Source organism: Streptomyces sp. NPDC046303 (assembly GCF_055588085.1).
The window spans coordinates 1-57,671 of the sequence record NZ_JBVJFA010000002.1; the positions used below are offsets into that span (position 1 = coordinate 1).

A 57,671-nucleotide genomic window follows, 5' to 3' on the forward strand; every position below is an offset into this window, starting at 1 on the left:
GCGGTGTTGCTGATCGCACCCGCCGTCATCAAGGAATCGCGTCCCACCACCCGCCCCAAGCTCGACCTGCCCGGCGCGACGGCGGTGACGCTGGGGCTGCTCGCGTTGATCTACGGGCTGACGCAGGCGGGTGAGCACGGCTGGGGCTCGGGATCGGCGCTGGGCTGGCTCGGCGCCGGTGCGGTCCTGCTGATCGTCTTCTACGCCGTCGAATCGAAGACCGCCGACCCGCTCGTACCCGTCAGCGTGCTGAAGAAGAAGACGGTGGCCTGGGGCAATGCGGCGGGTCTGATCGCCTTCCTGACGGAGACGAGCCTGGTCTTCCTGATGACGCTCTACCTCCAGGAAGTGCTGGACTTCTCGCCGCTCGCGGCGGGTCTGTCGTTCGGCGTCCTCGGCATCGGCACCGTGATCGGCGGTTCGATCGCGCCGCGGGTCATCGCCGCGACCAGTACGCGCTCCACGCTGATCGGGGGCGGTGTGCTCCAGGCGGTCGCGACGCTGAGCCTGATCGCGCTCGGCGAGACCTCGTCGAGCATGTGGCTGCTGCTGATCGCCACCTTCGCCGGTGGTGTCGGCAACATGCTCGTGATCGTCGGGTTCATGGTCACCGCCACCACCGGACTGCCCGACCACGAGCAGGGCATGGCGACCGGCCTGGCCACCATGACCCAGCAGATCGGCATCACCATGGGCACGCCGATCATGTCGGCGATCGCCGCGGCGAACACCGACATCCACGAGGGCATCACCACCGCGGTCATCGTCAACACCGCGATCGTCGTCCTCGGCACCCTCACCACCGCCCTCTTCCTGCGCCGCACCGAGCAGCCCGGCAACTAAGGCAACTCCGCCTTGTGACAGCCCCGCCGCGGCGGCGAACGTTGCCCCCAGGCACGGAGGAAGGAACCCCCGATGGCAACACCCACCCACTCGGCCGCCGGAAACAACCGTGTCGCGGTGCGCTGGGAGCAGGTCCGCATCCCCTCCCCGTCCGGCCCGGTCCTCGCCCGGGTGTACCGGCCGGGGGAGCCGGCACCGCACGGCTGGCTCGTGTGGGCCCACGGCGGCAGCTGGCGCGCCGGATCCGCCCAGGACTGGCACGGCGCGACCGCCGAACTCGCCCGGTTCTCCGGATTCGGCGTCGTGAGCGTCGACTACCGGCTGGCCCCCGAGGTCCGCCACCCGGCCATGGTCGAGGACGTCCTGTCCGCCCTCGACTGGGCCAGGGAGCGGGCCGGCGGCACCGTTCCCGTCGCCGCCGGCGGAGACAGTGCGGGAGCCACCCTGGCCGCCTGCGCCGCACTCGCCTGCCGCGACCGCGGCCTTCCCCTCGCGGCCCAGGTGCTCGCCTATCCGCCGCTGGACCCGGGCTGCACCGCGCCCTCGTACCACCGCTTCCCCGACATGTTCCCCACCGCGTCCTACCTGGCCTCGGCCTGGCGGGCCTACCAGGCCCCCGGCCGGCCCCGCGCCGCCGACGGCACCCGCCTCTACAGCACCCCCTTCGAGGCGGCCGGCCTGCAAGGCCTCGCCCCGGCCGTCCTCGCCACCGGCGACCTCGATCCCGTCGGCGACGACGTGCACCGCTACGCACGCCTCCTGCGTGCGGCCGGGGTGGAGGTCGCCCTGCGCGAGTTCCGCCAGACCGGTCACGGAGCCTTCCTGCACCCCGCACCAGGCCCGGCCGTACCCGGCGCACACGCCCCCGTGACCCTGCGCGGCTGGCTCGGACTGGCCCTGCACCTGCTCACCACCGAACGCCCCGACGAACCCCTGGAGCCGGCATGACCGCCCCCGCCCACCCCACGTCCCCCGTCCCCCACCTCGACGCCCTGCTGCGGCACTTCGCCGACCTGCGCGACGGCGTCCACGGCGGCGCCGCCACCCGCCCCGGCAAGGAGGAGCACTTCCGTACCGCCACGCGCCTCCTGGACCCGTACGCCCGCCAGGCCCTGAGCGAACTGAACGACGAACTCCTCCTCGGACAGGGCGTGGTGGACGCCACCGGCGTCGAGCGCGCCGAAGACGGCAGCCTCTTCCACGCCTGGACCCTGTGGTGGGACGAGCAGTCGGCCGCCGACATCCCGCCGGTCACCCTGTACGCGCACTACGGCGCCTCCTTCCACCACCCGCACCTGCGCGGGGCGACCGTCTCCGAATGGCCGCTCAACGTCTTCGACGACGCCCAGGCCGCCGCCGAACTGCCCACGCTGCGCGCCATCGCCGCCGCCGACCTGCACAACCTGGTCTTCGAACGGGACTTCAGGATCGTCCCCGCGACCATGGCCGGCGCCTCCGGCATCCCGGCCCACCAGCACTGAAAGGCCACGCACCATGACCAACCCGCGACTGTCCGTACTGGACCAGACCCCGGTCGGTGAGGACCACACCCCGGACCAGGCCGTGCGCGCCTCCGTGGAGCTCGCCCGCGCCGCGGAAGACCTCGGATACACCCGCTACTGGGTCGCCGAACACCACGGCTCCCCGGGCTTCGGGGGCAGCGCGCCGGAGATCCTCGCCGGGGCCGTGCTCGCCCGCACCTCGCGGATGCGGGTGGGTACGGGCGGCGTGCTGCTGCCCCGCTACCACCCGGCGAAGGTCGCCGAGGTCTTCGGCGTCCTCGCCTCCCTCCATCCCGGACGCGTCGACCTGGGGATCGGCCGGGCCGGCGGCCCCGCGCACGATTTCTCCCAGCGGCTGGCGGACCTGCGCGCGCTGCTGGGCGAGGGCGGCGTCGTCCCGCACGCGCCGGTCCCGCCGCAGATGTGGCTGCTGGGCGCGGGACGCGAGTCGGCCCGCCTGGCCGGACGGCTGGGCACCGAGTTCGCGTTCGGGCACTTCTTCTCCCCGGCCGGCGGCCCGGCCGCCTTCGAGGAGTACCGCGCCGCGTACCGGGCCGCCACCGGCCACCGCGCGGGCGGGGCACTCGCCGTACGCGTGGTGACCGCGGACAGCGCCGGCCGGGCCGAGGAGCTGGCACAGAGCCTGCTGCTGTGGCGCGCCCGCAAGGACCTCGGGCACGACCGTCCGCTGCCGTCGTACGAGACCACGCGGCGCCACCGCTGGACGGGCGCGGAGCTGGAGCGGGCCAAGGTGCACCGGACGGCTCTGGTCTCCGGGGCGCCCGAGCAGGTGCACGCCGCGCTGACGGCGCTGGCCGCGACCCACGGGGTGGACGAGCTGGTCATCAACACCCTGACACCCGACCCGGCCGACCGGCAGCGCTCGTACGAACTGCTGGCCGAGGCGTTCGACCTCCCCCGCTTGATGGGCCAAACGGGGGACGGGTTAGCATATGAGCGCCGCCTAGCTCGAAAGATAAACCTGTGACTGTCAATGATGACTCGTTCACCAACTGGAAGAACCGCGAGGAGATCGCGGAGTCGATGATCCCGATCATCGGGAAGCTGCACCGGGAGCGGGACGTCACCGTTCTGCTCCACAGCCGCTCCTTGGTGAACAAATCGGTGGTGAGCATCCTCAAGACCCACCGCTTCGCCCGGCAGATCGACGGCGAGGAGCTGTCGGTCACCGAGACGATGCCGTTCCTCCAGGCCCTCGCCGCCCTCGACCTCGGCCCGTCCCAGATCGACATCGGCATGCTGGCCGCCACCTACAAGACCGACGACCGCGGTCTCTCGGTCGCCGATTTCACCGCCGAGGCGGTCATCGGTGCCACGGGTGAGAACAAGCTCGAGCGCGGCGACGGCCGCGACGTCGTCCTCTACGGCTTCGGCCGCATCGGCCGCCTCGTCGCCCGCCTGCTGATCGAGAAGGCCGGATCCGGCAACGGCCTGCGGCTGCGCGCCATCGTCGTCCGCCAGGGCGGCGACCAGGACATCGTCAAGCGCGCCTCGCTGCTGCGCCGCGACTCGATCCACGGCCAGTTCCAGGGCACGATCACCGTGGACGAGGCGAACAGCACGATCATCGCCAACGGCAACGCGATCCGGGTGATCTACGCGAACGACCCCTCCGAGGTCGACTACACCGCGTACGGCATCCAGGACGCCATCCTCATCGACAACACGGGCAAGTGGCGCGACCGCGAGGGCCTCTCCAAGCACCTGCGCCCCGGCATCGACAAGGTCGTCCTGACGGCTCCGGGCAAGGGCGACGTCCCGAACATCGTCCACGGCGTCAACCACGACACGATCAAGCCCGACGAGCAGATCCTGTCCTGCGCCTCCTGCACCACGAACGCGATCGTCCCGCCGCTGAAGGCCATGGACGACGAGTACGGCGTGCTGCGCGGCCACGTGGAGACCGTCCACTCGTTCACGAACGACCAGAACCTGCTGGACAACTACCACAAGGCCGACCGCCGCGGCCGTTCCGCGCCGCTCAACATGGTCATCACCGAGACCGGTGCGGCCTCCGCCGTCGCCAAGGCGCTGCCCGACCTCAAGGCGCCGATCACGGGCAGCTCGATCCGCGTCCCCGTCCCGGACGTCTCGATCGCCATCCTGAGCCTGCGCCTGGGCCGCGAGACCACCCGCGAGGAGGTCCTGGACTACCTCCGCGACGTCTCGCTGCACTCGCCGCTGAAGCGCCAGATCGACTTCACCACCGCGCCCGACGCCGTCTCCATGGACTTCGTCGGCTCCCGGCACGCCTCGATCGTCGACGCGGGCGCCACCAAGGTCGACGGCGACAACGCCATCCTCTACCTCTGGTACGACAACGAGTTCGGCTACTCCTGCCAGGTCATCCGCGTCGTCCAGCACGTGTCCGGGGTGGAGTACCCGACCTTCCCGGTCCCGGCGGCCTGACCCTTCCGGTCCCACACGCAGCCGCACCCCGTCCCGGTCCTCCGGGGCGGGGTGCCGCCGTATCCGCCGAGGGGCCGCGGGGGTCAGAAGTCGAGGACCACCCAGGCGGGGTCGTGGTCCGACCCGTCTCCGGCGTGCCGGGTGCGCCGGTCGATGTGGGAGCTCTTGAGCCGCGGCACGAGGCTGCGGCTGAGCCAGATCTGATCGAAGAGCTCGTACTTCGCCGGCTGGTGCGCCTCCTTGAACCGGTGGGTCCAGGACCCGGACGCGGGCGGCGGCGGATCGTCGGGCTTGGGCGGGCGGGTCTCCGTCGGGTGTGCGAGGGCCTCCTCGAGCTCGACCTGCGGGGTCGGGGCGGCCAGCGCGGCGAGCGTGGGCGACTTCGGGGTGTCGTTCATGTCGCCCAGCAGGACGAACCGTCCGTCGGGGCGGGTGCGGGCCGCGAGGATCCGGGCGATGGCCTCCGCCTGAAGGGTCCGGAGGTGGTCGTTGTCGATCTTGCCCTGGACCGGGTCCTTCGTGTGGTCGACGAACTGGCTCTTGAGGTGGTTGTTGAAGACCGTCAGCAGAAGGCGGTCCGGGTCGCGCGGATCGAGGATTTCCACTTCCAGCAGGTCCCGGCTGAACACCCGCTCGCCGGGCAGCTCGGGACGGGGCGCGTGCTGCCACGAGGTGACCGCCCCCATCGGGAACTTGGAGAGCACGGCGAGGTCGATCAGCCGGGGATCGTTGCCTTCGATCAGCGACAGGAACGGGTAGGCCCTGCGCAGGCTCCGGGCCACGAAGAAGCGCAGCGTGTCGATGTCCTCGACCTCCTGAACGGCCAGGACGTCCAGGTCCATCCCGATGATCCGCCGGGCGAGCATCTCCTGCTCCTCGGGGCTGATGCCCTTGACGAGCCGCCCCTTGTACGTGCGGATGCGGAACTGCTCGGGGTCCTTGAACACGTAGCTGGAGGTCAGCCGGCCGTCGTCCTGGCCCTCGCCCCGGCGCTCGTCTCCGCTCGGCAGGATCTCCTGTATCTCGGCTCTGAAGTTGAACCGCGAGAACAGGTTGTTGAGGTTGAACGTTCCCACTCGCCGCCTGACCCCCCGCCGCCGTGGCCGGATGCGGACCTTGACATGGACCTGCTGGGGCAAGATACGTGCCAGCAGCGATGATCATGGGCGGGGTGGTGTGGTCGGTGGCGTTCTTGTCGATACGGCGATTACGGGCACTGCGCAGGACGTCGGGGGTCGGGTCGGGGCTGCAGCGCGCCCAGTCCTTCATGATCCTCACCACCCTGCTCTACCGGGCGAGCCATCTGACGGTCGGCGTCCTCGCGGTGGCCCAGCGCCGGCACGACCTTCCGCTGCAGTACGCCGGGATCGCCGTCGCCCTGGGGCTGAGCGCGCTGAGCTACGGAGCGGCCCTGCGGCGCGGCTGGTTCGACCGGCGGCACGTCTGGGCGGACGTCCTGGTCACCGGGTGCCTGCTGCCGTTCGTCCTCATCGCGTGGGGCGGGGTGCGGGAGCCCGCCCTGCTCGGCTGGGCGATGCTGCTCGGCGGATCGGCGAGCGCCGCCGCGGCCATCGCCCTCGAACGGTTCCACGTCCTCGCCGCGGTCGCGCTCCTCGTGGTCACCCACCTCATCGGCTACCGGATGGTGGGCGCGAGCCCCGCGGTCCTCGGCGGCCACGTCAACTCACTGCTGTCGTCGGCCGTGATGGCCTGGGTCATGTGGTGGTACCTGCGCCGCCAAGGACGCCTCCTCGACGACGCCACCGCCCGTGCGCTGGCCGCCGAGGCGCACAAGGCGCGCTACGCCGAACGCCTGGAACACCACCGGGCGCTGCACGACACCGTGCTGGCCACGCTGACCACCCTCGCGGCCGGCGGGATCGACGCCAACGCGCCCCGGGTGCGCGAGCGCTGCGCCCGCGAGGCCGCGTACCTGCGGCGGCTGATCCAGCAGACCGCCGACGAGGTCCACCACCGGGAGATCGGCGAGGCCCTGGAGGAGGCGGTGGGCTCCGTGGAGAGCCTCCAGCTGCGGGTCACCGCCCAGTACCACGACCTGCCGAAGGTGCCCCCCGAGGTCGCCGCCGCCTTCGCGGACGCCGCGCGCGAGGCCCTGAACAACGTACGGCGGCACGCGGGCACCGGACACGCCTACCTGACCGCCACCGGGGACACCGACGGGCGGGGCGGAGCCGTCGTCACCGTCGTCGACCGGGGGCCCGGGTTCGACCCCGAGCGGTACGTGCCCGGCCTCGGCTTGCGCGGTTCGGTCCGCGAGCGGATGGAGGAGGTGGGCGGCCTGGCGACCATCGACACCGCCCCCGGCGAGGGAGTGCGGGTGGAGCTGAGATGGCCCAGGTGACCACGGTCGCGGTCGTCGACGACGACCGGATGCTCCTCGACGGCATGCGGGCGTGGCTGGGCGGAGTCCCGGAGCTGCGGGTGGTGGCGACCGCCGCCACGGTGGGGGAGCTGCTCGGCGCCGCCGCATCGGCGGCGGAACTCCCTTACGGGACGGGCCCGTCGGCGTACGCGGCGCCCGACGTCGTCCTCCTCGACCTCGTCCTGAAGGACGGCTCCGCCCCCGCCGACAACATCCGGCGCCTGCTGCGGTCCGGCAGCCGCGTCCTGATGATCAGCACCGTCCCGGACCGCTCCCGGATCATCGAAGCGCTCCGGGCCGGCGCGGACGGCTACCTGACCAAGGACAACGACCTGCCGACGCTGGTCGCCGCCGTCCAGGACATCGCGGCCGGGCGCAGCGCCCACTCCGCGGAACTCGCCTTCGCCTGCGCGCACGACACCGGCCCCGCCCGTCCCCGGCTCTCGCCCCGCGAGCGGCAGGTCCTGCTGGACTACGCGTCCGGGATGACCCTGAAGTCCGCCGCCCGGCGCGCGGGCATCACGGTCCACACGGCCAAGGACTACCTGGACCGGGTCAAGGCCAAGTACCAGCAGGCGGGCCGCCCCACCTACACCAAGCTCGACCTCGCCCGGCGGGTGCGCGAGGACAGCCTCGACGGCAGCTGACCACCCCGCGCAAGCCCCCCAAACGGACGGCTACAGGCGGCGGTCCCCGCCTTCGTATCGTCGGCACCGGCGACGACCTCGCCGCCGCTCGCTCCGCCAGGCGACCGCACTTCCGCTTCCCCGCGCACCAGGAGAGGCAGATGACACAGCTGTACGAACGCACCACCACGGGCATCGACGGCGGGCACCCCGCACCGAGCGGCCCCGGCGAACTCATCGGCAGGCACGCCGAGACGGAGCGGCTCCGGGCCGCTCTGGACGCCGCCCGCTCAGGGCGGGGCAGCGCGATCTACGTCACCGGCGAGCCCGGCATCGGCAAGACCCGGCTCGCCGCCGAAGCCGTGGCCATGTCCGCCGCAGCGGGCATGGCCACGGCGCAGGGCCGCGCCGGCACGATGGGCCCGGTCGTCCCGTACCGGCCGCTGGTCGAAGCGCTGCTCCTGATGTCCCGCGCCGGCCTGCTGCCGGACCCGGACGAGCTCGGCCGCTACGGGCCGGTCCTCGGCCACCTGCTGAGCGGCACCCCGGGCCCGCGGGCCGGCGCCGTGTCACCCCTCGTGGTCGCCGAGACGGTCCTGCGCCTGATCGCCGTTGCCGGACGGCAGCGCGGCTGCCTGCTCGTCCTCGACGACCTGCACGATGCCGACGCGGGGACGCTGGCGGTCGTCGAGTACCTCCTGGACCACATCGGCCACCAGCCGGCCGTTCTGCTGCTCCTCGTGGGACGCGAACCCGGCGCGGCGAGCGAACTCGCCGCGCGGGCCCGCCAGCGCGGCGCCGCGACCGTACTCGACCTGCGCCCCCTCGGCCGCCCCGACGTGCACCGCCTCCTCGCGGCCGAGCTCGGGACCGCCCCGTCCGAGGTGGGCCCCGAGCTCGTGCAGCGGGCGGCGGCCTGCGGCGCGGGGATCCCGTTCCTGGTCAAGGAACTGGCCCGCGACCTCGCACCCCGCGACCTCGCACCCCGCGACCTCGCCGGCCGCGCCCCCGGCGACGACCGGCCGCCGTCCGTGCCCGCCGCCGTCGTGGACAGCATCAGACGCAGGGCCGGCAGGCTCGGCCCGCTCGCCGCGGAACTCCTCGGCATGGCCGCCCTGTTCGGCGAACGGTTCCCCCTGCCGGTGCTCCAGCACGCCACCGGCTGCGACCCCGCGCAGCTGTCCGCGATCCTGCGCGCCGGGGTCGCCGGGTGCCTCATCGTGCCCGACGCGTCGAGCCCACAGTGGTACGCGTTCCGCCACCGGCTGGCCGCCGAGGCCCTGCTCGCCGACCTCGGACCGGGCGAGCGCGCCGGACACGCCCGGCGGGCGGTGCGCGCCCTGGCCGACCTGCACCCCGGGCTGCCCGGACCCTGGTGCGCGCAGGCCGCGCAGCTCCACGGGCACACCGGCGACACCCCGGAGGCCATCCGCCTGTACTGCGAGGCGGCGGGCCGGGCGATGACCGAGGGCGCGGTGGACGGGGCGGTGGACCGGGCGGTGCGGCTGCTGACCCGGGCGCACGGTCTCGTCGACGCCGGGACCCCGCCCGAACTGCACGCCACCGTACTGGAGCAGCTGCTGGACGCCGTCACCTGCGCGGCCCGCTTCGACCACCTGCCCGCGCTGGCCACCAGCCTGGAAGCGCTGGGCGGCGACCACGGGGTACCCGCCGGACGCCGGGCCGGGCTGCACGCACGGCTGGCCCGGATCGCCACCCTGAACGGCCGGTCCGCGGAAGCCCTCCGGCAACTGGACGTCGCCCGCTGGCTGCTCAGCGGCCCCGGGGACCACCCGGACCCGGCCCACGCCGCCCTCGTGGACCTCGCCGCGGCCCACGTGGAGCTGTCCCGGTGCGCCCCCGACCGGCTGGCCGCCTCCGCCGGGTTCGCCCGCCGGGCGGCGGACGCGGCCCGGCAGGCCGGCCTGCCCGCGGTGGCCTGCGAGGCACTGCTGGTGCTCGGCCGGCTCGCCGCGGAACGGGACGAGCCGGCCGCGCTGGCACACCTCGCGCAGGCCTGCGCCCTCGCCCACGAGCACCGGCTCCCCGTCCTGCGGGTGTCCGCCGAGGTGGAGCTCGCCCGGATCGCCGCCCGGCGCGACGGCGAGCCGGCCCGGATCGAACGGGCCCGGCAGGAGGCCCTGCGCATCGGCGTACTGCCGCTCGCCCACGAAAGCTGCTTCGACCTCGCCCTGGACCGGATCCGGCGCTGCGAGTTCCAGGCCGCCCGCGACCTCATCCGTACGGGCACCGCCGACGCGGCCCGGCTGGGACCGGGCCGGGCGCTGTCCCTGCTCCGGCTCGCCGACGCGGTGCGCTGCGCCCACCAGGGCCGGCGCGCCGAGATGCAGGAGGCACTGGAGGCACTGGCACCGCTCGTCGATGACGCGCCGGGCGTACGGTCGATGGCGTACGGGCTGGCCCGGGCGTTCTGTTCCCTGCTCGAGGAGCGGCACGACGCCGCCGAGCAGGAGTTCGCGCAGGCACTCGCCTACGACGCGGAGAATCCGGCGACCGGAGAGTTCGGCAGACACGGCGTCATCCTGCTGCTCGGCGTGCTCGCCGGGCGCATGGGCCGGCGCCACCACGCCGACATCGCGGAGACGGGCACCGGCGCCGCCCGCTGGAACCGCCCGTTCGTCGGGCTGGCGCACGCCGTGCTCCTTGGCCGTGAGGGCCGCCCCGGCGAGGCCACGGCAGCCGCACGTGCGGCCCTGCACGCGGCCGAGCCCTACCCCGTGGCCCGCCACCTGGCGGTCCGGCTGGTCGCCAGGTCGGCGTACGCGGACGGCTGGGGCGCCCCGGCCGACTGGCTGCGCGAGGCGGAGGAGTACTTCCACGGGGCCGGGCTGCAGGCGGTCGCCGGAGCCTGCCGGGCCCTGCTCCGGGGGATGGGCGCGCCCGTCCGGCAGCGGCGTACGGGCACCGAACAGGTGCCGCCGGTCCTGCGCCGGTGCGGCATCACCGTCCGCGAGTTCGAGGTGGCCCGGCTGCTCGCCGAGCGGATCGGCAACAAGGACATCGCCGGCCTGCTGCACATCTCGCCGCGCACCGTCGAGAAGCACGTGGCGAGCCTCCTGCAGAAGACCGGCCACCCCAACCGGTCGGCGTTCGCCTTCGCCGCCCGCGAGCTGGTGCTGTGACCGGTGCGGGCGCGAGTGCGGTGCGGGTGCGGGTGTGGAGTCGGTCTACGCCCGGCCGGTACGGGACAGGGCGCCGGCCGGGGCCAAGGTCACCACGCGGTCGAAGCGGCCGTCGAGGTCCTCGTCCCCGTGGTGCACGACGAGGAGGGCGCGGCCCGCGGTCCGCTCGCGCAGGATCCGCAGCACCAGGTCCCTGCCCTCCCCGTCGAGGTTCGAGAACGGCTCGTCGGCGAGGTACGCGTCCGCGTCCTCGCACAGCAGCGCGGCGACTCCGACCCGCTGCCGCTGGCCGGACGAAAGCTCCGAGGGCAGCTGGTCGGCCAGGCCGTCCAGGTCCATGGCCGTGCGCAGCCGCGCGTCGGCGACGAGTTCGCGTACCGGCAGCGGGGGCAGGTTCACCGGGGCGGTCAGGCTCGCCACCCGGGCCGGCAGGGTGACCGTACCGGTGTCGGGGGCCAGCGTCCCGGAGATGATGTGCAGGAGCGTGCTCTTCCCGCAGCCGTTGGGGCCGCGCAGCAGTACGTGCTCGGCCGCGCCCAGCGTGAAGTCCTCGATCGACACGCCGGCGCCGTCCCCGTACCCGACCCGGGCCCCGCGGACCAGGACCAGGGAACCCTCCTCGTGGTACGGCGCCTCCTCGCTCTCGCGCAGGGCCTGGATCCGCTTGAGCACGGCGGTGCTCCGGCGGGCCTGCGGAATCATGTTGACCAGGTCGAAGATCCCGGTGACCGCCCGCCACAGGGAGTTCACGAAGGCGAGGAAGCTGCCGAACGACATCCTGCCCGAGAAGACGAAGAACGCTCCGATGACCATCGACGCGGTGTCCGACAGGTTCATCACCAGGTCGCTGAGGGTCTTCTGCCGCAACGACAGCCGGTAGTTGACGAACCTGATGCCGAGGAACCCGCCCAGCGCGTCCTGGTTCGCCGCGCGGGTGCCGGGCAGCAGCGACGGCAGACCGCGGAGCGCGTGGAAGGCCTCGAGGGTCCGGGTCAGCCTGTTGATGTACCGCGCCTCCGCCTCGCGTTCGGGCTCGGTGTTGTCCTCGATGCGCTTGGCCAGCCGGTTGCTGACGAGCACCAGCGGCGGCACGATCACCAGCAGGATGAGGCTGGCCTGCCAGGACAGGTACAGCAGCACGCCGAGGAAGACGAGCGAGGCGACCGCCTGCCGTGCGATGCGGATGCAGACGTCCACGGCCGGCAGCACGCCCTCGGCGACGTCGTTGTGGATGCGGCTGACGTAGGAGGCGTTGCCCGCCGCCGATATCGTCCGGCTGTCCTGGCCGAGGGTGCGCCCCAGCAGCTCCGTCTCCAGCACCAGCGTGAACGCGTTCTCGCACCGCTTGCGCCACGCGGAGACCCCGTACCCCGCGAGGTTCAGGCTCAGGCCGAGCACCAGGTAACCGCAGCCGAGGACGAGGAACCTGTGGAAGTCCGCGGCCAGGATCGCCTGGTCGAACAGGGCCTTGAGCAGGAGCGGGTGCAGCAGGGCCTCGAGCCCGCCCATGGTCGCCTCGGCGGCCGTGATCACGACGAACCGGGCCCGGTGACCGCTCAGCGTGAGCCACAACTGGTTCACCGCGCGGCCTCGTCCAGCAGGAAGTCGGCCGTGCCACCGCCGTTCACGCGGTGCAGCACCCGCAGCACGCCCGCCGACCCCGTCAGGTAGTCGCAGGAGCAGCGCAGCAGTCCCTCGCCGGGCACGCCCAGCGGGGTCACCCCGTCCCGGCGCGGCACTCCGAAGCGCTCGGCGGGCTCGAACAGGAACACTTTCCGGACGAAATCGAGCTGCCGCAGCGCGGTGTCGCGGTAGGTGCGGTCACCGGTGAACTCGGCGGCGTCCAGCAGCGCGTCGGCGACCCCGCTCATGCCGAAGGCGTACCCCGGCAGCACCGAGTGCCGGGCGTCCAGCCCGCGCAGCACGGTCCGTGCCGAGTCCAGGTCCCCGTAGCGCAGCAGCACCTGGGCCACGCCCGCGGAGCCCACCTCGACGTACGGCTCCATCGTCCCTTCGTGCTCGAACATGACAGGGCTGTCGGCGGCGTCGGGGTCCAGGGGCTTGGCATGGGCCATCTCCCAGGCGAGCGCGGCCCGCCCGAGCCGCAGGCAGCGGTCGTCGCCGGCGACCTGGTGCATCCGCAACAGGAACAGGGCCACACCGGCCTGGCCGAAGCCGAGGCCGGTCAACGGCCCCTTGGACGAGAACTCGTTCAGCCAGTAGGCGTGCCGGCCGTCGCGCTGCGCGGCGTCGCACAGCACGCGCGCGCACTCCTGCGCGGCGGCGAGATCGCGCGGATCGTGCCCGCGCAGGAAGAAGCGCAGGTTCGTCATGCCCAGCCCGGCGAGGCCGTAGTAAAAGGTGTGGTCGCCGGTCTCGGGTGCGCGCCGGTTGGCCTGGGCCAGCAGCCCCCTGGCCTGGGTCCGCAGCCCGAGCGAGTCCGCGGCCCAGGCGATGCCGGCCAGGCCGCTCATGAGTCCGTCCGGGTACTCCTCCACGTCGATGCCGGCCAGCTTGTCGCTCAGCCAGCCGCGCCATTCGGGGCGGATCGGGATGCCGGAGGCGTTCAGTGACCACAGGACGCCGCTGGCCCCGAAGCCCAGGCTCAGCGGGTTGGTGACGTGGGCGAACGGGTCCACGGGGAAGAGCGTCGCCCGGTCGGGGTCGGCGACGGCCTCGACGAACGCGGCCACCCCGGCCTCGGCCTCCGCGAGCCCGAGCCGCTCCTCGACGACCGGCCGCGGCGGCGCGGCCTCGACCCGGGCGATCAGGTCCGCCTCGGATTCCAGGGCCTCGAGCACCTCGGTGAGGGTGATCCGCGCATGGGCCAGGTCGGTGAGCAGTTCGTGGATCCGCTCCGGCCAGCCCAGGGAGTCGGTGAAGATCCGGTAGGTGTCCAGGACGTCCTCGCGTACGTACGACATGGCGGCGATCGGGAAGATGAAGTAGGCCATGGTGTTCGCCAGGCCGTACAGGTCGCCCTCGGGTCCGGATGCCTCGAAGCGGCTCCGGGAGAGGCTGAACCCCGGGGTGAACAGCTCGACCGGCTTCTCCAGCGCCGCGTCGCCGCTCCCGTCCTCGGCCCCGCCCCCGGCCAGCCGGCACGCCTCCAGGTCGACGACGGTCACCTCGTGGGTGTCGGTGTCGATGAGCAGGTTCGCGGGGGTGAAGTCGCCCAGGATCACCTGGCGTTCGTGGGCGGCCCGGATCGCGCGGGCCAGTCCGCGGAACACGGCAATGAAGATCTTCAGGAACTCCCGCGAGCGTTCGATGTCGAACTCGGGCCGTGCGAGCGGGTTGCGTACGAGCAGCACCGAGCGGACGTCGGAGCCCTCGATGAACTCCATGGCGATGTAGTGGTGTTCCCAGTGCCGGAACGCGGCGACCGGCTCCGGGTACGAGCCGGCGCCGGCCAGCCGGTTCAGGAACCTCCACTCCCGGGCGAGGATGTCCACGGCGTCGTGGTCCTGGCGCGGGTTGATGTTGGTGTGCGGGCGGGCCTCCTTGAGGACCACCTTCCGGTCGCCGTCGGCGGTGTCCTCGGCCGTGTACACCCCGCCGCTGTTGGAGAACTGGAGGGCCCCGGTCACCCGGAAGCGGCCGCCCAGCAGGCCGTCCCCCTCGTCCTCGTCGGCGGGCTTCCAGTCGGCGAACGGCCACGGCACCCACCACGGCTGGGCGTACCCGGGCTGCCGGTCGTCGGGGACGGGCCCGTCCGGGCCGAGGATGTGCGGCACCCGCCGCCCGAGGACGTCGACGGCGTGCGTGTCGAGGAACTGGCCGTAGCGGAAGTAGAGCGCCTTGCTGTCCCGGTAGCGCAGGTCCGACAGGACGTAGGCGCCCTCGACGCCCTCCAGGACGCGGGCCAGGTCGGCCAGGCAGGTCCTGAACTCCTCGTCGTCGCGCGGGTAGACGGTGACCAGCTTGCCGCCGCTGCCCCGGGACATGGCCTTCGAGTTGAGCATCTCGAAGATGTTCAGGTCCAGAGCGATCTTGAAGTCGATCTCGTGCGCCGTCAGATGGGCGATCACCGAGGCGGCGACCTCACGCACGGCGCCCTGGCTCGCCGAGACGTGGATCTTCCAGCCCTGCGCCGGCAGGTCCGGGTTGTGCCGGTGGCTCCACCAGATGCCGCTGCGCACGAACCGCGCCCGCACCTGCTCGTCGAGCCCGGCGAGGAAGTGGTCCGCCCTCGGCTCGTAGAAGACGTCGAGCGGGTCGAAGAACAGCGTGTCGTCCCACGCGAAGAGGAACCGGTAGACCCATCGTTCGTTGCGCATGTCCGCCTCTGTGATCGTCCGGGGGCCGCGGCCGGCAGCGGCCGGGAGAAACGGAAACGGCGATCCGTACGGGGACACAGCGCGTCCCGGCACGGATCGCCGTCGGGGGTTACACCGGCTTGGTGGAGCAGCAGGTGCTGCTGCTGCTCGTCAGGCTGATGACGGCAGCGCTGTTGTTCGTCGCCACGGGCTGCAGGTTCTGGAGCTTGAGTACGCTCATCGAAGTCACCTCCTCGGAGGTCGGGTCGAGTGGTCTTCAGTCGCCGTACGGGCCGATCGGCATGCCCGAGTCAACGCCACCCGCCCCGCCCGCACATGGGAGCTGTCCACCCGCTATTCCCGCCCGCCGCCCCCAGGAACGGGCCGCCCGGACGGGGCCCAAATGGTGGTGGGCCGCACGGGGGCGGCCCACTGGGGAAGTACCGGGGTACGGAAAAACGTCCGGGCCGGCCCCCGGAGGGGCCGGCCCGGACGCCGGGATCAGACCAGGTCGAACCGGTCGAGGTTCATGACCTTGTTCCACGCGGCGACGAAGTCCTTCACGAACTTCTCCTTCGCGTCGTCGCTCGCGTAGACCTCCGCGAGCGCGCGCAGCTCGGAGTTCGAGCCGAAGACGAGGTCGGCACGGGTACCGGTCCACTTGAGCGCGCCGGAGGCGTCACGGCCCTCGAACTCGTCCTGCGCCGAGGACGTCGACTTCCAGGTCGTCCCCATGTCGAGCAGGTTGACGAAGAAGTCGTTGGACAGCGTGCCCGGCTTGTCCGTGAAGACGCCGTGCTTCGACCCGGCGTGGTTGGCGCCCAGGACCCGCAGACCACCGACGAGCACGGTCATCTCGGGCGCGCTGACCGTCAGCAGGTTCGCCTTGTCGGTCAGCAGGAACTCGGCCGGCAGGCGGTTGCCCTTGCCGACGTAGTTGCGGAAGCCGTCGGCGGCCGGCTCGAGCGCGGCGAAGGACTCGATGTCCGTCTGCTCCTGGGAGGCGTCGACCCGGCCCGGGGTGAACGGCACCTCGATCTCGACGCCGCCGTCCTTGGCGGCCCTCTCGACGGCCGCGGAGCCCGCGAGCACGATCAGGTCGGCCAGCGAGACCTGCTTGCCGCCCGCGGCGTTGAAGGAGGCCTGGATGCCCTCGAGGGTGCGCAGCACCTGCGCGAGGTCGTCCGGGTTGTTGACCTCCCAGGTGCGCTGCGGCTCCAGGCGGATGCGGGCACCGTTGGCGCCGCCGCGCTTGTCGCTGCCGCGGAAGGAGGAGGCGGAGGCCCAGGCCGCGGAGACCAGCTGCGCGGTGGTGAGGTCGGAGCCGAGGATCTGCTCCTTGAGGGAGGCGATGTCCGCGGCGTCGACGAGCTCGCCCTCGCGCGCCGGCAGCGGGTCCTGCCACAGCAGCGTCTCGGAGGGGACCTCCGGGCCGAGGTAGCGGACGATCGGACCCATGTCGCGGTGCGTCAGCTTGTACCAGGCGCGGGCGAAGGCGTCCGCGAACTGGTCGGGGTTCTCGTAGAAGCGCCGCGAGATCTGCTCGTAGACCGGGTCGAAGCGCAGCGACAGGTCGGTGGTGAGCATCATCGGGAGGTGCTTCTTCGACGCGTCGTGGGCGTCGGGGATGATCGCCTCGGCGTCCTTGGCCACCCACTGGTGGGCGCCGGCCGGGCTCTGGGTGAGCTCGTACTCGTACTCGAAGAGGTTCTTGAAGAAGCCCTGGCCCCACTGGGTGGGGGTGCTGGTCCAGGTGACCTCGAGACCGCTGGTGATCGTGTCGGCGCCCTTGCCGGTGCCGTACGTGTTCGCCCAGCCGAAGCCCTGGGCCTCGAGCGGGGCGGCCTCGGGGTCGGCGCCGACGTTGTCGGCCGGGCCCGCGCCGTGGGTCTTGCCGAAGGTGTGGCCGCCGGCGATGAGGGCGACGGTCTCCTCGTCGTTCATCGCCATCCGGCGGAACGTCTCGCGGATGTCGCGGGCCGCGGCTATCGGGTCCGGGTTGCCGTTGGGGCCCTCCGGGTTGACGTAGATCAGGCCCATCTGGACCGCGCCGAGCGGGTTCTCCAGCTCACGGTCGCCGGTGTAGCGCTGGTCGTCGAGCCAGGTGGTCTCGGGGCCCCAGTACACGTCCTCGTCGGCCTCCCAGACGTCGGCGCGGCCGCCGGCGAAGCCGAAGGTCTTGAAGCCCATCGTCTCCAGGGCGACGTTGCCGGTGAGGATCATGAGGTCGGCCCAGGAGATGGACTGGCCGTACTTCTGCTTGACCGGCCACAGCAGACGGCGGGCCTTGTCCAGGTTGCCGTTGTCCGGCCACGAGTTCAGGGGGGCGAAGCGCTGCTGGCCGGCGCCCGCGCCGCCGCGGCCGTCGCTGATGCGGTACGTGCCCGCGCTGTGCCAGGCCATGCGGACCATGAGCGGGCCGTAGTGGCCGAAGTCCGCCGGCCACCAGTCCTGCGAGGTGGTGAGCACCTCGGCGATGTCACGCTTCACCGCCGCGAGGTCCAGGGCCTCGAACGCGGCCGCGTAGTCGAACTCCTCACCCAGGGGATTGGCCACGGCGGGGTTCTTGGCGAGGATCTTCAGGTTGAGCCGCTCGGGCCACCACTGGCGGTTTCCGCCGCCCTGGGTGGGGTGCGGGGCGCGCCCGTGCGCGACGGGGCAGCCACCTCCGCCCTCCGTTTTGGCGTCTACGACGATTGCATCGTGGTTCTCAGACATGGGAATCCTTCCGGACCAGGCGGATCGCGGTCTCGACGCCGAGGTGGTCACGTCCTGGACGGTCTCGAATGACTCCTGCCGCTTTGGGGTCATTCATCCTCTTGGCTATCAACAGAACCGATCCTACGATGGACAGAATCCAAGTCAAGACGGACACCAAGCCAATATCTCATCGGGGAGCCGATATGAGTGATCTGCTCGAGCGGCTGCGGGGGCGTGGCTGGCGGATGACGTCCCAGCGGCGCGTCGTCGCGGAGGTCCTCGAAGGCGAGCACGTGCACCTCACGGCGGACGAGGTGCACGCCCGCGCGGCGGAGCGGCTGCCCGAGATCTCCCGGGCCACCGTCTACAACGCGCTGGGCGAGCTGGTCTCCCTCGGCGAGGTCGTGGAGGTCTCCACCGACGGCCGTGCGAAGCGCTACGACCCGAACGCGCACCGTCCCCACCAGCACCTGGTGTGCTCCGGCTGCGGCCTCATCCGCGACGTCCACCCGGCCGCCAGCCCGCTGGCCGCCCTCCCGGCGGAGGAACGGTTCGGCTTCACCGTGTCCGGGGTCGAGGTCACCTACCGGGGGCTGTGCCCGTCCTGCGCGTAGCCCCGCCGTCCGCCGGTGCGGCGACCGGCAGCTCCCGCACGGCGTGGAACCTGAAGGTGGTCGTCCACCGGATCTCCTCCACCGGGCACGCGAGCCGGAGGGACGGCACGCGGCGCAGGAGCGTGCCGAGGGCGAGGGACACCTGCATGCGGGCCAGGGGGGCGCCGAGGCAGTAGTGCAGGCCGTGGCCGAGCGAGAGGTGGCCCTTGTCCTCCCGGTCGAGGTCGAACCGGTCGGGGTCCGGGTAGCGGGCCGGGTCGCGGTGGGCGGCGGCCAGGGAGAACAGCACGGTGTCGCCCGCGGGGATCCGTACGCCGCCGATGTCGACGGGCTCGGTCGGGAACCGCCGGATCGCGGTGTGGTTGGGGTGGGAGTGGCGCAAGAGCTCCTCCACGGCCTGCGGCAGCAGCTCCGGACGCGTCCGCAGGGCCGCCAGCTCCCGGGGGTGCGTCAGCAGGGTGAGCAGGCCGTTGGCCAGCAGGTGCTGGACGTTCTCGCTCCCCGCCATGAGGAGGAGGAAGGCCAGCGAGACGAGCTCGTTCTCGGTGAGCCGGTCCTCGTCGTCCCGGGCGGCGATCAGGTCCGACAGCATGTCGTCGCCGGGGTGGGCGCGCCGCCGGGCCACCAGATCGAGCAGGAAGCCGTGGACGGCCCCGATCGCGGAGCCGAGCTCCTGGCGCGACGCCGGTGCGAGCATGGCGGCCACCCAGCCGGAGAACGCCTCCCGGTCCGCCACCGGCACCGCGAGCAGCTGACCGATGACCGTGAGGGGCAGGGGCCTGGCGAGCTCCGCGACCACGTCGGCCCGCCCCTCGGCCTCCATGCGCGCCACGAGCCGGTCGACCCCCGCGTCCACCGCCGCCTGGACGGAGCCGCGCAGGCTCTCGACGTGGCGGGGGGTGAACCCCTGGGACACCAGGCGGCGCAGCCTGAGGTGGTCGTCGGCGTCCATGTTCAGCAGGTTCGCGTCGAGCGCCGGGGGCAGGGCGAAGCCTGTGAAGCCCGTCCCGGAGTGCCTCTTGTCGACGGACAGCCGGGGGTCGGTGAGGCCCTGGCGGACATCGGCCTCCCGGGTCACCAGCCATACCGGCGAGCCGTCCGGCAGCGCCACGCGGTGGACGGACCCCTTCTCGCGCAGCTGCGCGTACATGGTGTGGGGGTCGGCCGGGAAGTCGCCGCCGAAGGGCTGGGGAAGGGCCGTCGGCGCGGGGTTCAGGGTCATGCGGGTTCCTTGCGTGGTGTGCTGGGGGTTTCGGGCCGGCCGGCGTAGCGGACGGCGAGGGGCGAGGACATGGCGCGGGCGAGCCTGCGCTGGAAGGCGAGCTCGGCCGCGAGGTCGCCGGGGGCCGCGGCCATGGGCGTCTGCGGCTGCCGCGGGGGCGGGAGACCGCGCCGCTTCGCGTCGATCGCGTTGCGGAGCTGGGCCGCCTCCACCACGGCCGCCAGCTCCTCGCCGCGCAGGCCGGCCCGCTCGGCGTCCTGCCGGGCCAGCTCGGCCACGTCCGCGTCCATCCAGGTGCGCAGGGCCCACTGGGCGTCGCGGATCTCGATCACCATGCGGTACAGGCGGGTCCGCAGGTCCAGGGCCCGGGTGAACGGCAGAACGGGTTCCGGTACGTGCTCGGTGAGGCTGCGGTGCAGGGGGCCCAGCGCGCGGTGGGCGATCCGGTGTCCCAGGCGGTCGCGCAGGGAGGTGAGGTGCGGGCCCCAGTCGGGCAGGATCCAGCCGATCGTCTGGACGATCACGGCGATGGCCACCCCGATCTGCGCGACGGGCTCCCAGGCGCGTCCGTCGTGGCCGAGCTGGGCCGCGAGGACGTCGGCGGCCCGGGCCCCCGTGTAGAGGAGCGCGAAGGGCAGGGTGAGGGCGACCATGCGCAGGCCGCGGCGCAGCCACGGGGACGGCGCGATCCTGGCGTACCGCCGGCCCATCACCCCGACCTGGACCTGGTTCGCCGTGAAGGCGGCGAGGTAGACGACGAGGTAGGCGGGGGTGAACTGGGCGCGCGCCACGGCGAAGTCGTGGGGCGCCTCGCCGTGGGCCGTCGCGGCGAAGAACAGCACCGACATGGTGACCAGTACCAGCCCCAGTGCCACCACGCGGGGGACCGCCTTGCGGCGGGCCGTTTCCGGTCCGTGGCTGAAGTGCAGAAGTACGAGCTGCTGGCAGACGGTCATGATGACCACGCAGCTCTGGGTCAGCAGGCCGGAGAAGTTCTCGATCCCCGCGAACGCGCTGACCCGCACCCAGACGGACGGGGTGGACACGGTGAAGATGACGAAGAGCAGCAGGAAGTTGGCGACCAGGGCGACCTGGGGGACCGAGCGGTCCGTCCTGAGCACCCGGGCCTTGTAGAGGAGCGCCGCCAGGGCCACCGCCGAACACAGCGGGTAGAGGAGGGTGTTCACGCCGGGTCCCGCGCCACGGGCGATTCCAGGGAGCTCAGCCGCTCGGCGATGTCCCGGGCCTCCGGCGGCACGGTCCAGGTCGGGTGGACGTTCCACGTGCTGATGAGCCCGCCGATCAGCGAGCCCACCAGCTCGGCCTCCACCTCGGCCTCCGAGTCGCCGTGTTCCCGGCCCATGACGCGCCGTACGAGCGCCGGGTCGAGCGAGGGCATCAGGAGAAGCGAGGCGTCCCGGGTCATGACGGGCGAGGTGTCGTGGTCGCACACGACGTGGCCGATCTCGTGGAGGATCACCTGTTGCTGATGGACGGGAACCAGGCGCTCCTCGGCGAAGATGTAGTCCCGGGTGTCGGTGGAGACCCACAGTCCGTGCGGTCCGGTGGAGGGGAGGGCCAGGGTGACGATGTGCACCTGCCGTTCGCGCAGGGTGCCGACGTAGTCGCACAGTTCGCCGATGGTCAGCTTCTCCCCGGGCGGCAGACGCAGGCCCCGCACCTTCTCCAGGCACCTCTCGGCCAGTGGGTTGGCGGCCGGGCCCCCGAGTTTCGATCGCCAGCGCACGACGATCACAGCACGTCGACGCTGAGTGCTGCACCGCTGAACATGAGGATCCCCCCGAGTGATCGTCAGGAGTTCTACCCCAGCACAGTTGTCCCGGTGGGTACAGGCGGGTTTGCGCCAGTACGGACCTGTCAAGGGGGGCTTCGCGTCAGTCCCCGGCGGTACTCCCGGATTGCGGCGGATTCTCCCCGAGCCCCTCCAACTCACGGACCCGCTCTATCAGTTCGTTGATGGAACGCAGGCTCCGCTCCGACAGCCCGGCGGTCCGCAGCGCGACCCGCTGGACCTGGGCGTCCCGCATGGCCGCCAGGAGGGCCAGCTCGGAGTTGACGGTGTCGGTCACCTCGTCGTCGAAGAAGTACGCGGGCGGCACACCGAAGAACTTCGCCAGCCCCTCGATGTGCCGCAGCGTCGGATTGTCGCGCTGTCCCTTGCGCAGCAGCCAGATGTAGCTGCCCGAGATGGGGACGCCGGACGCCGTGATCGCCCGTGCGACCTCTTCGCCCGTGTAAGGCCCGCGGCCGGCCGGGGCCGTGCTGCTGAACAGGTGGTTCAGCTTGTCGGCCAGGCTGCTGGTCGGCTTGTCGTCGGGGTTGGTCATGCGCCGTGCCTCCATCTTCGAAGGCGCATTTTACCTTCGTCGGTGACGGTTCAGCCTGCCGCCCGTCCTCCCGTCACGAGCCGCAGCAGCCGTGGTGCGTGGTCGGTGAGGTAGAAGTGGCCTCCCGGGAACACGTGGCGCGCGTACGCACCGGTCGTGACCGAGGCCCACGCGTCGATCCGGCCGAGGTCCACCTGGGGATCGCGGTCCCCGGTCAGGGCGAGGACCTCGGCGCGCAGGGGCGCGGCGCCCGGGTCGGGCCGGTACGCGTCGATCAGGCGGTAGTCGTTGCGGACGATGTCCAGCACCATGTCCCGCAGATCCGGATCGTCCAGGACCGCCGAGCGGGTTCCGCCCAGTCGCGTCATGGAGGCCATGAGCTCCTCGTCGTCGCGGACGACCGGGACGACCGGGACGACCGGGACGACCGGGACGTCCGGGACGGCCGCGGCGCCCGGCTCGGGAGCGGCCCGCAGTTCCCGGCCCGACACGCACAGCCGTGTGACGGGCGGAGAGGGGGAGCCCCAGGCCTCGAGCAGCCGCAGGGTCTCGTAGGCGACCGCGGCGCCCATGCTGTGCCCGAAGAACACGGTCTCGCGTGCGGCCGCGGGCCCGTCGGCCAGCGCCCGGGCCACGCCCTGCGCCAGCTGCTCCATCGAGGGGACCAGCGGCTCGGCCAGCCGGTTCTCCCGGCCCGGGTACTGGACGGACTGCAACGCGCAGCCGGGGCCCAGGTGCTGCGCCCAGTCGCGGAAGAAGCTGGCGCTGCCGCCGGCGTGCGGGAAGGCGATCACGCGGGTCTCCGCGTCCGGGCCGGGCCCGTAGGACACCAGCCAGGGGGACTTCTTGCTCATGGTGTTGCGGCCCATCCTTCTATCCGAGAACGGCTTCGCCGAGGTGGGTGAGGCGGTGGACGACGAGGTTGCTCTTGCGCTCGGTCGCCACCAGCCCGGACCGCCGGAGCACGCTGACGTGCTTGCTCGCGGACGGCTTCGAGATGTGCAGGCGGCGGGAGATGTCCCCGGTGGAGCTGGGCACGCGCACGCTTTCGAGGACGCTCGCCCGGGTGTGCCCGAGCAGTTCGCGCAGGGCCGCGGCGCCGTCCTCCTCGGCCTGCCACAGGGAGGAGGCGGACTCGGTGTCGAGCGGGACGTTGTACACCAGGGTGGTCAGCCCCTGCCGTCCGCTCTCCGGGTCCAGGACGAGCGGACGGCTGGCGAACAGGGAGGGGGCGAGGACGATCCCGTCCCCCGTGAGCCGGATCTCCCGTGCGTTCTGCCCGTTGTCCACCCGTAAGTAGGGGGCGTCCCAGTCGATCGTCGGGTGCAGCCGGTTGAGCGCGCTTTCCACCCCGCCCGCGAGGGCCGTGCGCCCGAACAGCTCCCGCTCCATCTCCAGATGGCTGCGGATCCGCCCCCAGAACGGTTCGACGGCCGTCGCGTGGAAGTACCCCCCGACGGGGGAGGGCCCGGTCGCGGCGCGGGACGCCGGCGGTGGTGCGGACGCCGCGATGGTGGAGATGCGGCGCAGTCTCCGCTTCACCTTCCGACGCCACTCGCTGAACTCGTCCTGGAGCGGCTCCGCGTATCTGAGCTCCGCGAGGCGCGATTCGAACTCCGCCCCCAGCGTGCCGATGAAGCGTATTCGCGACAGGTCCTCGACGGTCAGTCGGAGGGTAACCAACGCATTTCTCCTGATGTCAAAGCCATGCACGCGGTCACCCGCGCGCCCCCATACCTTGCGCATCCACATGAGTTGATGACTGTCGACGAGCCTACAGTGATCAACCGGCCTCGGGGCAGGGTGGTTTCGAGCCATCGGGCTCTGACATCCCGGATTCCTGATCAGTCGGGCCGGCGACGCCTGATGTGCGTGCTCACCGCGCTGACTGCGGCACCGTGGCCGCCCCGTCGCCCGCCTCCGCCACGGCCGGCGGCTCCGGTGGGCGGCGCATGACCGGGCTCAGCACGGCCGACAGGGCGATGAGCCCCAGCAGGGCCGAGCAGGCCAGCAGAGTGACCGGCCGTCCACACAAGTCGAAGGCGGCGCCCCCGGCGAGCGGCGCGACCGCCGCGCCGCCCGCACTGCAGATGTTCGCCACGCTCATCACCCGGCCGCGATGCGTGTCCGGGGTGAGCAGCAGCTGGTACGTCGTGAAGTAGGCGCTCGCGGTCGGCGCGGTGAACGCCGTGACGCCCAGCAGGACGCCCGGCGTGTAGCCGCCCGGCAGCAGGGCGATCCCCGCGGTCAGCACGGCGAAGAGCCACAGGACGAGGTAGATGGGACGGGACCCGGTCAGGACCCGCTGCAGCCGGGGCGCCGCCAGGGCGCCCAGCAGTCCGCCGACCCCGAGCAGCGCGGCCATCACGCCGACCAGGCCCGAGCTCATCCCGCTCGTCTTCGCCGATGCGATCACGACGAAGTACACCGCTCCGTAGAAGAAGTTGGTGACCGTGGCGTACAGCAGGCCCAGCCGCAGGAAGGGCTGGCCGCAGATCCAGCGGATCCCGTCCACCAGGTCCCGGGCGGACCACTTCCGGGCCCCCTCCCCGGCTCCCTTCCCGGCCTCCTCCCCGGCCGCCTCCCGTCCGGCGGGCGGCTGCGGCTTGATGAAGAGCAGCAGGACGAAGCTGACCGCGTGGGCGACGGCGCCGAAGGCGAACGGCAGAGCGTTCCGCATCGCCTGCAGGAAGCCGCCCGCCGAGGTGCCGGCGAGCTGGCCGGCGTACGTGCGCGCCGAGTTCATCGCGACGGCGCCGGACAGCTCCTCCCGGGGGACCAGCGCCGGCACCATCGCCGCGCCCGCGGCGAGCAGGACCGCGGTGGCCGCACCGCTCACCAGCGCCAGCAGCACCAGGACCGGCAGCGCGGCCACCTCCACCCACAACGACAGCGCCGCGACGCCGAACACCGCCACCAGCACCCCCTCGCACCAGAGCATCACCGACCGCCGGTCGTACCGGTCGGCCACGGCGCCCGCCGGCAGCCCGGCGAGCAGCAGGGCGGCGGCGTCGGCGAACGCGATGACACCCGCCTGCGAGGGGGACCCGGTGATCGTCAGCACCAGCAGGGGCAGCGCGATCAGGGAGGTGCTGTAGGCGAACTCGCCGACCGCCTGGCTCGCCCACAGCAGAGTGAAGTCCTTCCTGGCCATGTCAGCCCAGCACGCGGGAGCGGGACCGCGTGTGCACGTACGTGCGCCGCAGGTCGCGGACCACACTCGTGCGCTTGAGCCACCGGTCCTCGCCGTCGTACCGGGGCACGAACACGTCCCGGCCGTGGACCACCCGGTAGTTGTCCAGGAAGACCGCCTCGCCCGGGCCGAGCACGACCCGCTCGGCGGACGCGTTCAGCAGCCCGGCGCACTCCTGCATGGCCTCAGCGGCCTCCGTGTCACCGGGCAGCGCGCTGGTGAAGTCCGCGTCGATCCGCAGGTACGGGGCATCGGCGGGGCCGAACAGGACGGAAGCCACCTCGTGTTCGCGCTCCTCCCGGGCGACGGGCCGCCCGCCGCAGTAGCGGGGCGGCACCGCATGGGAGTCGTCCGGGTAGAAGCGGAAGCGCTCCTGCGCCAGCACCTCCCGCAACGGCTCCGGCAGGGAACGGGAGTCGAGCCCCGCCACGGTCGTGCCCACCCGGTCCGGGTTGCGCAGGCACATGAGGGCCACGTAGTCCCCCCGGCAGGCGTGGAACACGTCCTCGGTGTGCAGGGTGAGCTGGGTTTCACTGCTCGCGCTGGTCAATGAGGACTCCTGGCCCCTGGCCGGGCAGACGTCGTGCACCAGGCGGCCGTTCTGCTGGTTCGCCCAGGCGAAGGGATCCCCGAGCACGGAGGCGATCAGCAGCAGCACCAGCTCCTCGCGGACCGCCGCTCCCTCCTTCTCGGCGACCTGCCAGCTCGCCGGGGTCGGCACCAGACGTTCGTCGACGGGCAGGTTCGCCAGGGTGATGACGGGCTCCTCGGCGGTCCGGCAGGACACCAGGAACTGCCGTATCCCGAGCGGCAGCCGCTCGGACTCCGCCCTGATCTCATCGGCGAGGATGAGCGGCTCCCAGCCCTGGTGGCCGGCGAGGAAGCGGTCCGCCAGCCCGGCCACCGCATCCGTTTCGTTCTGGTTCAAGACATAGCGACTCACGGGAAGAACCCTTCAGTTGGCACGTGCCTGGCGGGTGATCTGCTCCAGTCCCCGCAGGAACCGGTGGGCCAGGCGCTCGACGGTGGCGGTGCGGTGGTGCGCGGGGGAGTGGATCCAGTCGATCCGCAGCTCGCCGTCGACGACGGCCGCCACGATGTCGATCAGGTGCGGGCGCGTGAGCCCGGGCGCCCGGTCGCGGCCCAGGGAGTCCAGGTGCCCGCGGACCAGCCCCTGCGGATCGGCGGCCTGGTCCCACTGGCCCATGTAGTTGAAGCTCACACGCGGCTGCTCCTGGGCGGCCAGCGCCCGGCCGGGTCCCTCCGGTGCGGACAAGTGGCGCAGGGCGCCGTAGCCCAGCCCCCGTCCGGGCACGGAGCGCAGCAGGCGGCGTACCGCCTTGAGCGCGGGCGGCCAGTCGCCGGCCGGAACCTCCAGGGTGACGGGGTGGATCGTGGTGAACCAGCCCACGGTGCGGGACAGGTCCACGTCCTCGAACAGCTCCTCGCGGCCGTGGCCCTCCAGGGCGACGGTCACCGGGGCGCCGGCCCACTCGCCCAGCACCCGCCCCAGCACCGTCAGCAGCACGTCGTTGATCTGGGTGCGGAAGGCCCCGGGCACCCGCTTGAGCAGGTCACCGGTCGCCTCCCGGCCCAGCCGGACGGACGCCACGGCGCTGCCCCCGTAGGTGTTGGCCCCGTGGGTGCCGGCGCTCTCGCCGTCCTGCGGGACGGCCCGGGAGCCCGCGGTTCCCGTCCAGTACTCCGCCTCGTGGTCGAGGCCGCCGGACCGGACGTGGTCGGCCAGCCGGCGGGCCCACTGCCGATAGCTGCTGCTGCGGGCACCGAGGTCGGCTACGCCGCCGCCGGCGAGCTGCCCGTACGCGGTGGCCAGGTCCTCCAGGACCACCCGCCAGGAGACGCCGTCCATCACCAGGTGGTGCACGGCCAGGAACAGCTGCGGCGGCCGGTCCCCGCCGAGGCCGAAGAAGACGCCCCGGACCAGGGTCCCCGAGGCCAGTTCGAGCCCCTGCTGGGCGGCCAGCGCCGCCTCGTCGGCGGCCCGCTCCCGGGCGGCCGGGTCCGGCGCGCCGGACAGGTCGCAGACCTCGAGCACGCCGCGCGGCGCGTCGCCGTACTCCTGCACCCAGCCCTCCGGGCCGCGGGTGAACCGCAGCCGCAGGGCGTCGTGGTGGGCGATCACGGCGTCCAGCGCCCGGCCGAGCAGCACGGGATCGGTGCCGGGAGCCAGTTCGACCCGTACCGACATCGCGTACTGGTCCGGGGTGACGCCCTCCTGCTGGTCGAGGAACCACCGCTGGACCGGGGTGAGTTCGACGGTGCCGCGCTCCGGTTCGACGTCCGCCGCGGGCGCGTGGCCCGGTCCGGCCGCCGCGGCCCGCGCGGCCAGGGAGGCGATGGTCTGGTGCAGGAAGAGCAGCCGGGAGGTCAGCTGCAGACCCTCCTGCCGGGCCCGGGACACGACCTGGATGGACAGGATCGAGTCACCGCCGAGGTGGAAGAAGTTGTCGTGGACGCCGACCCGGTCCACACCCAGCACCTCCGCCCAGATCCGGGCCAGAGCCTCCTCCGCGGCGTCGCGCGGAGCGACGAACTCGGCGCCGGACGCGTCGGCCTGTGCCTCCGGGGCGGGCAGCGCGCGCCGGTCCACCTTCCCGGACGGCGACAGCGGCAGGGCGTCCAGCACCACGAACAGGGCCGGGATCATGTAGTCGGGCAGCGAGGACGCGAGGTGCTCGCGCAGCTCCGCCGTGGACAGCCCCGCACCGCCCACCAGGTAGGCGACGAGCCTGCGGTGCCCGCCCTCGTCCTGGTGGGCGACGACCACGGCCTCCCGGACGGACCCGTGGTCCAGCAGCGCCGCCTCGATCTCCCCGGGCTCGATCCGGAACCCGCGCACCTTGACCTGGTCGTCGCTGCGGCCGAGGTGTTCCAGGGTGCCGTCCGGCCGCCAGCGCGCCAGGTCGCCGGAGCGGTACATCCGCTCACCGGGTGCGCCATACGGGTTCAGCGGGAAACGCTCGGCCGTCAGCTCGGGCCGGTTCAGGTAGCCGCGGGCCAGACCGCCGCCCGCCACGTGGATCTCGCCGGGCACCCCCACCGGCACCGGCCGGCCCGCGGCGTCCAGCAGCAGCACCCGGTAGCCGGGCAGCGGCCGCCCCACCGGGATCCGGCCCCCGTCCGCCAGATGCCCGGCCCGCACCTCCTGGAAGGTCACGTGCACGGTGGTCTCGGTGATGCCGTACATGTTCACCAGCCGGGCCGGGGCCGATCCGTACCGGTCGAACCAGGTCGCGAGGTGCTTGGGCTCCAGCGGCTCACCGCCGAACACCACCCACCGCAGCGCCGGCGGCTGCGCCGAGCCGCGCTCCGCCGCCGTGGCCACCAGCTCGCGGAACATCGACGGCGTCTGGCTGAACACCGTCACGCCTTCCTCGTCGAGCAGCGACCACATGGCCTCCGGGCTGCGCGCCGTGTCCCGCGGGACGATCACCGCGCGGCCGCCCGTGACCAGGCAGCCCCACAGCTCCCACACCGAGAAGTCGAAGGCGTAGCTGTGGAAGACCGTCCACACGTCCCGCTCGTCGAACCCGTAGACCGGGCGGCAGTTCTCCAGCAGGTGCAGCACCGAGTGGTGCTCGACGGCCACGCCCTTGGGGCGGCCGGTGGAACCGGAGGTGTAGATCACGTAGGCGAGGTCCGTGCCCGACACCGCGGTCCGCGGCGCCGTCCCCGGACGCCGGCCGATCGCCGGGGCGTCGCCGTCCAGGTCGACCACCGCGGCCCGCGTCTGCGGCAGCCGCCGCTCCAGGCCGCGGTGGGTGACCAGGATCCGCGCCCCGGAGTCCTGGACCATGTGCGCCAGCCGGTCCGCCGGATAGGCGGGGTCCAGCGGAACGTAGGCCGCCCCGGACTTGAGGATGCCGAGCATGGCGACGGCCATGTCCACGCCGCGCTCGACGGACAGGCCCACCAGCACGCCGGGGCCCGCGCCCAGGGACACCAGGTGGTGCGCGAGCCGGTTCGCCCGCTCGTCCAGCTCCCCGTACGACAGGGCCTCCGGCCCGCAGGAGACCGCGGTCGCCGCCGGGGTGGCGGCGGCCCGGGCGGCGACCCTCGCGTGCAGCGGACCCTGCGGAGCGGGCACACCGCCCGTCCGGTTCCATTCCCGCACCACCCGCTCGAACTCGCCGGACGCGAGCAGCGGAAGCCCGGCCACGGTCTGCTCCGGGCTCGCGGCGACGCCCGCCAGGACGGTCTTCACGTGCTCGGCGAACCGGGCGACCGTCTCCTCGTCGAACAGCTCGCTGCTGTACTCGACCAGGCCCCGCACCCCGTCCGGGTGTTCCTCGAACTCTATGGTGAGGTCGTACAGCGCGGAGTCGCGCTCCATCTCGAAGCCCGCCGTGCGCAGCCCCGGCAGCTCCAGGTGGCTCCCCGGGGTGTTCTGGAGCACGACCATGACCTGGAACAGCGGGGTCCGGCTGGTGTCCCGCTCCTGCCGCACCGCCTCCACCACGCGTTCGAACGGCACTTCCTCGTGGGCGAAGGCCTCCAGTGCCGTCTCCCTGACCTGCCCGAGCAGCTCGCGGAACGGCATCGCCGGGTCGACCTCGGAGCGGAGCACGACGGTGTTCACCAGGAAGCCGACGAGGTGTTCCAGCCCCGCGCGGCCGCGGCCCGCCGACGCGGTGCCGACCGCGATGTCGCGCTGCCCGGAGTACCGCGCGAACACCACCTTCAGCGCGGCCGTCAGGGCCATGAACAAGGTGGCCTCCTGCTCCCGCGCCACCTCCTTGACCCCCGCCACCACCGCGGCCGGGACCTCGAAGGTGACGGAGCGGCCGCGCGCCGAGCGGACGGCCGCCCGCGGCCGGTCCGTGGGCAGCTCCAGCGGCGCGACCCCGTCCAGCCGGTCCCGCCACCAGGCCAGCTGCTCCTCCAGCAGACCGCCGTCCTCCAGCCTGCCGCGCTGCCAGGCGGCGAAGTCCGGGTACTGGACGGGGACGTCCGGCAGGTCCGCCGGAACCCCGCGGACCTGCGCGGCGTACAGCGCGCCCAGCTCCCGTGCGACGATCCCCATCGACCAGCCGTCGGTCACGATGTGGTGCATGCCGAGGACGAGCACGTGCCGGCCGGCGGCCAGCCGCACCAGCAGCAGGCGCAGCAGCGGGCCGCCCTCCAGGTCGAAGGGCCGGTCCACTTCGGCGCGCACCAGGGTGCGCAGCCGCTCCTCGCGCTCCTCCTCGGCGACGTCCGACAGGTCGGCCGTCCGCCAGCCGGGCTCCAGCACCTCGTGGACCCGCTGCACCCCGCGGCCGTCGGCCAGGGCGAAGGTGGTGCGCAGCGCCTCGTGCCGGGCGGCGAGCAGGCCGGCCGCGGTGCGCAGCGCGTCCGCGTGCAGCTCGCCCGTCAGCCGTACGGCCGCCGTCGAGTGGTATTCGGTGCTGTCCTCGTTGAAGTCCTGCAGGAACCACAGGCGCTGCTGCCCGAAAGACATGGGCAGGTCGCCCGTACGGGGCACCACCGGGATCGCCGGGCCGTCGGCCCCGCCCGTGCCGCCGCCCGGCCCGTCCGCGCCGTCCGTGCCGTCGGCGTCGTCCGACGGGACCAGCGCGGCCGCGAGTTCGGCGACCGTCGGGGCGTCGAACAGCAACCGCGGCGAGACCTGGATGCCCAGTGCCTTGTGCGTACGGGAGACCACGAGGATCGCCAGGATCGAATTGCCGCCCAGGTCGAAGAAGTTGTCGTGGACGCCGACGCGCGGCACACCGAGGGCCTCGGCCCACAGCCCGGCCAAGGTCTCCTCGGTCCCGGTCCGCGGCGCGGTGTACGGCGCCTCCTGCTGCTCTCCCGCGGCGCTCGGGGCGGGCAGCGCCTTGCGGTCCACCTTGCCGTTCGGCGACAGCGGCAGCCGCTCCAGCCGGACGAAGGCATCGGGCAGCATGTACTCGGGCAGCGAGGCGGACAGGGCGGTGCGCAGCTCGTTCGCGGTCAGCGCGCGGTCGGCGGTGTAGTGGGCGACGAGCCGGCGCACACCCGGGCTGTCCTCCCGTACGGACACCACGACCTGGCCGACGCCGGCCAGCCGGTCCAGCGCCGCCTCGACCTCGCCCAGCTCGATGCGGAAGCCGCGGATCTTGACCTGGTCGTCGGCCCGGCCGATGAACTGGAGCCGGCCGTCCGCCGTGCGCCGGACGATGTCCCCGGTCCGGTACATGCGCGCCCCCGCCTCCCCGAACGGGCAGGCCACGAACCGCTCGGCGGTCAGCCCCGGCCGGTTCAGGTAGCCCCGGGACAGGACCGGGCCGGCCGCGTACAGCTCGCCCGCCACGCCCACCGGCACCGGCCGCAGCTGCGGGTCGAGCACGAACAGCGAGGCGCCCGCGATCGGGCCGCCGATCGAGACGGTCTCCTCGTCACCGTCGCCGAGGTGCTCGGCGACGGTGATCTGGATGGTCGCCTCGGTGGGCCCGTACTTGTTGACCAGCGGCACGTTCCAGGCGGAACGGACGGCGTCGGCCACCGACTTGGGCAGCGGCTCGCCGCCGACGAAGAGCCGGCGCAGCGCGCGCGGCCTGCGCTCCAGCGGCAGGGCGCCCAGCAGCGACGGGACGAACTGCGCGATGGTGATGCCGTACCGGTCCAGGACGTCGGCGAGCGCGAAGGGGTCCTTGGACACGTCGGTGGGGACCACGTGCCCGGTCGCCCCCGAGAGCACCGACAGCATCAGCTCCCACACCGAGACGTCGAAGCTCATCGAGGTGCGCAGCAGCACCTTGTCGCTGGGGTCGACCGGGTAGGCCCGCTCCAGCCAGGGCAGCAGGTTCGCGGCGTTCGCGTGGGTCACCATGACGCCCTTGGGGCGGCCGGTCGACCCCGAGGTGTAGATGACGTAGGCCAGGTTCCCGCCCCTGAGCGCCACCTGCGGCGCCGTCGCCGGGTGCGCCTCCAGGGCGGACCCGTCACCGTCCAGCTCCACCTCGACGGCCCCCGACACCGGCAGCCGGTCCCGCAGCTCCCGCTGGGTCAGCAGGACGCCCATGCCGGAGTCGCGGACCATGAACGCGAGCCGTTCGGCCGGATAGGCCGGGTCCAGCGGAACGTAGGTGGCCCCCGCCTTGAGGATGCCGAGCACGCCCAGCACCATCATCGGGCCGCGCTCGACCGACAGGCCCACCAGCCGGTCGGGGCCGGCGCCCAGCGAGATCAGGTGGTGCGCGAGCCGGTTCGCCCGCTCGTCCAGCTCCCGGTAGGTCACGGTGCCCTCCGCGGAGGAGACGGCCACCGCGTCCGGGGTCCGTGCGGCCCACCGCGCGAACCGCTCGTGGAGGAACTCCCCCCGGCCGGGCACCGCGCTCGCCGCGTTCCAGCCGCGGACCTCCTGCTCGAACTCCTCGTCCGACAGCATGGGCACGGCGGACACCGCCCGCAGCGGATCGGTGGCCATGCCGGTCAGCAGGGTCTCCAGGTGGCCCGCCATGCGCTCGACCGTGGCCCCGTCGAGCAGCCGGGGGTCGTAGGCCAGCGAGTAGCCGAACCCGTCGCCCGCGTACGCGCGCAGGACCAGCGGGAAGTTGGTCGTCTCGACGCTCTCCAGGTTCCGCAGCCGCAAGCCCCGGGCGGCCGCCGTCCCGTCGGTCATCGGGTAGTTCTCGAAGTTGACCAGGCTCTCGAAGAGCGGGGTGGCGCCCCCGAGCGGGCTCTGGCCCTGGATGCGGGACAGCGGAACGTACTCGTACTGCGCCGCCTCCACCTGGGCCTCGTGGATCCGCCCGAGCCACTCGGCGACCGGCGCGGCGCCGTCGACCTCGATCCGCACCGGCAGGGTGCTCAGCGTCATGCCGACGATCGAGTCCACGCCCGGCAGATCGGCGGGCCGGCCGGAGACGGTGGCGCCGAACAGTACGTCACCCCGGCCCGTGTACCGCGACAGCAGCAGTCCCCAGGCGCCCTGCACCAGCGCGTTCACCGTGATCCGGTGCCGTCGGGCGAAGGCGGACAGCTCCGCCCCGGCCTGCGGGGAGAGCCGCCGGACCAGCCGTGCGGTGGACGCCGCCTGGTGGCCGGGCGCGGGACGCCGGTCGAGGGGGAGCGGGGTGCGCTCCTCGAACCCGGCCAGCCGGCCGCGCCAGTACGCCTCCGCCTGCGTCAGGTCCTGGGCCTCCAGCCATTCCACGTACGCGCGGAAGGGCGTGTGGGCCGGCAGGACGGGGTTCCGGCCCGCCGCCAGCGCCTCGTACGCGGCGGAGAGCGCGGACAGCATCTGGAAGGTGCTCCAGCCGTCCAGCAGCACGTGGTGGGAGCTGCGGACGACCCGGACGCCGGTCTGCGAGGTGCGGATCAGGGTGAGCCGGGCCAGCGGAGCCGTGCCCAGGTCCAGGCCCCGGGCCCGGTCCTCGGCGAGGAAGCGCTCCAGCTCCGCCCGGTGCCCGTGCTCCGGCAGCTCCCGCCAGTCCAGGTGGGTCACCGGGAGCTCGGCGTGCCGGTTGACCACCATCAGCGGCCGCGGCACCCCCTCCCACACCAGCGAGCCGCGCAGCAGTTCCAGGTGGTCGGTGACGTACTGCCAGGCCGCCGCCAGCACCTCGACGTCGTCCACGTCGTCGAACTCGAAGACCATCTGGTCGAAGTAGCCGGGGCCGCCGGGGTCGGCCAGGGTGTGGAAGAGCATCCCGGCCTGCGTCGGCGTCAGCGGGTAGATGTCCGCGACCGTGCGCCCGTCCCCGGCGATCCGGTCCACGGCGGCCTGGTCGAGACCGGCCAGCGGGAAGTCGGAGGGGGTGGCGCCGCCGCTGCCCTCGGCCAGGCAGTGCGCGATGATCTCGCGCAGCGCGGTCAGGAACTCCCCGGCGAGCCGCTCGATCGTGGCCCGCTCGAAGACCTCGCCGGAGTACGTCCAGCTGACGCCGAGCCGGCCGTCGTCGATCAGGCCGATGACGTCCAGCAGGTACGGGCGGGGCTCCTCGGGCGCGTGGTCGAGACCGCAGGCGGGCACCCGGCCGCGGACCAGGCCGCCTTGGTCCGTCGTGCCGTGGAACTGGCCGAGGTAGTTGAAGCTGATCTCCGGGAGCCGGTCGCCGCGCAGCGCGTGGCCGGGGCCGTCCGGCCGGGACAGGAAGCGCAGCGCGTCGTAGCCCAGGCCCCGCCCGGGGATCGCCCGCAGCTGCTCCTTCACCGACTTCAGGTACGCGCCCCAGCCGGCGCCGGCGGCCGGGAGGGCGAGGGCGACCGGGAAGTGGGTGGTGAACCAGCCGACCGTGCGGGAGAGGTCGAGGTGGTCGAACAGCTCCTCGCGGCCGTGGCCCTCCAGGCCGATCACCAGGCGGTCCCGGCCGGTCCAGCCGGCCAGGGTCCGGCCCAGCGCCGCCATGAGCACGTCGTTGATCTGCGTGCGGTAGGAGGCCGGTACGCGGTGCAGCAGCGCCTCGGTCTCCTCCCGTCCCAGCAGCACCTCGACGGTCCGCTCGTGGGCGGTGGTGTTGGCCCCGTCCCGGTCGGCGGGCAGGGCGGGGGCGCCGTTCGGGTCCACCGCGCGCCAGTACGGGACCTCGGAGTCGAGCCCGCCGGACCGCACGAGCTCGGCCAGCTGCCCGGACCACTGCCGGTAGCTGCTGGTCTTCGGGCCCAGGTCCACCGCCTTGCCCTCGGCGAGCCGGTCGTACGCGGCGGCCAGGTCGGCCAGCAGCACCCGCCAGGACACCCCGTCCACCACCAGGTGGTGGACGGCCAGCAGCAGCTGCGGCGCCCGGTCCGCACCGAAGTCGAAGAAGACGCCCCGCACCAGGGAGCCGGCGGCGAGGTCGTGGGACCGCTGGGCCGCCAGCGCCGCCCCGTGCATCACCGTGCGGCGCGAGGGCTCGTCCAGCGCGGTCAGGTCGCACACGTCGAGCAGGCCGGCGTCCGTGCCGCCGCCGTACTCCTGGACCCACTCCTCGCCCTCGCGGCGAAAACGCATCCGCAGGGCGTCGTGGTGCGCGACCACGGCCTCCAGCGCACGGCCCAGCAGCCCGCTGTCGGCGTCCGGAGCCAGCTCCACCTGCACCGACATCGCGTAGTGCTCCGGGGCCACGGTGTGCGCGGAGAAGAACCAGCGCTGGATCGGGGTGAGTTCGGCCGCACCCGGGCCGGTGTCCGGGGCCGCGGGGCCCGGCTCCTCGTCCCTCGTCACCACGGCGGCCAGCGCGGCGACGGTCTGGTGCACGAAGAGCTGCTTGGAGGTGAGCCGGTAGCCCGCCTGGCGGACCCGCGAGACGACCTGGATCGACAGGATCGAGTCGCCGCCCAGGTCGAAGAAGTTGTCGTGGATGCCGACCCGCTCCGCACCCAGCGCCGCGGCCCACGCGGCGGCCAGCACCTCCTCGGTCTCGTCGCGCGGGGCGGCGTACTCCGCGTCCGGTGCGGCATCCTGCGCACCGGGTTCGGGCAGCCCCCGGCGGTCCACCTTGCCGCTGGGCGTCAGCGGCAGCCGCTCCAGCCGTACGAACGCCGCCGGAACCATGTAGTCGGGCAGCAGACCGCCGAGGTGGCCGCGCAGCTCCGCGGGGGCGAGCTCGCGGCCGGTCACCAGATAGGCGACGAGCCGGCGGCGTCCGGAGCCCTCCTCCCGGGCGACGACCACCGCCTCCTCCACGGCGGGGTGCGAGCGGACGGCCTTCTCCACCTCGCCGAGTTCGACCCGGAAGCCGCGGATCTTGACCTGGTCGTCGGCCCGGCCGAGGAACTCCAGGTCGCCGCCGGGCAGCCGCCGGGCGCGGTCGCCGGTGCGGTACAGGCGGTCGCCCGCCACGAACGGGCTCGGCCGGAACCGCTCCGCGGTCTGCTCCTCGTTGCCGTGGTAGCCGCGGCCGACGCCCGCGCCGCCGATCCAGATCTCGCCGGGTACCCCGACCGGCACCACCCGCATCCCGGAATCCAGCACGTACACGCGGGTGCCCGGCAGCGGACGGCCGACCGGTACGAAGACCCCGTCGCCCAGGCTGTCGAGCCGGGGCAGGAACACCGTCGAGTCGATGGTCGCCTCGGTTCCGCCGTAGGCGTTGACGACCAGGGTGCCGGGGTCGATCCGGCGCAGCAGTTCCCGGCAGTCCTCCACCCGCCAGCCCTCGGAGCCCACCGAGATCAGCTTCAGCGGCGGGAACGGGCTGCCACGGCGGGCGGATTCCGCCAGCACGGCGTTCAGCAGGGACGGGACGATCTCCAGCCCGGTGGCGCCGGTCCGCTCGATCAGCGCCAGCAGCGCGGGCGGGTCCGTGGTCACGTCCCGGGAGGCGATGATCAGGGCCCCGCCGAAGGGCAGCGAACGGATGAGGTCGGCGAAGAACAGGTCGACGGAGATGCTGGAGACGGACAGGAACCGCAGCGCCAGGTGGGACAGGCCGTACTGCTGGTCCCAGGCCCCGCAGATGTGCGTCGTATTGCGGTGCTCGATCGCCACGCCCTTGGGGCGGCCCGTGGAGCCCGAGGTGTAGATGACGTAGGCCAGGTCCGAGGGGGAGACGGCGACCCCGGGCGCGGTGGCGGGGGCCGCGGCGATCGCCTCGCGGTCGGCCGTCAGGTCGACGAGGGCGGCGCCCGACTCCGGAAGCCGTCCGCGGACCGCCTCATCGGTGACCACCAGGGCCGCACCGGAGTCGTGCAGCATGTGCGCGAGCCGGTCCGCCGGATAGTCCGGGTCGAGCGGTACGTACGCCGCACCCGCCTTGAGGATGCCCAGCAGGCCGACCGCCATGGCGGCGCCGCGCGGTACGCAGAGCCCGACCGGCGTGCCCGCTCCCGCGCCCCGCTCCCGCAGGACGTGGGCCAGCCGGTTGGCGCTCTCGTCCAGTTCCCGGTAGGTGAGCGTGGCGTCGTCGGCGACGACGGCCACGGCGTCGGGGGTGCGCGCCGCCTGCGCGGCCACCCGCTCGTGGACCGGCGCCGGGTCCCCGGCCTCCGTTTCCGTCGCGTTCCACTCCTCGACGGCCTGCCGGTACTCGCCGTCCGTCAGCATCGGCAGGTCCGCGAGGGCCTGGCCGGGGTGTGCGGCGGCCGAGGCGAGCAGGGTGGTCAGGTGGCCGGCCAGCCGGGCCGCCGTCGCCTCGTCGAAGAGTTCGGTGCTGTACTCGATCAGGCCGAGCAGCGCGCCGTCGCGCGCCTCGAACTCCACGGTCAGGTCGCACAGCGAGGCGTCCCGCTCCAGCGGGTAGGGCGCCGCGGCGACACCGGGGAAGCCGACCGACCCGGCCGGGGTGTTGTGCAGCACCACCATCGCCTGGACCAGCGGGGTACGGCTGGGGTCGCGCTCCGGCGCGAGCGCCTCCACCAGCCGGTCGAACGGCACGTCCTCGTGCGCGAACGCGTCCAGCACGGTCTCCTTGACCTGGCCGAGGAGCTCGTCGAAGGTCATCTCCGGGGCCACCCGCGAGCGCAGCACCACCGTGTTGACCAGGAAGCCGACCAGCTGCTCCAGCTCCTCCTCGCGGCGGCCCGAGGAGGAGGTGCCCAGCGCGATGTCCTCCTGCCCCGACCAGCGGGCCAGCACCGTGCCGACGGCCGCGGTCAGCACCATGAACAGGGTCGCGCCGCGGGACCGCGCCAGCTCCGCCACCGCGTCGAGCGTCGCGCCCGGCACCTCGAACCGCAGGGCCGCGCCGGCCGAGGACCGCACCGCCGGACGCGGCCGGTCGGTGGGCAGCTCCAGCGGGGCGAGCCCCGCCAGCCGCTCCCGCCACCAGCCGAGCCCGGCGGCGAGCAGCCCGCCGTCCTCCAGCCGGCCGCGCTGCCAGGCGGCGAAGTCCGGGTACTGCAGCGGTACTTCGGCCAGCCGCGGCGCACGGCCCTCGACCCGGGCCGCGTAGAGCTCGCCCCATTCGCGGGCGGCGATCCCCATCGACCAGCCGTCGGTGACGATGTGGTGCATCCCCAGCACGCAGACGTGCTCGGTGCCGGACAGCCGCACCAGCAGCACCCGCACCAGCGGGCCGCCCTCCAGGTCGTACGGACGGCTCATCTCGGCCCGCACCCGTTCGCGCACGCGCTCCTCGCGGACGGCCGGATCGGTGTCCGACACGTCCACGAGCGTCCACTCGGGGGCCAGTTCGGGGCGCAGGACCTGCACGCCCTTGCCGTCGGCCAGGCCGAAGGAGGTGTGCAGGGCCTCGTGCCGGGCCACCAGGTCGCCGGCCGCAGCGCGCAGCGCCCCGGCGTCGAGCGGGCCGGTCAGGCGCAGCGCCTCCGCCAGGTGGTAGTCGGTGCCGCCCGGTGCGAAGTCCTCCATGAACCAGAGGCGTTGCTGTCCGAAGGACATCGGGAGGGGCTCGGAGCGCGGGACGCGGGGAACCGCGAGACCGCCCGGGGCGGCGGAGCGGCCGGCCAGACGCTCGGCGAGGGCCGCACGCAGATGATCGGGGAGCGCGGCGATCCGGTTCTCGCGCGAAGACGGGGTGTTCATGAGGACTCCTAGAAGACGTGGGCGCCGGGGCGCACCACGGAGCGTGTGCTCGGGTGGGGAAGGGAGGAGCGGCGCGGGCAGGGCCCGCGTCACGGAGCGGCGTCGCCGGTCTCCAGCTCCGCGAGGATCCGGTCCTCGATCTCGTGCGCGGTCTCGGCGACCGTCGGCCGGTCGAAGAGGGTTCGGGGCGAAAGGTCGGTGAGGAAGGCGGCGTTGATGCGGGAGGCCATGCGCACCGCCAGCAGCGAGTCACCGCCGGACGCGAAGAAGTCGTCGTGCACGCCGACGGGTTCGGTGCCCAGCAGCTCCTGCCAGATCCGCACCAGCACCTCCTCGGTCGCCGTGCGCGGTGCCTCGTACGCCTGCCCGCCGGCGACCCGGCCCTCCGGAGCGGGCAGGGCCGCCCGGTCCACCTTGCCGCTCGGGGTCAGTGGCAGCCCGTCCAGCGGGAGGAACACGGCGGGCACCATGAACTCGGGCAGGAGGGTGAGCAGATGGGCGCGCAGTTCCGCCGGGTCCGGCTCGCTCCAGCCCGGCGCCACGACATGGCCGACGAGGAAGGTGCGGTCGCCGTCCGCACGGGCCGTGACCGCCGCGTCGGTGATCCGCGGGTGCGCGACGAGCGCGGCCTCGATCTCGCCGGTCTCGATCCGGAAGCCGCGGATCTTGACCTGCCCGTCCGCGCGCCCCAGGTAGACCAGGGCGCCGTCCGCCCGCCACCGCGCCAGGTCCCCCGAGCGGTACACGCGCTCCCCGGGCCCGGCCGCGCCGCCGAGGGGATGGGCGGGGAACCGTTCCGCGGTCAGCTCCGGCCGGCCCAGATAGCCGCGGGCCAGACCGGCGCCGGCGATGTACAGCTCGCCCGTGACCCCGACCGGCACCGGCCGGCCCGCCGCGTCGAGCAGCAGCACCTGGTAGCCGGGCAGGGGCCGTCCCACGGCCATCGGGCCGCCGTCGGCCACGTCCTGGGCCGTGATCTCCTGGCGCGTCACGTACACCGTGGCCTCGGTGGGGCCGTACATGTTCACCAGCCGGGCCGGCCCGCCGCCGAAGCGGTCGAACCACGTGCCCAGGTGCTTCGGCTCCAGGGCCTCGCCCGCCAGGATCACCCAGCGCAGGCCGGGCAGGTCCGGGCTGCCGGCCGCGGCCGCGCTCTCCACCAGGGCGCGGAACATCGAGGGGGTCTGGCACAGCACCGTCACCCCCTCCTCCCGCAGCAGCGCCCAGGCGGCCTCGGGCTGCTGCGCCCAGTCCCGGTCGACGAGCACCAGCCGGCCGCCCGAGGACAGGCACCCCCACATCTCCCAGACGGAGACGTCGAAGGCGTAGCTGTGGAAGGCGCTCCACACGTCGCGCTCGCCGAACCCGTAGGCGGGCCGGGCGTTCTCGAGCAGGTTCAGCACCGAACGGTGCTCCACCGCCACGCCCTTGGGCCGTCCCGTGGAGCCCGAGGTGTAGATCACGTACGCGAGGTCCTCCCCGGACACCGCCACCTCGGGCGCGGAGGCGGGCCGCCGCGCCAGGGCCGCCCGGTCGCCGTGCAGATCGACCACGGTCACCCCCTCGGCGACCGCCCCGGCGACCGCCCCGGCGGGGTCGCTGCCGTCGCCGACCAGGATCGCCGCACCCGAGTCGCGCAGCATGAACGCCAGCCGCTCCGCCGGGTACGCCGGGTCCAGCGGCACGTACGCCGCACCCGACTTCATGATGCCGAGGAGGCCCGTCACGAGGTCGGTGCCGCGTCCCGCCGACAGGCCCACCGTGCTGCCCGGGCCCGCGCCCAGGGAGATCAGGTGGTGGGCGAGCCGGTTGGCCGCCTCGTCCAGCTCCCGGTAGGTCAGCGAGCGGCCGGAGGCCGAGACCGCGACCGCGTCCGGGGTGGCGGCGGCCTGCCGGCCGATCCGCTCGTGCAGGCAGCCGTCCGGCACGGCGGGCCGCTCGGGCGCGCTCCACGTGCGCACCACCCGCTCGAACTCGCCGCCGGTGAGCATCGGCACCTCGGCGACGGACCGCCCGGCGGTGCCGCCGTCGTCGGCGAGTCCGGTCAGCAGGGCGGTGAAGTGCCCGGCCAGGTGCCGGACCGTCGCCTCCTCGAACAGCGCCGGGTCGTACGCGAGCGTGAACGCGAACGCCTCGTCGGTGTAGGCCAGCAGATTCAGCGGGAAGCTGGTGATGTCCATGCCCTCCAGCCCCTTCAGCACCAGGCCGCTGTCCCCCGTGGGCCGGTCCTCCCGGGGATAGTTCTCGAAGACGACCAGGCTCTCGAACAGGCTGGTGCCGGGGGCGGCGCCGCTCCAGCCCTGGATCCGCGGCAGCGCCACGTAGTCGTACTGGCGCGCCTCCACCTGCTCGCGCTGCAGCCGGTCCAGCCACTCGGCCACCGGGGCCCCGCCGTCGACGTCCACCCGCACCGGCAGCGTGTTGATCAGCATGCCCGCGATCGAGTCCGCACCCGGCAGGTCCGCGGGCCGTCCCGAGACGGTGGCACCGAAGACCACGTCCCGCTCACCGGAATACCGCGAGAGCAGCAGCGCCCAGGCCGCCTGGACCAGCGTGTTGACGGTCAGCCGGCGGCTGCGGGCGAAGGTGAACAGCGCCTCGGACGCGGCGGGGGACAGGCGGGTCGCCAGCCGGCCCGTGGAGCGCGCCGAGTGGCTCGTACGCGGACTGCGGTCGTACGGCAGCGCCGTCGGCCCGGCGGCTCCGGCCAGCCGCTCGCGCCAGTAGGACTCGGCCTGCGCTGGATCCTGCCGCTCCAGCCATTCCACGTACGCCCGGAACGGCTGCCGGGCGGGGGCCGCGGCCGCCCTGCCCGCCGCGAGCGCACCGTACCCGCTGTGCGTCTGGGACAGGACGGAGAAGGCGCTCCACCCGTCGAGCAGCAGGTGGTGGAAGGAGCACACCACCCGGACCGAGCTGTCGGTGAGCCGGATCAGCGCCAGCCGCATCAGCGGAGCCGCCGACAGGTCCACCCCCCGGGCCCGCTCCGCGGCCAGGAGCTCCGCCAGCGCCCGCTCCTGTTCCCGCCGGGACGCCCCCCGCCAGTCCAGCCGCTCCACGGGCAGCGCGGCACGGCGGCGCACCACCATCAGGGGCCGGTCCACGCCCTCCCAGACCACGTGGGCGCGCAGCACGCCCAGCTGGTCGGCGGTCTGCTGCCAGGCCGCCGCCAGCAGGTCCGGCTCGGTGACACCCTCGAGCACGTACGTCATCTGCTCGAAGTAGGTGGGCGAGGCGGGATCGGCGAGGGTGTGGAAGAGCATGCCGGCCTGCATCGGGGTCAGCGGATGGATGTCCTCCACGTCCCGGCCGTCGCCCGCGATCCGGTCCACGCCGGCCTGGTCGAGGCCGGCCAGCGGGAAGTCGGAGGGGGTGGCGCCGCCGCTGCCCTCGGCCAGGCAGTGCGCGATGACCTCGCGCAGCGCCGCCAGGAACTCCGCGGCGAGCCGTTCGACCGTCTGCGGGGTGTGGTTGCCGGGGGAGTGGATCCAGTCGATCCGCAGCTCGCCGTCGCTGACCGCGGCCACGACGTCGATCAGGTGCGGGCGGGGCAGACCGGCGGCCTGGTCCCGGCCGAGGCCGGGCAGCCGCTTGCGGATCAGCCCGTCCGTGCTGGTCGAACCGTCCCACTGCCCCAGGTAGTTGAAACTGATCGCGGGGGCGCGGGCCGCGTCCCCGGGGAGCCCGGAGCCCTCCGGAGCCAGGTGGCGCAGCGCCCCGTACCCGAGGCCGCGGTGCGGGATGGCGCGGATGCGCTCCTTCACGGCCTTCAGGCCGCTGCCCCAGTCCTCCCCGGGCACGTCGAGGGCGACCGGGAAGGCGGTGGTGAACCAGCCCACGGTCCGCGACAGGTCGATGTCCTCGAACAGGTCCTCGCGGCCGTGCCCCTCCAGCGCGATGGTGACCGGCGCCCCGGACCACCGGTGCAGGACCCGGCCCAGCGCCGTCAGCAGCACGTCGTTGATCTGGGTGCGGTAGGCCGACGGCACCTGGTGGAGCAGCGCCTTCGTCTCGGCCCTGCCGAGCACGGCGGAGACGGTCGAGGAGGAGCCGAAGGTGTTCGGCGCCGTCCCGTCGCGCGGCACCGCGGCGCCCGCCGGAACGCCCCGCCAGTACGGCAGTTCGGCCGCGAAGCCGCCGTCGCGGGCGTGCTCGGCCAGCCGCTGCGACCACTGCTGGTAGCTGCTGGTCCGGACGGCCGGCTCGGCGGGACGGCCCTGCGCGAACCGCGTGTACGCGGCCGACAGGTCCTCGAGGAGCACGCGCCAGGACACCCCGTCCATCACGAGGTGGTGCGCGGTGAGGAACAGCCGCGGCAGCCGTCCCGCGCCCAGCCGGAAGAACACGCCCTTCACCAGGCGGCCGGTGGCGAGGTCCAGCGAGCTCTGCGCCGCGAGGGCGGCCCCCTCGACGGCCGCGCCCTGCCCGGACTCCTCGAGACCGGACAGGTCCCGGACGGTGAGCAGGGCCGTCGCGGCCGGTTCGCCGTACTCCTGGACCCACGTGCCGCCCTCGTGCGTCAGCCGCATGCGCAGGGCGTCGTGCCCGGCGACCGCGGCGGCCAGGGCCCGCTCCAGCAGGGCCGGGTCCGTGTCGGAGGCCAGCTCCAGCTGGACGGACATCGTGTAGTGGTCCGGTCCTTCGGGGTGGTCCTCGAAGAACCGCCGCTGGATCGGCGTGAGTTCCACCCGCCCGGAGACCTCGGAGGGTTCGGCGCGCGCGTCCGCGGCCACGCCGGTGGCCGGCGCCAGGGCGGCGATGCTCTGGTGGACGAACAACAGCTTCGAGGTCAGCTGCAGACCCGCCTGCCGGGCCCGCGACACCACCTGGAGCGAGAGGATCGAGTCGCCGCCCAGGTCGAAGAAGTTGTCGTGGACCCCGACCCGTTCGACGCCGAGCACCTCGGCCCACACGGCCGCCAGGATCTCCTCCGTCGCGCCCGCCGGCGCCACGTACGCCGGACCGCCCGGCCGCCCCGCGGCGCCCTCCGGCTCCGGCAGCCGTCCCCGGTCCACCTTGCCGTTCGCGGTGAGCGGCAGCCGGTCCAGGGGCACGAACACCGAAGGCGCCATGTACGCGGGCAGGGAAGCGGCGAGGTGGGCGCGCAGCTCCCCGGCGGGCACCTCATGGCCGGAGACGAGGTACGCGACCAGCCGGCGGTGTCCCGAGTCCCCCTCGTACGGGACGACGACGGCGTCCGTCACGGCGGGGTGCTGCTTCAGCGCGTTCTCCACCTCGCCGAGTTCGATGCGGAATCCCCGGATCTTGACCTGGCCGTCGGCCCGGCCGAGGAACTCCACCGCACCGTCCGACCGGCGGCGGGCCAGGTCGCCCGACCGGTACATCCGGGAGCCCGGTGTGCCGTACGGATCGGCGACGAACTGCGCCGCGGTCAGGCCCGCCCGGCCGAGGTAGCCGCGGGCCAGGCCGGGTCCGGCGATGTACAGCTCTCCCGGCACCCCGGCCGGGGCCGGCTCCAGGTCCGGCGTCAGCACGTACACCCGGGTGTTCCCGATGGGCATGCCGATCGGGACCGGGGAGGCCGTGTCGAGGTCCGCCCCCAGCTCGTGCACCGTGGTGAGGGACGTCGCCTCCGTCGGCCCGTAGCCGTTGTGCAGCCGCAGGCGCGGATGCGCCGCCAGCACCCGGGCGCAGTGCTCGGGGGAGACCGTGTCGCCGCCGGCGATGACCTGCCGCAGCCCGCGCAGGGCGTGCACGTCGTCGTCGACGACCTGGTGGAACAGGCCGGCCGCGATGGCCAGATGGGTCACTCCGTGCTCCCGCAGGAACGCCCCCAGCTCGCTGCCGGTCGGCGCGGCCGGCGGATGCACGGCCAGCCGCGCACCGTGCAGCAGCGCCGCCCACACCTCCAGCGTCGAGGCGTCGAAGGACAGCGAGGCGAACTGGGCGACCGCGTCCCCCGGCCCGACGTCCAGGAAGCCGGACTCGCGCACCAGCCGGACCACCGCGCGGTGCGAGGTCATCACCCCCTTGGGGGCCCCGGTGGAACCGGACGTGTAGATCACGTAGGCCAGCTGGTCCGGGCAGTGCGCCACCTCGGGCGCGGTGGCCGGGAACGGGCCGTCGGCGCCGCCGGGGCCGTCGGGGCCGTCCACGGTGAGCACGCCGGCGCCGGTGTCCGGCAGCCGGTCGCGCAGCCCCTCCCGGGTGAGGAGGAGCCGGACACCGGCGTCCCGGACCAGGTACGCGAGGCGCTGCTGCGGATAGCCGGGATCCAGCGGGACGTAGGCCGCCCCGGCCTTGAGGACGGCGAGCAGGGCCACCACGGCCTGCGCTCCGCGCTCCAGGCACAGGCCCACCAGCACCTCGGGGCCCGCGCCCGCGGCGGCCAGCCGGTGGGCGAGCCGGTTGGCGCGCGCGTCGAGCTCGCCGTACGTCAGCCGCTCCGGGCCCGACACGAGGGCCACGGCCTCCGGCCGCTCGGCCGCGACCGCGGCGAAGAGCTCCGGCAGCGAAGCCTCGGGCAGCGGGCGCCGCGTGTCGTTCCAGCCGTGGACGGCCTGCTCGAACTCGGCGCCCGACAGCATCGGGAGCTGCGCCACGGGCCGGTCGGGATCCTCGCCGGCCGCGTCGAGCAGGACGTTCAGGTGCCCGGCCAGCCGGGCGACCGTCGCCTCGTCGAACAGGGCCGTGCTGTAGATGATCCGGCCCGCGATCCCCGCACCGTGCTCGGTGAACTCCAGGGTGAGGTCGAAGGGAGCGGCATGGTGCTCCACCGGGTGAGGTGCGACCTGGAGACCGGGCATCCGCACCTCGCCCCCGGGGGCGTTCTGCAGGACGACCATCGTCTGGATCAGCGGCGTACGGCCGGCGTCCCGCTCGGGCTGCACCACCTCCACCAGCCGCTCGAACGGCAGGTCCTCGTGTGCGAACGCGTCGAGCACGGTTTCCTTGACCCGGTCGAGCAGCACCCCGAAGGACGCGGCACGGTCCACGCGCGAGCGCAGGACGACGGTGTTCACCAGGAAGCCGACGAGCTGCTCCAGATCGCGGTGGCCGCGCCCGGAGGTGGCCGTGCCCATGGCGATGTCCTCCTGGCCCGAGTGCCGGGCGAACACGGCCTTGACGGCGGCGGTGAGCACCATGAACAGCGTGGCGCTCCGCTCCCCGGCCAGGGCCCGGGCCTTGGCGACCGTCTCCGGCGCCACCTCGAACAGGAACTCGGCGCCCGCCGTGGAGCGCACCAGCGGCCGGGGCCGGTCGGTGGGCAGCTCCAGCGGGGTGATGCCCGCCAGCCGCTCCTTCCACCAGTCGGCCTGCCGGCCCACGACGCCGCTGTCCTCGATCCGGCCGCGCTGCCAGGCGGCGAAGTCGGCGTACTGCACCGGTGGTTCGGCCAGGCCGGGCCGCTCCCCGCGCACCCGGGCCGCGTACAGCTCGCCCAGCTCGCGCGAGACCACGCCGGTGGACCAGCCGTCGGTGACGATGTGGTGGATCCCCACGACCAGGACGTGCTCCTCGTCCGACAGCCGGACGAGCAGGAGCCGTACCAGCGGCCCGTTCCGCAGGTCGTACGGGCGGGCGTGCTCGGCGCGCACCAGTTCGAGCAGCCGCTCCTCGCGCAGCCCGGCGGCCGTGCCGGACAGGTCGGCGCTGTTCCACTGGGGCGCCAGCGACGGGTGGACCACCTGGACGCCCTGGCCGCCGACCACGCCGAAGGTGGTCCGCAGCGCCTCGTGTCGGTCCGTCAGGTCGCCGGCCGCGGCCCGCAGCGCCCGCGCGTCGACGCGGCCGGTCAGCCGCAGCCCGAAGGCGGTGTGGTACTCGGCGCTCCCGGGGTCGAACTCCTCCAGGAACCACATCCGCCGCTGCCCGTACGACATCGGCAGCAGGCCCTCGCGCGAGACGCGCGGGATGGAGATCTCCGCCGCCCGCTCGGCGGAGCCGACCGAGGCGGCGAGCGCGGCCACCGTGGGGGTGTCGAAGAGCACCCGCAGGGACAGGGTGATGCCCAGGGCCTCGCGCAGCCGGGCGGCGGCCCGGACGGAGAGGATCGAGTTGCCGCCCAGGGCGAAGAAATCGTCGTGGACGCCCACCCGGTCGAGGTCGAGGACCTCCGCCCAGACCCCGGCGATGGTCTCCTCCACGGCGTTGCGCGGGGCGGCGTACGCGCTGTCGGCGGCCTGCGCCGGACCGGGCGCGGGCAGCGCGCGCCGGTCCACCTTCCCGTTGGGGGTCAGCGGGAGGGCGTCGAGCACCACGACCGCCGAGGGGACCATGTACTCCGGCAGCCGCTCCGCCAGGTAGTCGCGCAGCGTCTCGGCGGCGAGCGGAGCCCGGCCCGAAGGCACCGCGTACGCCAGCAGGTTGGTGTTGTGCGTGATGACGACGGCCTGCGCCACGTCCGGCCGCCGGGCCAGCGCGCCCTCGATTTCCCCCAGTTCGATGCGGAAGCCGCGGACCTTGACCTGGTCGTCCGCCCGGCCCAGGTACTCCAGGGTGCCGTCGCCCTTCCAGCGGGCCACGTCGCCGGTGCGGTACATGCGGCTGCCCGGTGCGCCGAAGGGGTCGGCGACGAAGCGCTCCGAGGTGAGGCCGGGGCGGCCGTGGTAGCCGCGGGCCAGTCCGGTCCCGGCGATGTACAGCTCGCCGCGGACCCCGGCCGGCACGGGCCGCAGCGCGCTGTCGAGCACGTGGATGCGGGTGTTGGCGATCGGGGCGCCGATCGGCGGGACGGCCGCGCCGCCGAGCGGGCCGCTCATCGTCGCGCACACCGTGCTCTCCGTGGGCCCGTACGCGTTGATCATCCGGCGTCCGGCGGACCAGCGCTCCACCAGGGCGCCCGTGCTGGCCTCGCCGGCGACGATCAGGGTGGCCCCCTCGGGCAGGCCGCGGCCCTCGGGCAGTACGGCCACGGTGGTGGGGGTCAGGGTGGCGTGCGTGACGCCGTGCTTGCGGGTGTAGGCGGCCAGCGGCTCGCCCGGCTGCAGCGCCTCCTCGGAACCCATGACGAGCGCGGCCCCGTTGAGCAGGCCCATGCAGATCTCCCAGAACGCCGCGTCGAAACTGGACGAGGCGAACTGCAGGACACGGCTGTCCGGGGTGACGTCGACGTGCGCGGCCTGCACGGCGGCCAGGTTGCCGATCCCGGCGTGTGAGACGAGGACGCCCTTGGGGCGGCCGGTGGAGCCCGAGGTGTAGATGACGTACGCCAGGTCCTGCGGGGCGGGCGCGGCGGCGGGAGCGGTGTCCGGCCACTGCTCCAGGGCCACCCGGTCGCGGTCCAGGTCGACCAGGACGGCATCGGTCTCCGGCAGCCTGCCGAGGAGGTGCTCCTGCGTCACGATCAGGGCGGCCCCGGAGTCCCGGAGCATGTAACCGAGCCGGTCCGGCGGATAGTTGGCGTCGAGGGGCACGTAGGCGGCGCCCGCCTTCATGATCCCCAGCAGCCCGGTGATCATCCTGGCGCTGCGCTCCACGCACAGGCCGACCAGCACGTCGCGGCCGGCTCCGCGGGCGATCAGGTGGTGGGCGAGGCGGTTGGCCCGCTCGTCCAGCTCGCGGTACGTCAGCGAACCGAACTCGTCGATCACGGCCACGGCGTCGGGGCGCGCCGCCACCTGGGCGGCGAAGAGCTCCGGGAAGGTGCCGCCCGGGACCTCGAGGCCGGTGGCGTTCCACTCGTCCGCCATCCGCTCGTACTCGGCGTCCGTGAGCAGCGGCAGGGTGGCGACGGCCCGGCCGGGGTCGCCCGCCGCGCCCGCCAGCAGCCGGCCCACGTGGCCGCCCAGCCGGCCGGCCGTCGCGGCGTCGAACAGGGCCGTGCTGTAGTGCACGCGCCCCGTCAGCGTGTCGCCGGTCTCGGTGAACTCCAGCGCGAGGTCGAGCGGGTCGTACGGCGCCTCGGGCGCGGGTTCCGCGCCCCGCAGGACGACCATGGTCTGGATGAAGGGGGTCACGCTGGTGTCCTGCTCCGGCGCCAGGGCCTCCACCAGCCGGGGGAAGGCGACCCCGTCGTGGTCCAGGGCGTCCCGCACGGTCCGCGCCGCCCGGTCGAGCAGCCGGGCGAAGGGCTCCTGGGCATCGACCGGGGCGCGCAGCACCACGGTGTGCCCGGTGCGCGGCGAGACCGTGCCGACCGCGATGTCGTCCTGGCCGGAGTAGCGGGCGAACAGCGCCCAGGCGGCGGCGGTCAGCACCTCCAGCAGGCCGGTGCCGGTGCGCTCGGCGAGCGTGCGCAGGGCCGTGGTGGTGTCCGCGGGGACCGTGAACGCGTGGGTGGACGTCTCGGTCGACCGGACGACGGGGCGCTGCCGGTCCAGTGCCAGGTCGAGCGAGGTGATCCCGTCCAGCTGTTTCCGCCAGAACTCCACGTGCTCGGGCAGGGGCCGGCCAACCGGTGCTGCGGCGCGAGTCAAGCTGTGCCTCCATGAGGGACTGACCTCCGCGCCGGAGCCCGCGGCCGGTGGCCGCACGGAACGGGGGAAGTCGGAAGAAGAAGGGGACGAAGGGGTGCGGCGGCCCTCAGGCCGCGGGGCGGTCGACGCCGCGCAGGCGCGTGGCGGATCGCCCCGCCAGCTGCATCAGGTGCACGGCTCCCGTGACGGGGTCCGGGACGAAGCGTCCGGGGTAGGGCGCGGCGGCGGTGTCGGTACGCCGCGCGCTGAAGTGGAGTCCGTCGTACAGGACGAGGTCCGCGAGCAGACCGGACGGGTCGCTCAGCCGGATGCCCCCGCCGTGCGGGCGGACGGAGAAGACGGTGTCGCCGTTGGCGTAGTCGCCGAAGAGCGGTGCCGGGTCCGCCGCGGCGCGGTCCGCGACGGGGGAGGAGGGCAGGGCGCCCGTGTAGTCGGCGACGTCGAGGCCGAGGGTGCGCAGTTCGCGCAGGAGGCCGGACCACAGCCGGGTCCCGGTGGTGGCATTGGTGGTCAGGGCCACGGCCGCGCCCGTCGCCGGGTGGAAGCGCAGGTGGCAGGTGGCGCCGTCCACGGTGCCGTCGTGGCCCAGCCAGTGGCCGTCCGCGCCGTACCGGGCGAGCCCCAGGGTCCAGCCGTCGGCCATCCCGAAGGCGTCGGCGGCGGGCTGCCGGGTGTGCATTTCGGCCCGGTCCTGCGGGCCGAGGAGGGTGGCGGCGCCGGCGGCGGCACCGGTGTGCAGCCGGGCGAAGGAGATCAGGTCCCGCGCGCTGCCGCACAGACCGCCGGCCGGCGCCCAGGTGGGCGGTAAGTACAGGCCGACGGGCCGGGCCTGCCGCTCGCCGGGACGGACGGCGTGACCCTCCGCCGGTACGCGGCCGCTCGGGCCGGAGCCGTGCAGGAAGTGCGGCCGGATGTCCAGGGGGCCCAGCAGGAAGTCCCCCAGCGCGGTCTGCCAGGACGTGCCGGTGACCTCCTCGACGAGGCGGCCCAGCAGGTTGTAGCCGGTGTTCGCGTAGCTGAAGGTGCTGCCGGGTCCGGCCAGCAGGGGGAGTGCGGCGACACTCGCCGCGTACCGGGCCAGCGACCGCTCGCCGGGGTCGGGGAGCTGGTGGTCGGAGACCAGTCCGGCGGTGTGGGACAGCAGGTGGCGGACGGTGATGGCGGCGGCGGCCGCGTCCTTCGGCCGCCGGAACTCGGCCAGCGGGTCCGCGAGCGGATCGTCGAGTCCGATGTCGCCGTCGGATACGAGCTGCATCACCAGGGTCGCCGTGAACGCCTTGGTGACGGAGCCGTAGGCGAACGCCGTCCCGCAGTCCACGGGGACGCCGCTCCCGGTCCGGGTGACGCCGGTGGCCGCGGACACCACCTCCGTGCCCGTGTCCACGGCGAGCTGGGCGCCGGGTACCGCGTGTTCCTCCGCCAAGGTGCGCAGCAGGTCGGCGGCATGCCGCATGTTCATGTCCTCCCCCATCGCTCGACATCGCTCGACCGGCACTGCCCAGGCGGCACGGACGTGTGCGCGCAGTGCGTCTTCCGGCACGCCGGCGGAAGGTGCAGACGGCGGCCCGGAGGGTGTGCCACCGCTCTCGTGACGGCCCCCCGCTGGTACGGCTATCCGCACCATCAAGGGTGTGGCTGCCCGTACCTCCACATCCTTGATCGGACGCACGGTCGCGGGCAAGGTGTTTCCCTGGGAGGAAAGTGCGCAGGTCAGAGCGCCTGTTGGGAGGTCGGGGCGGGCCGCGTCCGGCAGGGGGCGGCGCCGGCCAGGCCTAGGGTGGCGCGCATGTCGGCAACCCGATACGTCTATCTCGGCCCGGAGGGAACGTTCACCGAGGCCGCCCTGCACACCCTTCCCGAAGCGGCGACCAGGGAGCTCGTCCCCGTGGTGTCGGTGCCCGCGGCGCTGGACGCCGTGCGCGGCGGCGAGGCCGCCGCCGCGCTCGTGCCCATCGAGAACTCCGTCGAGGGCGGGGTCACCACCACCATCGACGAACTCGCCCAGGGCGAACCGCTGATGATCTACCGCGAGGTGCGCCTGCCCATCGCCTTCGCCCTCCTGGCGCGCCCCGGCACGGTGCTCGCGGACATCAAGACCGTGACCGGTCACCCGGTGGCCCAGTCGCAGGTCAGGCGCTGGCTGCGCGGGCATCTCCCGTACGCGGTCTGGGAGTCGGCGTCCTCCAACGCCGACGGCGCCCGCCTGGTGCAGGAGGGCCGCTACGACGCGGCCTTCGCCGGGGAGTTCGCGGCGGCCCGCTACGGGCTGGAACCCCTGGTCACCGGCATCCACGACGCCGAGAACGCCGAGACGCGGTTCGTGCTGGTCGGCCGGTCGGCCAGGCCCGCCGCACCCACCGGGCGGGACAAGACCTCGGTGGTGGTCTGGCTCGACGGCGACCGGCCCGGGGCCCTGCTCGGCCTGCTCCAGGAGTTCGCCGTCCGCGGCGTCAGCCTGATGCTGATCCAGTCACGTCCGACGGGGGAGGGGATCGGCAACTACTGCTTCGTGATGGACGCCGAAGGCCACGTCACCGAACGGCGGGTGGGCGAGGCGCTGATGGGCCTGAAGCGGATCGCTCCCAAGGTCCGCTTCCTGGGCTCCTACCCGCGCGCCGGCGACCTCGGCGAGGCCTCGGCCGTACCGCGTCCCGGCACGGCCGAGGGCGACTTCACGGCCGTCGCCGACTGGCTGGGGCGCATTCAGGACGGGCGGTACTGACGGTGCGGCCCCTCCGGCGCATCCCGGCCATACGGCCCGTCCGGCCGGCGCGCCCCCAACCGCCGCCGCCGTCAGGCGGATTCGCCCCGCAGGTGGGCCAGGACGGCGAGGACCCGCCGGTTGCCCTCGGCCGGGTCCAGGTCCAGCTTCATGAAGATGTTGCTGGAGTGCTTGACCACCGAGGCCTCCGTGACGCTCAGCCGCTGCGCGATCGCCTGGTTGGTCAGGCCCTCGGCCATCAGCGTCAGCACCTCACGCTCACGGGGGGTGAGCCGGTTCAGCGGGCGGCTCGCCGTCTGCTGCTGGAGCAGTACCCGGACCACCTCGGGGTCGATGACCGTCTGGCCCGCGGCGACCCGCCGCAGGGTGTCCAGGAACTCCGAGACCTCGCCGACCCGGTCCTTGAGCAGGTAGCCGAGCCCCGCCGCGCCCGTACCGCCCCCGCTGACCAGCTGGGTGGCGTACGCGGTCGCCACGTACTGGGACAGCACCAGGACGGGCAGCCGCTCGTGACGGGCCCGCAGCTCCAGCGCGGCCTTCAGACCCTCGTCCCGGAAGTCCGGGGGCATCCGGACGTCGGTGATGACGATGTCGGGCAGTTCGGCGTCCACCGCGCGCGCCAGCGCCTGCGCGTCGCCGACCGCGGCGACCACGTCGTGGCCGCTGCGGGTCAGGAGTTCGACGAGTCCTGCACGGAGCAGCACTGCGTCCTCGGCAAGGACTACGCGGAGCACGGGACCTCCACTCGGAGCTGGGTGGGACCGCCGACCGGGCTGGAGACCAGCAGCCGGCCCCGCAGGATCGCCATGCGGTCCGCCAGCCCGGACAGACCGGTGCCCTTGTCGGGATCCGCCCCGCCGCGCCCGTCGTCGGTGATCAACAGGATAAGCCGGTCGCCCTCCAGCCGGCCGACGACGGAGATCGCGGAGGCCCCGCTGTGCTTGACCGCGTTGGCCAGCGCCTCCGTCACGGCGAAGTACCCCATCGTCTCCACCTGGCCCGGCAGCCGGCGCGGCAGGTCGATGTCCACGGTGACCGGGACGGGGTTGCGCAGCGCGACCTCCGCGACGGCGGCGGCCAGCCCGTGATCGGTCAGCACCTGCGGGTGGATGCCCCGTACGAGGTCACGCAGCTGGTCCAGAGCCCGGCGGGCCTCCCCGCGGCCGCGCGCGACCAGCTCGGAAGCCGCAGGACTCTTGTCGCCCAGCTCCATCTCGGCCAGACCCAGGGTCATCGTCAGGGCCACCAGCTGCTGCTGGGCGCCGTCGTGCAGATCGCGCTCGATACGGCGCCGCTCGGCCTCGAAGGCGTCCGCCAGCCGGGCCCGGGACCGGGTCAGTTCGATGACCCTGTGATCGTCCTGCGCCTCGCGGGGGGCCAGCAGGAACCAGGCCGTCCGTACCTGCGCACCCGCCAGCATCCCCGCGGCGTACGCGGACAGGGCCACTCCCAGGGCCCCGCAGAGGCTGAACGGCAGCGCGGCCAGCGGATGGCCGACCGCCTGACCCGGGATGATCATCACGGTCTCCGGTGCCAGCGCCCACACCACCACGGGCGAGACCAGCAGCATGCCCGAGAACGCCAGCAGCGCGGTCACCCCCAGGCCCGCACCGGCGAAGACGACCGCCAGCAGCGCCGTGTACCCCAGCTCCCGCCACGTCGCCGGCTCCCGCAGCCTGGTCCGCAGCCGGGCCCAGGGACCCATGTCCAGGAGCGGGCCGTGCGGATCGGCCGGTACGGACGGCTCCATCAGCCGCATCCGCCGCCGCTCCGCCCGGGCCACGGGGATCCCGAGCAGCGCGGTCGCCGCCAGCACCAGCAGACCCACCCCGACCACCGACAGGACCACCCCGAGGGCCACCAGCACGGCCAGGCACAGCAGCACGCCCACGCCGAACAGCGCACCGCTGAACAGGTAGGCCCAGCTGCGCAGCGGCCAGCGCGACCGCAGGAAGTGCCGGGGACCCGACCTCATCGCCTCCCAGACGGCGACGGCCTGCCCGGCCGGTTCGTGCGGCAACGGCTGCCCCGGCATCTGCGCACCCTTCGTGGAGACCGGCGCGTCCGGCGTCTCCGGCGCCCGGTGATCTTCCCGGAACTCTAGTCCGGCCTCCGCATCCTGTCGGTAGGGAAAACCCACCCCCCAGGTCTCCCCTCAGGCCCACTGCGCCCGGGCACCCCCCGGTGCTGGACTGGAGGCGTTCCGCTTCCTCCCCCGCCACCCTCCCCAGCCCACGCCAAACGCCCCCGCCCCCACCGCATCGGCAAAGGATTCACGACATGGCACTTCTCACCGACATGAAGGTGTCGGCCGCACGGCTGGTCTCGGTGTCCAAGACCTACCCGGGCGCCACGGGACCGGTCCTGCACGAGGTCACCGTGGAGTTCCCGGCCCGCGCCATGACCGCCGTCATGGGCCCCTCCGGTTCGGGCAAGACGACCCTGCTGCACTGCGCCGCGGGACTCGACCGGCCCTCGGCGGGGCAGGTGCTCCTCGGCGACACCGACCTGGCCGTCTGCGACGAGGAGCAGCTGACCCGGATCCGGCGCCAGCGGGTGGGCTTCGTCTTCCAGCAGTTCAACCTGCTGCCCATGCTCACGGCCTACGAGAACGTGGCGCTCCCGCTGCGGCTGAACGGCCGGCGGCCCCAGCGGTCCGTGGTGCTGGGCGCCCTCGCCCAGGTCGGCCTGGAGCAGCTGACGGACCGCCGCCCCGCACAGCTCTCGGGCGGCCAGCAGCAGCGGGTGGCCATCGCCCGGACCCTGGTGGCCGAGCCGGAGGTGGTCTTCGCCGACGAGCCGACCGGCGCGCTCGACCGGGCCACGGGCCGTCAGGTCATGGCCCTGCTGCGGGACTTGGTGGACCGGGCCGGGGGCACCGTGGTGATGGTCACGCACGACCCGGTGGCCGCCGCCTACGCGGACCAGGTGGTCTACCTGGTCGACGGCCGCGTGGTGGGCACCGACGCGGCCCCCACCGTCGACCGCATCACCGCCCGGCTGAACCGGTGGGACGCGTGATGTGGCACCTGTCCCTGCGCTCGGTCCGTCACCACGCGCCGCTGTTCCTCGGCACCTTCGTCTCGCTTGTGCTCGGCGTCGCGCTGATCGCGGTGTCCTCGGCGGCCCTGGCCGCCACCTTCGACGTCCGGCAGCCGTCCGCGGAAGGCCGCCCCTCCATCACGCTCGAAGACGGCCGGGGGACCGCCCACACCCTGGTCAGCGGGGGACTCGACCTGGGCGGCATCCAGACCGTGCTGGTGATGGCCGGGATCGTGTCCGCCTTCGTCACCGTGTTCGTCATCGCCGGCACCTGCGCCTTCAGCGTCGCCCTGCGCCGTCAGGACATGGGCCTGCTCCGGATGGTCGGCGCGGGCGCCAAGCAGGTGCGGCGCATGGTGATCGGGGAGAGCCTGGCCGTCGCGGTGCCCGCCGTCGCGGTGGGCTGCCTGCTCGCCGTGGTGACCGCGCCGTGGGCCGTGGACGGGCTCAACAGCACCGGCCTGTCGCCGGCGGAGCTGCGGGCCGGCCCGCTGGGCGGACCCCTGCTGATCGCGGCGGCCGCCGGGCTGGTCATGGCCGTGCTCGGGGCGGTGGCCGCCTCCCGCCGCGCCTCCGGGGTCGGCGCCACCGAGGCACTGCGCGAGGCCGTACTGGACTCGCGGGCCATGACCGGGGGCCGCTGGGCGGCGGGCCTGCTGCTGCTCGCCGCGGGCGCGGTCATGGTGGGACTGGCCCCGGGGGCGGGCCTGGAGGGCTCCATCCCGCTGGCGCTGTTCGGATCGATGGCGCTGACCCTCGCCGCGTCCTCCCTGGGCCCGGCCTACCTGCCCGCGCTGACCCGGCTGCTGGCCGCACCGGTCCGGCGCTCGAGCTCCGTGGCCGCCCGGCTCGCGGTGGAGTCGCTGGGCACCTCCAAGCTGAGGACGGCCTCCCTGGTGGGGCCGGTCCTCGCCATCGTCGCCGTGGTCGGGGTGTTCACCTCCGTCCTGTCCACCACCGGCGCCACGATCAAGTCCGACGACCGGGCGCGGACCCTCGGCCACCTGGTCGTGGAAGAGGCCTCCGGCGGGCCGCTGGGCGAGGACGCGCTGGCCGCGCTCCGCGCCGACCCCCGGGTGCTCGCGGTGTCGGCGCCGGCCGGCCTCGAACTGGCCGTGGCCGACCGGTCCTCCGTACGGCAGGACCGGGGCGCCGTGGCCGACCTCCCCGCGCTGGCCCGCACCCACCGCATCGACGTGATCGAGGGCGCCGTCACGGAGCTCGGCCCCGGCCAGGCCGCCGTCTCGCGCGAGTACGCCGGCTGGTACGGCTACCACGTGGGCACCCGGCTGACGTACGGGCTCTTCGGCGGGAGCCCCGCCACCGCCGAGGTCACGGCGGTCCTCGACGGCGGAACGGCCGTACCGCACCTGGTCCTCGGCCCCGGTGTGCCCGGGGCCCCCGAACCCCGGCGGGCGACCGTACTGCTCGACGGCGCCTCGGCCGGCGCGGCCCGCACGGTGGCCCGGGAGCTGACCTCCCGGCTCGGCGCGGACCGCGTGCGGGTGACGGAGACCACCCAGTGGTTCGCGAACTCGTCGAGCGATCAAGAGCGGCTCAACATGCTGGTCCTGGTGGTCCTGGCAGGACCCGCTTCCGCCTACGCATTGATCTCCGTGGCGAGTACCTTGGTGATGTCGTACAGCAGGCGCACCCGCGAGTTCGCCGACATGCGCCTGATCGGCGTCAGCGAGAAGCAGTTGAGGAGCATGGCCCTGTGGGAAACTGGGTGCACGACCACCGTGGCGGCCGTGGTCGCGACGGCAGTTGTCGCTTCGGGACTCCAGGCCTATCGTGCAGCGCTGCGCGTGACGTATGACGTGGTTCCGCTGAGTGTGCCGTGGGGGGCGCTGTCGGGGTTGGTCCTCGCGTGCGTGGCGGTCTCGGCGGCCGTGGGCCTGATGGCGACCCGGCGGCTCCTCGGGAAGGCCGGCATCACGATGGCGACCACTCGCCAGTAGCAAGGGGAGAGACTGTGCGCGTCCTGATCGCCGAAGATTCCGCGCTCCTGCGCATGGGAATGCAGCGGCTGCTGGAGGATGAGGGAATCGAGGTCGTCGCCTCGGTGGGCGATGTGACCGACGTCCTCCAGGTGGTCGCCGGGTGCGAACCCGATGTGGCGATCATGGACGTGCGCATGCCGCCCACCTTCACCGACGAGGGCATCAGGGCGGCGCGGGACATCCAGCGCGCCTGTCCCGGCACCGCCGTCCTGGTGCTCTCGCAGTACGTGGAGTACGAGTACGCCAAGGACCTGGTCCGCGACGCCCGCGGCGGCACCGGCTACCTGCTCAAGCAACGGGTGGGCAGCATCGACGACTTCCTCACCGCGCTGGAGCGGGTCGTGGCCGGGGAAACCGTCCTGGACGCCGAGATCTACAAGAAGTTCGTCGGGAACCCGAGCGAGCGGCGGGCCGCGGAGCTCCTCACCAAACGGGAGCGCGAGGTCATGGAACTCGTGGCGACGGGCCTGTCCAACACGGGCATCATGGCCCGGCTGGACATATCCGAACGCGCCGTGGAGAAACACGTCACCGCCATCCTGTGCAAACTGCAGATCCCGAGTTCGGGCGAGGGCAACCGGCGCGTCCTCGCGGTCCTGGACTATCTGCGGGGAATGGGACGGGACAGCGTCGCCTGATGGGCGCGCTCGTCACGGAGGCCCCGACCGTCCGGTCCCGGCAGTCCGTCCAGTCCAAGGTCGCGGCCGGGGCCATCTACCTGTCCGTCGGCAGCCTCGTCGGCGTGCTGCTGGTGCCGCTCACCCTCGTGGCGATCGCCCTGCGGCTGCTCTCCCTCTGCCTCGCCGTCCTGCCGCTGGCCGGCGCGCTGTTCGTGAGGGCGGTCATGAAGGCGGTGCGGCGGGTCCTGC

32 protein-coding genes (1 of these 32 running past the window's edge) are annotated in these 57,671 nt (G+C 73.6%); 14 read left to right on the forward strand and 18 right to left on the reverse strand.

Annotated features, from left to right (window positions below):
• The 5 genes from ACZ6I1_RS01895 to ACZ6I1_RS01915 all read left to right on the forward strand — a co-directional run.
• Window positions 1-843: MFS transporter (locus ACZ6I1_RS01895; protein ID WP_469282022.1), on the forward strand; the 843-nt coding region annotated here is incomplete at its 5' end.
• Between the two features lie 72 nt (window positions 844-915).
• Window positions 916-1,791: an alpha/beta hydrolase fold domain-containing protein gene (locus tag ACZ6I1_RS01900; protein WP_469282024.1), complete on the forward strand. Its 876-nt coding sequence runs from the start codon at window positions 916-918 to the stop codon at window positions 1,789-1,791.
• Complete coding sequence (locus ACZ6I1_RS01905) at window positions 1,788-2,324, forward strand: hypothetical protein (RefSeq protein WP_469282026.1); 537 nt, start codon at window positions 1,788-1,790, stop codon at window positions 2,322-2,324. The genes ACZ6I1_RS01900 and ACZ6I1_RS01905 overlap by 4 nt, the downstream gene beginning before the upstream one ends.
• 13 nt (window positions 2,325-2,337) lie before the next feature.
• A complete protein-coding gene (locus tag ACZ6I1_RS01910; RefSeq protein WP_469282028.1) occupies window positions 2,338-3,333 on the forward strand; it encodes an MsnO8 family LLM class oxidoreductase in 996 nt (331 codons plus the stop codon).
• The gene (locus ACZ6I1_RS01915) at window positions 3,330-4,775 is read left to right on the forward strand and encodes a glyceraldehyde-3-phosphate dehydrogenase (RefSeq protein ID WP_469282030.1); all 1,446 of its coding nucleotides are present in this window, start codon (window positions 3,330-3,332) and stop codon (window positions 4,773-4,775) included. The genes ACZ6I1_RS01910 and ACZ6I1_RS01915 overlap by 4 nt, the downstream gene beginning before the upstream one ends.
• 83 nt (window positions 4,776-4,858) lie before the next feature.
• On the opposite strand, the gene ACZ6I1_RS01920 is transcribed toward ACZ6I1_RS01915, so the two are convergent.
• Window positions 4,859-5,851: an endonuclease/exonuclease/phosphatase family protein gene (locus tag ACZ6I1_RS01920; protein WP_469282032.1), complete on the reverse strand. Its 993-nt coding sequence runs from the start codon at window positions 5,849-5,851 to the stop codon at window positions 4,859-4,861.
• A 68-nt stretch (window positions 5,852-5,919) separates the two neighbouring features.
• Here ACZ6I1_RS01920 and ACZ6I1_RS01925 point away from each other — a divergent pair, with 68 nt between their 5' ends.
• The 3 genes from ACZ6I1_RS01925 (at window position 5,920) to ACZ6I1_RS01935 (ending at window position 10,927) form a co-directional block, all read left to right on the forward strand.
• Window positions 5,920-7,137 carry a sensor histidine kinase gene (locus tag ACZ6I1_RS01925; RefSeq protein WP_469282034.1) on the forward strand — a complete coding sequence of 406 codons (1,218 nt, stop codon included), beginning with the start codon at window positions 5,920-5,922 and terminating at the stop codon, window positions 7,135-7,137.
• Complete coding sequence (locus ACZ6I1_RS01930; protein WP_469282036.1) at window positions 7,125-7,805, forward strand: response regulator; 681 nt, start codon at window positions 7,125-7,127, stop codon at window positions 7,803-7,805. The genes ACZ6I1_RS01925 and ACZ6I1_RS01930 overlap by 13 nt, the downstream gene beginning before the upstream one ends.
• Before the next feature lie 140 nt (window positions 7,806-7,945).
• A complete protein-coding gene (locus ACZ6I1_RS01935; RefSeq protein ID WP_469282038.1) occupies window positions 7,946-10,927 on the forward strand; it encodes a helix-turn-helix transcriptional regulator in 2,982 nt (993 codons plus the stop codon).
• Window positions 10,928-10,972: 45 nt separating this feature from the next.
• On the opposite strand, the gene ACZ6I1_RS01940 is transcribed toward ACZ6I1_RS01935, so the two are convergent.
• The 4 genes from ACZ6I1_RS01940 to katG form a co-directional block, all read right to left on the reverse strand.
• Window positions 10,973-12,508, reverse strand: a complete 1,536-nt coding sequence (locus ACZ6I1_RS01940) for an ATP-binding cassette domain-containing protein (protein WP_469282039.1) — start codon at window positions 12,506-12,508, stop codon at window positions 10,973-10,975.
• Window positions 12,505-15,207 (reverse strand): class III lanthionine synthetase LanKC, encoded by a 2,703-nt coding sequence (gene lanKC / locus ACZ6I1_RS01945; RefSeq protein ID WP_469282041.1) that lies wholly within the window; start codon window positions 15,205-15,207, stop codon window positions 12,505-12,507. Before lanKC ends, ACZ6I1_RS01940 begins: the two co-directional genes overlap by 4 nt.
• Before the next feature lie 109 nt (window positions 15,208-15,316).
• Window positions 15,317-15,427 (reverse strand): class III lanthipeptide, encoded by a 111-nt coding sequence (locus tag ACZ6I1_RS01950; protein ID WP_362586987.1) that lies wholly within the window; start codon window positions 15,425-15,427, stop codon window positions 15,317-15,319.
• A gap of 260 nt (window positions 15,428-15,687) precedes the next feature.
• Entirely contained in the window at window positions 15,688-17,904 is a 2,217-nt protein-coding gene (gene katG / locus ACZ6I1_RS01955) for a catalase/peroxidase HPI (RefSeq protein WP_469282043.1), read from the reverse strand.
• A 185-nt stretch (window positions 17,905-18,089) separates the two neighbouring features.
• On the opposite strand from katG, the gene ACZ6I1_RS01960 reads away from it, so the two are divergent.
• Window positions 18,090-18,500 (forward strand): Fur family transcriptional regulator, encoded by a 411-nt coding sequence (locus ACZ6I1_RS01960; RefSeq protein ID WP_469282045.1) that lies wholly within the window; start codon window positions 18,090-18,092, stop codon window positions 18,498-18,500.
• Here the strand turns inward: ACZ6I1_RS01960 and ACZ6I1_RS01965 are convergent.
• The 11 genes from ACZ6I1_RS01965 to ACZ6I1_RS02015 form a co-directional block, all read right to left on the reverse strand.
• The gene (locus ACZ6I1_RS01965) at window positions 18,466-19,722 is read right to left on the reverse strand and encodes a cytochrome P450 family protein (RefSeq protein WP_469282047.1); all 1,257 of its coding nucleotides are present in this window, start codon (window positions 19,720-19,722) and stop codon (window positions 18,466-18,468) included. The two genes, ACZ6I1_RS01960 and ACZ6I1_RS01965, sit on opposite strands and share 35 nt — an antisense overlap.
• Window positions 19,719-20,909, reverse strand: coding sequence for an MAB_1171c family putative transporter (locus tag ACZ6I1_RS01970; RefSeq protein WP_469282048.1), 1,191 nt, complete (start codon window positions 20,907-20,909; stop codon window positions 19,719-19,721). The genes ACZ6I1_RS01965 and ACZ6I1_RS01970 overlap by 4 nt, the downstream gene beginning before the upstream one ends.
• Complete coding sequence (locus ACZ6I1_RS01975; protein WP_469282049.1) at window positions 20,906-21,469, reverse strand: hypothetical protein; 564 nt, start codon at window positions 21,467-21,469, stop codon at window positions 20,906-20,908. Before ACZ6I1_RS01975 ends, ACZ6I1_RS01970 begins: the two co-directional genes overlap by 4 nt.
• 148 nt (window positions 21,470-21,617) lie before the next feature.
• Window positions 21,618-22,070, reverse strand: a complete 453-nt coding sequence (locus ACZ6I1_RS01980) for a helix-turn-helix domain-containing protein (protein ID WP_469282051.1) — start codon at window positions 22,068-22,070, stop codon at window positions 21,618-21,620.
• A gap of 50 nt (window positions 22,071-22,120) precedes the next feature.
• Entirely contained in the window at window positions 22,121-22,924 is an 804-nt protein-coding gene (locus ACZ6I1_RS01985) for a thioesterase II family protein (protein ID WP_469282052.1), read from the reverse strand.
• A gap of 19 nt (window positions 22,925-22,943) precedes the next feature.
• On the reverse strand, window positions 22,944-23,753 hold the full coding sequence (locus ACZ6I1_RS01990) for an ArsR/SmtB family transcription factor (RefSeq protein WP_469282054.1): 810 nt from the start codon (window positions 23,751-23,753) through the stop codon (window positions 22,944-22,946).
• Window positions 23,754-23,946: 193 nt separating this feature from the next.
• The gene (locus ACZ6I1_RS01995) at window positions 23,947-25,224 is read right to left on the reverse strand and encodes an MFS transporter (protein ID WP_469282056.1); all 1,278 of its coding nucleotides are present in this window, start codon (window positions 25,222-25,224) and stop codon (window positions 23,947-23,949) included.
• Window position 25,225: 1 nt separating this feature from the next.
• Window positions 25,226-26,206: a TauD/TfdA family dioxygenase gene (locus ACZ6I1_RS02000; RefSeq protein WP_469282057.1), complete on the reverse strand. Its 981-nt coding sequence runs from the start codon at window positions 26,204-26,206 to the stop codon at window positions 25,226-25,228.
• Between the two features lie 12 nt (window positions 26,207-26,218).
• The gene (locus ACZ6I1_RS02005) at window positions 26,219-38,656 is read right to left on the reverse strand and encodes an amino acid adenylation domain-containing protein (RefSeq protein ID WP_469282059.1); all 12,438 of its coding nucleotides are present in this window, start codon (window positions 38,654-38,656) and stop codon (window positions 26,219-26,221) included.
• A gap of 89 nt (window positions 38,657-38,745) precedes the next feature.
• Entirely contained in the window at window positions 38,746-49,035 is a 10,290-nt protein-coding gene (locus tag ACZ6I1_RS02010; protein WP_469282061.1) for an amino acid adenylation domain-containing protein, read from the reverse strand.
• A gap of 106 nt (window positions 49,036-49,141) precedes the next feature.
• Window positions 49,142-50,494 carry a serine hydrolase domain-containing protein gene (locus ACZ6I1_RS02015; protein ID WP_469282063.1) on the reverse strand — a complete coding sequence of 451 codons (1,353 nt, stop codon included), beginning with the start codon at window positions 50,492-50,494 and terminating at the stop codon, window positions 49,142-49,144.
• Window positions 50,495-50,821: 327 nt separating this feature from the next.
• Between ACZ6I1_RS02015 and pheA the strand changes: the two genes are divergently transcribed.
• Entirely contained in the window at window positions 50,822-51,757 is a 936-nt protein-coding gene (gene pheA / locus ACZ6I1_RS02020; protein WP_469282065.1) for a prephenate dehydratase, read from the forward strand.
• A gap of 71 nt (window positions 51,758-51,828) precedes the next feature.
• Here pheA and ACZ6I1_RS02025 read toward each other — a convergent pair whose 3' ends face one another.
• Together ACZ6I1_RS02025 and ACZ6I1_RS02030 are read right to left on the reverse strand one after the other, a co-directional pair.
• Complete coding sequence (locus ACZ6I1_RS02025; protein WP_469282067.1) at window positions 51,829-52,491, reverse strand: LuxR C-terminal-related transcriptional regulator; 663 nt, start codon at window positions 52,489-52,491, stop codon at window positions 51,829-51,831.
• Window positions 52,479-53,792 carry a sensor histidine kinase gene (locus tag ACZ6I1_RS02030; RefSeq protein WP_469282069.1) on the reverse strand — a complete coding sequence of 438 codons (1,314 nt, stop codon included), beginning with the start codon at window positions 53,790-53,792 and terminating at the stop codon, window positions 52,479-52,481. The genes ACZ6I1_RS02025 and ACZ6I1_RS02030 overlap by 13 nt, the downstream gene beginning before the upstream one ends.
• 245 nt (window positions 53,793-54,037) lie before the next feature.
• Between ACZ6I1_RS02030 and ACZ6I1_RS02035 the strand changes: the two genes are divergently transcribed.
• The 4 genes in view from ACZ6I1_RS02035 to ACZ6I1_RS02050 are tightly spaced (at most 14 nt apart) and all read left to right on the forward strand, a layout consistent with a single transcriptional unit that may run on beyond the window.
• Window positions 54,038-54,778: an ABC transporter ATP-binding protein gene (locus tag ACZ6I1_RS02035; RefSeq protein WP_469282071.1), complete on the forward strand. Its 741-nt coding sequence runs from the start codon at window positions 54,038-54,040 to the stop codon at window positions 54,776-54,778.
• A complete protein-coding gene (locus ACZ6I1_RS02040; RefSeq protein WP_469282073.1) occupies window positions 54,766-56,760 on the forward strand; it encodes an FtsX-like permease family protein in 1,995 nt (664 codons plus the stop codon). The genes ACZ6I1_RS02035 and ACZ6I1_RS02040 overlap by 13 nt, the downstream gene beginning before the upstream one ends.
• A gap of 14 nt (window positions 56,761-56,774) precedes the next feature.
• On the forward strand, window positions 56,775-57,440 hold the full coding sequence (locus ACZ6I1_RS02045; RefSeq protein WP_469282074.1) for a response regulator: 666 nt from the start codon (window positions 56,775-56,777) through the stop codon (window positions 57,438-57,440).
• Window positions 57,440-57,671: the 5' portion of a sensor histidine kinase gene (locus ACZ6I1_RS02050; RefSeq protein WP_469282075.1), read on the forward strand. Its footprint extends 1,169 nt past the window's final position; only the first 232 of its 1,401 coding nucleotides appear in the window; the start codon lies at window positions 57,440-57,442; its stop codon lies off the right edge, out of view. The genes ACZ6I1_RS02045 and ACZ6I1_RS02050 overlap by 1 nt, the downstream gene beginning before the upstream one ends.

Coding starts and splice junctions, on each gene's coding strand:
- ACZ6I1_RS01965 (WP_469282047.1), bottom strand. CDS start 19,722: ATGACCCTGAACCCCGCGCCGACGGCCCTTCCCCAGCCCTTCGGCGGC.
- ACZ6I1_RS02030 (WP_469282069.1), bottom strand. CDS start 53,792: ATGCCGGGGCAGCCGTTGCCGCACGAACCGGCCGGGCAGGCCGTCGCC.
- katG (WP_469282043.1), bottom strand. CDS start 17,904: ATGTCTGAGAACCACGATGCAATCGTCGTAGACGCCAAAACGGAGGGC.
- ACZ6I1_RS01930 (WP_469282036.1), top strand. CDS start 7,125: ATGGCCCAGGTGACCACGGTCGCGGTCGTCGACGACGACCGGATGCTC.
- ACZ6I1_RS01900 (WP_469282024.1), top strand. CDS start 916: ATGGCAACACCCACCCACTCGGCCGCCGGAAACAACCGTGTCGCGGTG.
- ACZ6I1_RS01935 (WP_469282038.1), top strand. CDS start 7,946: ATGACACAGCTGTACGAACGCACCACCACGGGCATCGACGGCGGGCAC.
- lanKC (WP_469282041.1), bottom strand. CDS start 15,207: ATGCGCAACGAACGATGGGTCTACCGGTTCCTCTTCGCGTGGGACGAC.
- ACZ6I1_RS01960 (WP_469282045.1), top strand. CDS start 18,090: ATGAGTGATCTGCTCGAGCGGCTGCGGGGGCGTGGCTGGCGGATGACG.
- pheA (WP_469282065.1), top strand. CDS start 50,822: ATGTCGGCAACCCGATACGTCTATCTCGGCCCGGAGGGAACGTTCACC.
- ACZ6I1_RS01910 (WP_469282028.1), top strand. CDS start 2,338: ATGACCAACCCGCGACTGTCCGTACTGGACCAGACCCCGGTCGGTGAG.
- ACZ6I1_RS02005 (WP_469282059.1), bottom strand. CDS start 38,656: ATGAACACCCCGTCTTCGCGCGAGAACCGGATCGCCGCGCTCCCCGAT.
- ACZ6I1_RS01985 (WP_469282052.1), bottom strand. CDS start 22,924: ATGAGCAAGAAGTCCCCCTGGCTGGTGTCCTACGGGCCCGGCCCGGAC.
- ACZ6I1_RS01980 (WP_469282051.1), bottom strand. CDS start 22,070: ATGACCAACCCCGACGACAAGCCGACCAGCAGCCTGGCCGACAAGCTG.
- ACZ6I1_RS01995 (WP_469282056.1), bottom strand. CDS start 25,224: ATGGCCAGGAAGGACTTCACTCTGCTGTGGGCGAGCCAGGCGGTCGGC.
- ACZ6I1_RS01905 (WP_469282026.1), top strand. CDS start 1,788: ATGACCGCCCCCGCCCACCCCACGTCCCCCGTCCCCCACCTCGACGCC.
- ACZ6I1_RS01950 (WP_362586987.1), bottom strand. CDS start 15,427: ATGAGCGTACTCAAGCTCCAGAACCTGCAGCCCGTGGCGACGAACAAC.
- ACZ6I1_RS02035 (WP_469282071.1), top strand. CDS start 54,038: ATGGCACTTCTCACCGACATGAAGGTGTCGGCCGCACGGCTGGTCTCG.
- ACZ6I1_RS02015 (WP_469282063.1), bottom strand. CDS start 50,494: ATGAACATGCGGCATGCCGCCGACCTGCTGCGCACCTTGGCGGAGGAA.